The sequence below is a fragment of the Aromatoleum buckelii genome, assembly GCF_012910785.2.
Classification (GTDB): Bacteria; Pseudomonadota; Gammaproteobacteria; order Burkholderiales; family Rhodocyclaceae; genus Aromatoleum; species Aromatoleum buckelii.
In genome coordinates, this window is the sequence record NZ_WTVH02000008.1 from 1 (window position 1) to 57671 (window position 57671).

At 66.8% G+C, this 57671-nt stretch carries 54 protein-coding genes and 2 tRNA genes (1 of these 56 running past the window's edge); 48 read left to right on the forward strand and 8 right to left on the reverse strand.

All coding sequences use genetic code 11. The annotated features are described in order from the left end of the window. The 9 genes from GO608_RS01935 to GO608_RS01975 form a co-directional block, all read left to right on the forward strand. Positions 1-735: energy transducer TonB (locus GO608_RS01935; protein WP_247002771.1), on the forward strand; the 735-nt coding region annotated here is incomplete at its 5' end. A gap of 78 nt (positions 736-813) precedes the next feature. Then, positions 814-2094, forward strand: a complete 1281-nt coding sequence (gene tolB, locus GO608_RS01940; protein ID WP_169200572.1) for a Tol-Pal system beta propeller repeat protein TolB — start codon at positions 814-816, stop codon at positions 2092-2094. Between the two features lie 36 nt (positions 2095-2130). After that, positions 2131-2658, forward strand: coding sequence for a peptidoglycan-associated lipoprotein Pal (gene pal, locus GO608_RS01945; protein ID WP_053420415.1), 528 nt, complete (start codon positions 2131-2133; stop codon positions 2656-2658). Next, positions 2658-3398 (forward strand): tol-pal system protein YbgF, encoded by a 741-nt coding sequence (gene ybgF, locus GO608_RS01950; protein ID WP_169200573.1) that lies wholly within the window; start codon positions 2658-2660, stop codon positions 3396-3398. The genes pal and ybgF overlap by 1 nt, the downstream gene beginning before the upstream one ends. A gap of 11 nt (positions 3399-3409) precedes the next feature. Continuing rightward, positions 3410-4075 (forward strand): 7-carboxy-7-deazaguanine synthase QueE, encoded by a 666-nt coding sequence (queE, locus tag GO608_RS01955; RefSeq protein ID WP_169200574.1) that lies wholly within the window; start codon positions 3410-3412, stop codon positions 4073-4075. 100 nt (positions 4076-4175) lie between these two features. Continuing rightward, the gene (gene queC, locus GO608_RS01960; RefSeq protein WP_169200575.1) at positions 4176-4856 is read left to right on the forward strand and encodes a 7-cyano-7-deazaguanine synthase QueC; all 681 of its coding nucleotides are present in this window, start codon (positions 4176-4178) and stop codon (positions 4854-4856) included. Positions 4857-5057: 201 nt separating this feature from the next. Continuing rightward, positions 5058-5133: transfer RNA gene (locus GO608_RS01965), tRNA-Lys, on the forward strand. A 13-nt stretch (positions 5134-5146) separates the two neighbouring features. Then, positions 5147-5222: transfer RNA gene (locus tag GO608_RS01970), tRNA-Lys, on the forward strand. 442 nt (positions 5223-5664) lie between these two features. Continuing rightward, positions 5665-8607, forward strand: a complete 2943-nt coding sequence (locus tag GO608_RS01975; protein WP_247002773.1) for a response regulator — start codon at positions 5665-5667, stop codon at positions 8605-8607. Between the two features lie 172 nt (positions 8608-8779). Here the strand turns inward: GO608_RS01975 and GO608_RS01980 are convergent, their stop codons facing one another. Together GO608_RS01980 and GO608_RS01985 are read right to left on the reverse strand one after the other, a co-directional pair. After that, entirely contained in the window at positions 8780-9976 is a 1197-nt protein-coding gene (locus GO608_RS01980) for an RtcB family protein (RefSeq protein WP_169198326.1), read from the reverse strand. Positions 9977-10006: 30 nt separating this feature from the next. Continuing rightward, positions 10007-10384: a VOC family protein gene (locus GO608_RS01985; RefSeq protein WP_169198325.1), complete on the reverse strand. Its 378-nt coding sequence runs from the start codon at positions 10382-10384 to the stop codon at positions 10007-10009. 445 nt (positions 10385-10829) lie between these two features. Here GO608_RS01985 and GO608_RS01990 point away from each other — a divergent pair, with 445 nt between their 5' ends. The 12 genes from GO608_RS01990 to GO608_RS02045 all read left to right on the forward strand — a co-directional run bounded on the left by GO608_RS01990 (position 10830) and on the right by GO608_RS02045 (position 22846). After that, positions 10830-11540, forward strand: coding sequence for a thiamine pyrophosphate-binding protein (locus GO608_RS01990; RefSeq protein WP_169198324.1), 711 nt, complete (start codon positions 10830-10832; stop codon positions 11538-11540). Between the two features lie 7 nt (positions 11541-11547). Then, entirely contained in the window at positions 11548-11931 is a 384-nt protein-coding gene (locus tag GO608_RS01995) for an enolase-like domain-containing protein (RefSeq protein WP_169198323.1), read from the forward strand. Beyond that, the gene (locus GO608_RS02000) at positions 11913-14858 is read left to right on the forward strand and encodes an FAD-binding and (Fe-S)-binding domain-containing protein (RefSeq protein WP_211159344.1); all 2946 of its coding nucleotides are present in this window, start codon (positions 11913-11915) and stop codon (positions 14856-14858) included. Before GO608_RS01995 ends, GO608_RS02000 begins: the two co-directional genes overlap by 19 nt. Before the next feature lies 1 nt (position 14859). Then, the gene (locus GO608_RS02005) at positions 14860-15231 is read left to right on the forward strand and encodes a sensory rhodopsin transducer (protein WP_169198322.1); all 372 of its coding nucleotides are present in this window, start codon (positions 14860-14862) and stop codon (positions 15229-15231) included. Positions 15232-15241: 10 nt separating this feature from the next. After that, complete coding sequence (locus GO608_RS02010; protein WP_211159343.1) at positions 15242-16660, forward strand: vitamin K epoxide reductase family protein; 1419 nt, start codon at positions 15242-15244, stop codon at positions 16658-16660. 16 nt (positions 16661-16676) lie between these two features. Next, complete coding sequence (locus GO608_RS02015) at positions 16677-17474, forward strand: potassium channel family protein (RefSeq protein ID WP_169198320.1); 798 nt, start codon at positions 16677-16679, stop codon at positions 17472-17474. A gap of 193 nt (positions 17475-17667) precedes the next feature. Continuing rightward, the gene (locus GO608_RS02020; RefSeq protein ID WP_169198319.1) at positions 17668-18600 is read left to right on the forward strand and encodes a cytochrome c oxidase subunit II; all 933 of its coding nucleotides are present in this window, start codon (positions 17668-17670) and stop codon (positions 18598-18600) included. Then, positions 18601-18852, forward strand: coding sequence for a hypothetical protein (locus GO608_RS02025; RefSeq protein WP_169198318.1), 252 nt, complete (start codon positions 18601-18603; stop codon positions 18850-18852). It abuts the gene before it with no gap. After that, positions 18849-21365, forward strand: coding sequence for a cbb3-type cytochrome c oxidase subunit I (locus GO608_RS02030; protein WP_169198317.1), 2517 nt, complete (start codon positions 18849-18851; stop codon positions 21363-21365). Before GO608_RS02025 ends, GO608_RS02030 begins: the two co-directional genes overlap by 4 nt. Then, positions 21362-21661, forward strand: coding sequence for a hypothetical protein (locus GO608_RS02035; protein WP_169198316.1), 300 nt, complete (start codon positions 21362-21364; stop codon positions 21659-21661). Before GO608_RS02030 ends, GO608_RS02035 begins: the two co-directional genes overlap by 4 nt. Next, positions 21652-22011: a c-type cytochrome gene (locus GO608_RS02040; RefSeq protein WP_169198315.1), complete on the forward strand. Its 360-nt coding sequence runs from the start codon at positions 21652-21654 to the stop codon at positions 22009-22011. The genes GO608_RS02035 and GO608_RS02040 overlap by 10 nt, the downstream gene beginning before the upstream one ends. Position 22012: 1 nt before the next feature. After that, complete coding sequence (locus GO608_RS02045; protein WP_169198314.1) at positions 22013-22846, forward strand: c-type cytochrome; 834 nt, start codon at positions 22013-22015, stop codon at positions 22844-22846. Between the two features lie 94 nt (positions 22847-22940). Here the strand turns inward: GO608_RS02045 and GO608_RS02050 are convergent, their stop codons facing one another. Then, a complete protein-coding gene (locus GO608_RS02050) occupies positions 22941-23654 on the reverse strand; it encodes a CAP domain-containing protein (protein WP_169198313.1) in 714 nt (237 codons plus the stop codon). Positions 23655-24002: 348 nt separating this feature from the next. On the opposite strand from GO608_RS02050, the gene GO608_RS02055 reads away from it, so the two are divergent. The 5 genes from GO608_RS02055 (at position 24003) to GO608_RS02075 (ending at position 30387) form a co-directional block, all read left to right on the forward strand. Next, positions 24003-24386: a twin-arginine translocation signal domain-containing protein gene (locus GO608_RS02055; RefSeq protein WP_169198312.1), complete on the forward strand. Its 384-nt coding sequence runs from the start codon at positions 24003-24005 to the stop codon at positions 24384-24386. 5 nt (positions 24387-24391) lie between these two features. Further along, positions 24392-25435, forward strand: coding sequence for an AI-2E family transporter (locus GO608_RS02060; protein ID WP_169198311.1), 1044 nt, complete (start codon positions 24392-24394; stop codon positions 25433-25435). Between the two features lie 89 nt (positions 25436-25524). Then, positions 25525-26862 carry an erythromycin esterase family protein gene (locus GO608_RS02065; protein WP_169198310.1) on the forward strand — a complete coding sequence of 446 codons (1338 nt, stop codon included), beginning with the start codon at positions 25525-25527 and terminating at the stop codon, positions 26860-26862. Positions 26863-27165: 303 nt separating this feature from the next. Next, the gene (locus GO608_RS02070; protein WP_169198309.1) at positions 27166-28218 is read left to right on the forward strand and encodes a glycosyltransferase family 4 protein; all 1053 of its coding nucleotides are present in this window, start codon (positions 27166-27168) and stop codon (positions 28216-28218) included. A gap of 9 nt (positions 28219-28227) precedes the next feature. After that, the gene (locus GO608_RS02075; protein WP_169198308.1) at positions 28228-30387 is read left to right on the forward strand and encodes an amylo-alpha-1,6-glucosidase; all 2160 of its coding nucleotides are present in this window, start codon (positions 28228-28230) and stop codon (positions 30385-30387) included. Positions 30388-30518: 131 nt separating this feature from the next. Here the strand turns inward: GO608_RS02075 and GO608_RS02080 are convergent, their stop codons facing one another. The 3 genes from GO608_RS02080 to GO608_RS02090 all read right to left on the reverse strand — a co-directional run bounded on the left by GO608_RS02080 (position 30519) and on the right by GO608_RS02090 (position 33306). Beyond that, complete coding sequence (locus GO608_RS02080; RefSeq protein ID WP_041646136.1) at positions 30519-30719, reverse strand: hypothetical protein; 201 nt, start codon at positions 30717-30719, stop codon at positions 30519-30521. Positions 30720-31023: 304 nt separating this feature from the next. Further along, a complete protein-coding gene (locus GO608_RS02085; RefSeq protein ID WP_169198307.1) occupies positions 31024-31743 on the reverse strand; it encodes a response regulator transcription factor in 720 nt (239 codons plus the stop codon). Positions 31744-31764: 21 nt separating this feature from the next. Then, the gene (locus tag GO608_RS02090; RefSeq protein WP_169198306.1) at positions 31765-33306 is read right to left on the reverse strand and encodes a PAS domain-containing protein; all 1542 of its coding nucleotides are present in this window, start codon (positions 33304-33306) and stop codon (positions 31765-31767) included. 210 nt (positions 33307-33516) lie between these two features. Here GO608_RS02090 and GO608_RS02095 point away from each other — a divergent pair, with 210 nt between their 5' ends. From GO608_RS02095 to GO608_RS02125, 7 genes are all read left to right on the forward strand, one after another. After that, positions 33517-35157 carry an acyl-CoA synthetase gene (locus GO608_RS02095; protein WP_169198305.1) on the forward strand — a complete coding sequence of 547 codons (1641 nt, stop codon included), beginning with the start codon at positions 33517-33519 and terminating at the stop codon, positions 35155-35157. Positions 35158-35592: 435 nt separating this feature from the next. Continuing rightward, entirely contained in the window at positions 35593-36348 is a 756-nt protein-coding gene (locus GO608_RS02100; RefSeq protein WP_169198304.1) for an ABC transporter ATP-binding protein, read from the forward strand. Then, positions 36341-37072, forward strand: coding sequence for an ABC transporter ATP-binding protein (locus GO608_RS02105; RefSeq protein ID WP_169198303.1), 732 nt, complete (start codon positions 36341-36343; stop codon positions 37070-37072). Before GO608_RS02100 ends, GO608_RS02105 begins: the two co-directional genes overlap by 8 nt. Positions 37073-37100: 28 nt before the next feature. Next, a complete protein-coding gene (locus GO608_RS02110; RefSeq protein ID WP_211159342.1) occupies positions 37101-38318 on the forward strand; it encodes an ABC transporter substrate-binding protein in 1218 nt (405 codons plus the stop codon). Positions 38319-38409: 91 nt separating this feature from the next. After that, complete coding sequence (locus GO608_RS02115) at positions 38410-39294, forward strand: branched-chain amino acid ABC transporter permease (RefSeq protein ID WP_169198302.1); 885 nt, start codon at positions 38410-38412, stop codon at positions 39292-39294. A gap of 64 nt (positions 39295-39358) precedes the next feature. Beyond that, entirely contained in the window at positions 39359-40288 is a 930-nt protein-coding gene (locus tag GO608_RS02120; protein ID WP_169198301.1) for a branched-chain amino acid ABC transporter permease, read from the forward strand. Between the two features lie 107 nt (positions 40289-40395). Continuing rightward, a complete protein-coding gene (locus tag GO608_RS02125; protein ID WP_169198300.1) occupies positions 40396-43479 on the forward strand; it encodes a transglycosylase domain-containing protein in 3084 nt (1027 codons plus the stop codon). A gap of 75 nt (positions 43480-43554) precedes the next feature. On the opposite strand, the gene GO608_RS02130 is transcribed toward GO608_RS02125, so the two are convergent. Further along, a complete protein-coding gene (locus GO608_RS02130) occupies positions 43555-44193 on the reverse strand; it encodes a PEP-CTERM sorting domain-containing protein (RefSeq protein WP_169198299.1) in 639 nt (212 codons plus the stop codon). Between the two features lie 57 nt (positions 44194-44250). After that, positions 44251-44430, reverse strand: a complete 180-nt coding sequence (locus GO608_RS02135) for a hypothetical protein (protein ID WP_169198298.1) — start codon at positions 44428-44430, stop codon at positions 44251-44253. A 157-nt stretch (positions 44431-44587) separates the two neighbouring features. Here GO608_RS02135 and GO608_RS02140 point away from each other — a divergent pair, with 157 nt between their 5' ends. The 15 genes from GO608_RS02140 to hprK all read left to right on the forward strand — a co-directional run. After that, positions 44588-47065, forward strand: a complete 2478-nt coding sequence (locus GO608_RS02140; protein WP_169198297.1) for a DUF6600 domain-containing protein — start codon at positions 44588-44590, stop codon at positions 47063-47065. 68 nt (positions 47066-47133) lie between these two features. Next, positions 47134-47616 carry a PACE efflux transporter gene (locus tag GO608_RS02145; protein ID WP_169198296.1) on the forward strand — a complete coding sequence of 161 codons (483 nt, stop codon included), beginning with the start codon at positions 47134-47136 and terminating at the stop codon, positions 47614-47616. After that, a complete protein-coding gene (gene murB, locus GO608_RS02150; protein ID WP_169198295.1) occupies positions 47606-48652 on the forward strand; it encodes a UDP-N-acetylmuramate dehydrogenase in 1047 nt (348 codons plus the stop codon). Before GO608_RS02145 ends, murB begins: the two co-directional genes overlap by 11 nt. Before the next feature lie 88 nt (positions 48653-48740). Then, a complete protein-coding gene (locus GO608_RS02155) occupies positions 48741-49412 on the forward strand; it encodes a zinc ribbon domain-containing protein (RefSeq protein WP_169198294.1) in 672 nt (223 codons plus the stop codon). 47 nt (positions 49413-49459) lie between these two features. Beyond that, positions 49460-50509, forward strand: coding sequence for a TAXI family TRAP transporter solute-binding subunit (locus GO608_RS02160; RefSeq protein ID WP_169198293.1), 1050 nt, complete (start codon positions 49460-49462; stop codon positions 50507-50509). 116 nt (positions 50510-50625) lie between these two features. Then, positions 50626-51585 carry a thiamine-phosphate kinase gene (thiL, locus tag GO608_RS02165; RefSeq protein WP_169198292.1) on the forward strand — a complete coding sequence of 320 codons (960 nt, stop codon included), beginning with the start codon at positions 50626-50628 and terminating at the stop codon, positions 51583-51585. 57 nt (positions 51586-51642) lie between these two features. Beyond that, a complete protein-coding gene (locus tag GO608_RS02170) occupies positions 51643-52122 on the forward strand; it encodes a phosphatidylglycerophosphatase A family protein (protein ID WP_169198331.1) in 480 nt (159 codons plus the stop codon). 1 nt (position 52123) lies between these two features. Beyond that, a complete protein-coding gene (locus GO608_RS02175) occupies positions 52124-52624 on the forward strand; it encodes a CinA family protein (RefSeq protein WP_169198291.1) in 501 nt (166 codons plus the stop codon). A 62-nt stretch (positions 52625-52686) separates the two neighbouring features. Then, positions 52687-53727 (forward strand): recombinase RecA, encoded by a 1041-nt coding sequence (gene recA, locus GO608_RS02180; protein ID WP_169198290.1) that lies wholly within the window; start codon positions 52687-52689, stop codon positions 53725-53727. An 8-nt stretch (positions 53728-53735) separates the two neighbouring features. Beyond that, positions 53736-54185, forward strand: coding sequence for a recombination regulator RecX (gene recX, locus GO608_RS02185; protein ID WP_169198289.1), 450 nt, complete (start codon positions 53736-53738; stop codon positions 54183-54185). Next, a complete protein-coding gene (gene lptB, locus GO608_RS02190; protein ID WP_169198288.1) occupies positions 54172-54894 on the forward strand; it encodes an LPS export ABC transporter ATP-binding protein in 723 nt (240 codons plus the stop codon). Before recX ends, lptB begins: the two co-directional genes overlap by 14 nt. 21 nt (positions 54895-54915) lie before the next feature. Then, a complete protein-coding gene (locus tag GO608_RS02195) occupies positions 54916-56349 on the forward strand; it encodes an RNA polymerase factor sigma-54 (RefSeq protein ID WP_169198287.1) in 1434 nt (477 codons plus the stop codon). Positions 56350-56363: 14 nt separating this feature from the next. Then, positions 56364-56687 carry a ribosome hibernation-promoting factor, HPF/YfiA family gene (gene hpf / locus GO608_RS02200; protein WP_169198286.1) on the forward strand — a complete coding sequence of 108 codons (324 nt, stop codon included), beginning with the start codon at positions 56364-56366 and terminating at the stop codon, positions 56685-56687. A gap of 131 nt (positions 56688-56818) precedes the next feature. After that, positions 56819-57304 (forward strand): PTS IIA-like nitrogen regulatory protein PtsN, encoded by a 486-nt coding sequence (gene ptsN, locus GO608_RS02205; protein WP_169119729.1) that lies wholly within the window; start codon positions 56819-56821, stop codon positions 57302-57304. Beyond that, positions 57273-57671, forward strand: the start of a protein-coding gene (gene hprK, locus GO608_RS02210) for an HPr(Ser) kinase/phosphatase (protein WP_169198285.1). The gene runs 543 nt beyond the window's last position; the window shows 399 of its 942 coding nt (coding positions 1-399); it begins with the start codon at positions 57273-57275; its stop codon lies beyond the right edge, outside the window. The genes ptsN and hprK overlap by 32 nt, the downstream gene beginning before the upstream one ends.

The following is a 57671-nucleotide window of genomic DNA, read 5'->3' on the forward strand; positions in this document are numbered from 1 at the left end:
GAGCCGAAGCCCGAGCCGAAGCCCGAGCCGAAGCCCGAGCTGAAGCCCGAACCGAAGCCCGAACCGTCAAAGCCGGCTCCGACACCCGAACCGCCGAAAGCCCCGGCAAAACCCGACATCGCCATGAAGGCGCCCGAGGCGAAGAAACCGGTCAAACCGGAACCCAAGCCCGAACCGCCCAAACCCGAACCGCCCAAGCCCGAACCTCCAAAACCGGAGCCGAAGAAGCCGGAACCGAAACCGGAGCCCAAGCCGCCGGAGCCGAAGAAACCTGAACCGAAGAAACCGGAGCCGAAGCCGGAACCGGCGAAACCGGAGCCCAAAAAACCCGAGCCGGTCGTGCCGCCGAAAGATGACTACATGGCGCAGCGCCTGGCGCAGGAAACCGAACGCACACAACTCGAACGGATGATGCGCGCCGACGCCGCTCGTGCGTCGGCCGCCCGTAACCGTGCCGCCGGCGACGCCTATGAGAATGCCGTGCGCACCAAGGTACGCGGCAATCTGCTGCGCCCTCCCGGTCTGAGCGGAAACCCGGAAGCGGTTTTCGAGGTGGACCAGTTGCCGAGCGGAGAAGTGCTTGCGATCCGGCTCAAGCGCTCGTCCGGCATCCCCGCGCTCGACGAGGCGATCGAACGCGCGATCCGCCGCTCGAGTCCGCTGCCGCTGCCCGAAGCGAAGGAACTTTTCCAGCGCACGCTCGAACTGAAGTTCAAGCCTCTCGACGAGGACTAAAGAGGGCGTGTCATCTTGGTTGCGCCTGTTGTCCGGATTCGTTCGTTATAATCGCTAATTGACGGCCACCCCCACGCCATGAATATCCTCTTCTCCCGTTTCCGCCTGCTGCTCGCCGCCACCGTTGCGACCCTCTCGTGGGCCGCTCATGCCCAGCTTTCGATCGAAATCACGGGCGCGGGCGCAACGCGGTTTCCGGTCGCCATTCCGCTGTTCGAGAACGAAGGATCCCTGCCGCGGGGCATCACGGATGTGGTGCGCGCGGACCTGGAGCGCAGCGGGCTGTTCAGCCTCGTCGACATGGGCCTCGTCACGCTGCCCGCCACGGCAGTGCCGGATCTTGCCGGCGTGCGCGCCCGCGGCGCCGACGCGGTGCTCGCGGGGAGCCTCTACCCGCAAGCCGACGGGCGCTACGACGTGCGCTTCCGCTTGTTCGACACGCAGAAGCAGACTGAACTCGGCGGGCTGTCGCTGCGCATGACACCGGCGCAAAACCGCGCGACGGCGCATCGCATTGCCGACTTCGTGTATGAAAAGCTCACCGGCCAGCCGGGCTATTTCGCGACCCGCATCGCCTACGTCGTGAAGAGCGGCCCGCGCTACGAGTTGCAGATCGCCGACGCCGACGGAATGAACGCGCAGACCGCGCTCGCGTCGCGCGAACCGATCATCTCGCCGGCCTGGGCGCCGGACGGCCAGCGGCTCGCCTACGTGTCGTTCGAGGCCAAGAAGCCCGTCGTATATGTGCATACGCTGGCAACGGGCCAGCGCCAGGTGGTCGCGAACTTCAAGGGCTCGAACTCGGCGCCGACGTGGGCACCCGACGGTCAGCGGCTCGCGGTCGTGCTGACGAAGGACGGCCAGTCCCAGCTGTATGTCCTCAACGCGGACGGCTCCGGCCTGCGGCGGATGGCGACCTCGCCAGGAATCGACACCGAACCGGCGTGGTCGCCCGATGGAGAATGGATCTATTTCAGCTCCGATCGCGGCGGCAGCGCGCAGATCTACCGGATTCCGGCATCGGGCGGCAGTGCCCAGCGGGTGACTTTCGAAGGCAATTACAACGTCACGCCGCGCCTGTCCCCGGACGGGCGCAGCCTCGCCTTCATCACTCGCAACAACGGACGCTTTCAGGTCGCGGTGATGGACCTCGCGACCCGTCAGACCACGATCCTCACCGACTCGTCACGCGACGAGTCACCCAGCTTCGCTCCCAACGGCCGCATGATCCTGTACGCCACCGAAAGTGGCGGACGTGGAGTCCTCGCGGCAGTGTCGTCCGACGGCCGGGTGAAACAGCGTCTTTCGGTGCAGGCGGCCGATGTGCGCGAACCCTCATGGGGACCGCTCACTAGGTAACAACCACTGCTGTTCGTCTCATTACAAGGAAAATTCATGAAGAAATTCGTTCTGCCCGCACTGCTCGTCACATTGCTGGCCGCTTGCAGCAGCACCGGGACTTTCGACCAGGCAGGCGGCACCGCTGTCGAAGACCGCTCGACAGGCGCCCCCGGCGTGGCCACCGTAACCGCACCGAGCATGGCCGGTTCGGGCATCGCCGCCCTGACCGACCCGAACAACATCCTGTCGAAGCGCAGCGTGTTCTTCGACTTCGACCAGTTCGTCATCAAGCCCGAAGCCCGTCCGCTGGTCGAGGCCCATGCACGTTTCCTCGTGCAGAACCCGCAGATGAAGATGCTGATCCAGGGCAACACCGACGAACTCGGCAGCCGCGAATACAACCTCGCGCTGGGCCAGAAGCGGGCCGACGCGGTGCGTCAGGCGCTGACGCTGCTGGGCGCGAAGGAATCGCAGATCGAATCGGTCAGCCTCGGCGAAGAAAAACCGCGTTGCGGCGAAAGCAATGAATCGTGCTTCGCGCAAAACCGCCGCGGTGACATGCTGTATTCGGGCGAGTTCTGATGAAACGCCTCCTGCCGCTGGCAATGCTCGTCGCATTGTCGTCGATGGGGCCCGCGCAGGCGGGTCTTTTCACCGACGACGAGGCGCGGCGTGCGATATTCGACATGCGGATGGAATTGAACGGCCGCCTCGAGCGGCTGGAGGCGAGCAGCCGCGGGCAGCTCGAACTGGCAAGCCAGAACGAGCTGCTGAAGACCGAGATTTCCCGGTTGCACGGGCAACTCGAAGTCCTGCTGCACGAAGTCGAATCACTCAAGCAGCGCCAGCGCGATTTCTACGTCGATCTCGACACTCGCGTGCGCCAGATCGAAAGCAACCGCACCGCGTCCGCCGCCCTGGCGCCGAATGCCCCTCCCGCCGATCCTGCTGCCGAGTCGGCCCAGTACGAGGCCGCGCTGAATCTCCTCAAGGAGGGCCGGTACAAGGACGCGCTGACCGCTTTCGAGCAGTTCATCAGACAGCACCCGCAAAGCACCTTCCTGCCCGGCGCGCACTTCTGGGCCGGCAACGCCGCGCTACAGGCCAAGGAAGTTGCCGCGGCAAGCACTTATTTCAACACCGTCCTTAAAACCTGGCCGCAGGACGCCGCCGCACCCGATGCGATGCTCGGCCTGGCGAACAGCCAGCAGGCACTCGGCGATGCGAAGACCTCGCAGGAAACCCTGAAAAAACTCGTCGAGCAGTTTCCCGACAGCTCCGCCGCACAGGCGGCCCGTCAGCGGCTCGGCGTAAAGCGTTAAACCGTTCCACGATGCAGCACGCAAGCGACAGCCACGACGCGAAGGTGCGGCTAACCGAGATCTTCGCGTCCCTCCAGGGAGAATCGACGCGAGTCGGCCTGCCCACCGTTTTCGTGCGGCTGACCGGATGTCCGCTGCGCTGCGTGTGGTGCGATACCGAGTACGCATTCCAGGGCGGCGAGAGCCGCAGCATCGCGTCGATCGTCGAAGAAGTCCTCGGGCACGGCATCGAACACGTCTGCGTCACCGGGGGCGAACCACTGGCGCAGAAAGGCTGCCTCGCGCTACTCGCCGCGTTGTGCGACGCCGGTCTTTCAGTGTCGCTCGAAACGAGCGGCGCACTCGACATCGCCGCGGTCGACCCGCGCGTGTCGCGCGTCATGGACCTGAAAGCCCCCGGCTCGGGCGAGGTCGCGCGCAATCGCTGGGACAACCTCGCGCACCTGAACGAGCGCGACGAAGTGAAGATCGTCCTCGCCGACCGACGCGACTACGAGTGGGCCATCGAGTGCCTCGCCGAGCGTCAGCTGGCGCAGCGCTGCACGGTCCTGCTGTCGCCCGTACAGGGAAAACTCGACCCCGCGCAGCTCGCCGAATGGATCGTGGGTGACCGCCTCCCCGTGCGCTTCCAGCTTCAGCTGCACAAGATTCTCTGGAACGACGCCCGCGGGCGATAGCGCGGATGCCGACCGAAGGGTCGCCGCCCGTGCTGCGAGCGGAACGATCCGCGATCCGCCGTGCCGCATTCTACCCAACCGCTCGATGCGAACTTTCAACATGACTGAACCGAAACGCGCCGTCGTGCTGCTCTCCGGTGGCCTGGACTCCGCGACCTGCCTCGCGATCGCCCGCGACGCGGGCTTCGATTGCTACGCACTGTCGATCGCTTACGGGCAGCGCCACACTGCCGAACTTGCCGCGGCAGGGCGCGTCGCGCACAGCCTCGGCGCCTGCGAGCACCGGCTCGCCCACGTCGGCCTCGGCGAATTCGGCGGCTCGGCACTGACCGATTCGTCGATCCCGATGCCGGTCGAAGGCGCGGTCGGCGGCATCCCCGTCACCTACGTGCCGGCCCGCAACACCGTGATGCTGTCGATCGCGCTCGCGTGGGCGGAAGTCCTGGAGGCCCATGACATCTACGTCGGTGTCAACGCCGTCGATTACTCCGGCTACCCGGATTGCCGCCCGGAATTCATCGCCGCCTTCGAGGCAATGGCCAACCTCGCGACCAAAGCGGGCGTCGAAGGCGCACCCATCACGATCCACGCACCGCTGATCCGGCTGTCGAAAGCCGACATCATCCGGCGGGGAACGGCACTCGGCGTCGACTACGCCCGGACCGTCTCATGCTATCAGGCCGACGACGCCGGTCGTGCGTGCGGCGTGTGCGACGCATGTCGCCTGCGCAAAGCCGGCTTCGAAGCTGCGGGCCTTCCGGATCCGACTCCCTACCAGTAGCCCGCCTGCGTCACAGGTCTCCGCATTGCGGCCCGCCTGCCGCAGTCGGCCTGCGTCTGATCAGGCTGACCGGCCCTTTCCCCATACACAGCAACATAGCGCGTTGCGAAAATGCCATCGAGAAAAAGGTTTATCACGCTTTATCACCGATAACTTGACGCGCCCGACAGCATTCCATAGAATCGCAATCCTTCTAGGTTTGGGTCGTTAGCTCAGCTGGTAGAGCAGCGGACTTTTAATCCGTTGGTCGCAGGTTCGAATCCCGCACGGCCTACCAAAAACACAGAACCGGGGGTATAGCTCAGTTGGTAGAGCAGCTGACTCTTAATCAGTAGGTCGTAGGTTCGAATCCTACTGCCCCCACCAGTGGATTCAAACACTTAGGCCAGTCGCGACGACTGGCCTTTTTGCGTTTGGCGCCCCGTGTAGCCGCGGTGTAGCCAAATCCGCGGACACCGCGTGGAATTGATTTGTGCTGGGCCTCTGATCGTCATGAGGGGAGTGGGCGCGGATGGGAAGTCCGCGAAAGTGGTGCAGCGAGCCGAGCGTATGCTCGACGAGCAGCGGCCTTTACCGAGGTCTCCGGTGCTGCTCCCCGTTTCGGGCAAGCTGGGTTTCCATTGGCAAGGGCGCCAGTTGATCTCGGGCTAGACGCGACTGCCCCGTCCTGCGTACCATGCATGGGGTAGTTTGAACGCGATCAGCGGCGCCGCACCTCCTCACCCTGGGCTTGCAAGCCGTGACTCGGGTCGAATTGTCCGGCGGCAAAGGGCTGCTGCCGACGCGAGCGACACAGGCCGGAGAGCGTTTGGGCGCCGACATCAGTGATGCAGGTCTAAATTCACCCCGATCAAGCGGGGTCCAGCGAAGGGGAACACGAGGGATGGCAGAGCGCGTCGCCGTATTGGCCGTCGACGATCGGCCGGTAAACCTGTCCGCCATCGAGGCGCTTCTCGACGACCAGGAGGTCGATGTGGTGAAGGCGCTGTCGGGAAACGACGCGCTGCGCCACACGCTCACGCGAGAATTCGCGCTCGTGCTCCTCGACGTGCAGATGCCCGGCATGGACGGCTTCGAGACCGCCGAACTGATGCGCGCCAATCCGAAGACGCGCCATCTGCCGATCATTTTTGTCACGGCCGGCATTTCCAACAGGGGTATGCAGTTCAAGGGCTACGAGCTCGGCGCGGTCGACTACCTGATCAAACCCTTCGAGCCGCACGTGCTGCGCGGCAAGGTTATGGTCTTCTGTGACCTCTTCCGCCAACGCCGCGAACTCGAAGCGGCGAAAGCGCTGCTGGAGGCGAGGATCGAAGAGCGGGTCGAGCAGTTGCGGGAAAGCGAGGAGCGCTTCCGCCTGCTCGCTACCCATGCGCCGGTCGGCATCTATCAGCTCGACCGCGACGGTAATTGCTTGTCCGCGAATCCCCGTTGGTACGAGCTCTGCGGCCTCGCGCCGGAAGCTGCTGCGGGCCAAGGGTGGCGGGTCACGCTCCATCCCGACGATCAGCTGCTGGTCGACGCGGCAACTCGGAACGCCTTCGAGCACGATACCGGATATGCGCTCGAATACCGCATCGTGAGCGGAAGCGGGCCTACGCGGACCGTCCTTGCCCGGGCCGAAATGATCCGGGATCACAACCGCCGGCCGCGGCACCTTTTCGGGACGCTACTCGACATCACGGAGCAAAAGACAGTCGAAAACGAACTGGTGCTGGCCAAGGCTGAGGCCGAGCGGGCGAACGAAGCCAAGTCGCGCTTTCTGGCCGCCGCGAGCCACGACCTGCGTCAGCCCTTGGCGGCTATGACGTTGTACCTCGACGTTCTGCGACAGGAAGTGCCGGCGAGCAGCCAGAAGCTCGTCGGGAATCTGCGCCAGTGCGTCAGCAGCTTGAGCAAGCTGCTGACTGACCTGCTGGACATGAGCAAACTCGAAGCTGGCGTCGTGACGCCCACGATCTCGGATTTTCCGATCAACGACATCCTTGCGAGCGTGCTCGCAGTTCATGCGCCGGAAGCACGCCTTAAGGGCCTGTGGCTGACCTATGTATCGACGCGCCTCACGGCCCGCACCGACGCCGTCCTGTTCCAGCGCATGCTCGGCAACCTGATCGCCAACGCGGTCCGCTACACCGAGCACGGCCGAATTCTGGTCGGCTGCCGGCGCCGAGGTGGCAAGGCGTGGGTCGAGGTCTGGGATACCGGGGTCGGTATTCCGGAAAACAAAATGAGCGAGATTTTCGAGGAGTTCAAGCAGTTGGGCGACGGTGCCCGCACCCGCGGTAGCGGCCTCGGACTTGCGATCGTTGCCAAAACCGCCGCGCTGCTTGGTTTGCAGATTCGGGTCGGATCGCGACTTGGACGCGGCTCCATGTTCGCGCTCGAATTGCCGCTCGGCAAAGCGCCCCGCCAACTGCCGCAGCAGCCGGGGCCGCAGCGCCGTTCGCTACGCATTGCGCTCGTTGAGGATAACCCCGCCGTTCTGGACGCCGTGAAGTGCGCGCTGGAGTCCGTCGGACACGAGGTCATCGCGGCACAAAGCCGCCACGAAATGCTCGAGGCGCTCGGCGAGCGCCGCCCGGACGCCGTGGTGTCGGACTATCGGCTCATGGATGGCGAAACGGGCCTCGACGTCATCGAGTCGGTGTGGGAACTGCACGACAGTATGATCCCGGCCCTCGTTTTGACCGGGGAAACCGCTCCCAGCTTCATCCGCAATATGGCAGATCGTGCGATCGCGGTGCAGCACAAGCCATTGGATCTCGAGGCGTTGCAGGTCTGTCTGGCCAATTTGGTCGCCGCTGTCTCCGGAATCGATCCGTTGACGGGTGTCCGGAACCTCCGGCGCATCGAGTACGCTTCGCGCCATGCCATTCGCACCGGAGCCCGGCGTGACCAAGCGCCGTCGCTGATCTTGTTTGACATCGATTGCTTCCAAGATTTCGCCGGCGAGTTTGGTTCCCAGCGCGGGGACGATGTTCTGCGCGAGATTGCGCGACGAGCGGGCGCCACCCTGCGCGAGGGCGACGAACTGGGGCGCAAGGGGGGCGCAGCGTTCCTCGTACTTGCCCAAAATACTTCCCCCGCGGCCGGCGAGACGCTCGCCGAGAGTCTGCGCCGCGCCATCGAGGCCGAGCCCTGTCCGACCGTCGGCAAGGTCACCGCGAGCTTTGGCGTAGCCGAACACCTAGCCGGCGAGCCGTTCGAGGAATGGCTGGCACGTGCCGATGACGCCGTACGCCTCGCGAAGAACGCCGGCGGTAACTGCGTACGCCTGCATCCGGCTAACCTCTTGTGGAAGCCGCGGCGACCGGTCGACGGGCAGTTCGTCCAGCTCGTTTGGCATGAACACTACTGCTGCGGGGAGCCGACAATCGACGCCCAGCACCGAGCTCTGGTCGAACAGGCTAATGCGCTGCTGACGGACCTTATGGGGGGAAGGTGCCCGACGCCCGAACTCGTGCTGACGGCGCGGCGCGTTTTGAGCGAAGTGGCGCAGCATTGTCGCGACGAAGAACAGATTCTCGAAGCGGCCGCTTATCCCGACCTCGACTGCCACCGGGCCGAACACGCCGCCCTGCTGCGCAGAGCAGAGAATTTCCTGGCACGCCTCGGGAATGGCGCGCAGAACGTAGCCGGGCTGCTCGAGTTCATCGCCTACGAATTCGTCGCGTTGCACATGCTCGGCACCGACCGGGAGTACGCAACTCACCTCGGAGCAAATTCAATGGCAAGCAGTTCGCCCGTTTAGAACCTCCAGCATCAAGAATCGGGCGACGGAAGCGGAAGCGACGTTCGACGAGATGTTCGGCCGGATGAGCAACCGGACGTGCGCGAATCCTAGTGCCCCACCAGTCGATTCAAGTATTTAGGCCAGCTCTTGCGAGTTGGCCTTTTTGCTTCTTCAGGCCCGGCAACGACTACTAGCCTTTGACGCATACCACCTGCTTCAAGGTGTGCAACACGTCCGTGAGGTCGTTCTGGTTGGCCATTACCGCGTCGATGTCCTTGTAGGCAGCGGGAATCTCGTCGAGGACGCCCTTGTCCTTGCGGCACACGACACCGGCCGTCTGCCGCACGAGATCCGCCTCGGTGAATTGCTTTTCTGCCGTGGTGCGGCTCATCCGGCGCCCGGCGCCGTGGGCGCTCGAACAGAAGCTTTCCGCGTTGCCCTTGCCGCGCACGATGTAGCTGCGCGCACCCATGCTGCCTGGGACGATGCCCAAATCGCCCTCGCGCGCGCGAATCGCCCCCTTGCGCGTCACCCACACGTTCGCACCGAAGTGATGTTCCTGGGCGACGTAGTTGTGGTGGCAGTTGACCACTTCGCTCGTCACCACGAACGACGGCAAATGCCGGGCCAGCGCGGAGAGCACCAGATCCAGCATGCACTGCCGGTTCTGTCGCGCATACTCCTGCGCCCACTGCAGTGCCTCGACGTAATCGTCGAAGTGCTCGCTGCCTTCCGCGAAGTACGCCAGTTCGCGATCCGGAAGCTGGATCATCCGGCGTTCCATGTCCTTGCGCGCGAGTTGGATGAAGTAGTCGGCCATCGCGTTGCCGATACCCCGGCTGCCCGAATGGAGCATGACCCACACGCGGTCGGCCTCGTCGAGACATACTTCTATGAAGTGATTGCCGCCGCCCAGCGTCCCCATTTGGTGTGTCCATTTCGAGGCTTTGCCGAATGCCTTGAGAAGCTGCGGATGGCGTGCGCTGAGCGCCTTGAGCCCGGCTTCGAAAGGCCGCACCGCGTCCGCGAGCACCGTATCGTCGCGGTGTTGCGCGCGCCCGACCGGAACGCCATGGCTGATCTGCCCGAAAACGGCCTTGAGAGACTTTTCGTCAATGTCGTTGGCCGTCAGCGAGAGCCTGGCGGCAACCATGCCGCAGCCGATATCGACACCGACCGCAGCAGGGATGATTGCCTTGTGGGTGGCGATGACCGAACCGATGGTCGCACCGATTCCGACGTGGGCATCGGGCATCGCGGCGACATGATGATGAATGAAGGGCATCTGCGCGAGATTCGCGAGTTGGGCCTTCGACTTCTCGTCGACGTCATCGGTCCAGATCTTCACCGGCACACGTTGGCCGCTCAGCACTTGTTTGATCGGCATGACAAGCTCCCGTCGCATCCTCGCTGGGTATCACGTCCACTCGTTCGCCTCTTGCTCGAACCTGCCCCGGTACGGCTTTCCGACGCAGAACCGGTGCCCACTCGGTGCTTGCATGACCGTCCAGCCGTCATTGCAAGATACCTGGACCGCTCCCAACTTCTCCAGGCGATTTACTTCTTCTTCGATTGAATCCGTCTCGATATCGAGATGGGCTCGCGGATCGTGATCGACGCGTTGAATGATGACCTGGACGTCACCCGGCTGCGTCATGAGTTGAATGAATTTGTCGCGAACCTGGGCCTCCTGCGGCAGTGGACAACCGAGCGCAGCACTCCAGAACTTCGCCTCTCGCATCAAATCGTCGGTATCGCAATCAATGACGATGTTCCCAAGACGGCTCTTGTGCATCAGTCCGACTCCTCATGCCAACCGGTGTTTACGCAGAGCACTTGAACGCCAGTGCCCGACAGCCTCGGCATTTTTTCCATCGCCGCAAGCGTTCCTCCCGTCCGCAAGCCTGCAGCCTTCGCAAGGTCGTGCAATAGGACATCTGCCGCAGGCTCGAGTTTGCAGTTCTTCCAATGTGCGGTCTGCGTCTCGATCGCCCGCCCGACGCATTGCAGCGTTCGTCGCCGAATCGGTCTGGCCGAAGCTGCGGGAGACGCGATTCCATCGTTGCCCGCAGCTCGATGCCTCCACGCCTGCGCCTGGCACGCAGCAGGACCGCGTCAGTTTTTACACGGGCCGATGGTCGTTCGGTAGCTTTTACAGCGCGCGCTGCCAACGCCTCGGGGGCTCTTCCCGGCACCCGCCTTGCAGGCCGGTCCCAACACGGTCGGGACGGAGAACGATCATGAGCGACACAGTCGGCGACTTCCTGCTCCAGCGCCTGTCGGCATGGGGGGTCAAGAGGGTGTTCGGCTATCCCGGCGACGGCATCAACGGCATCATGGGGGCGTTCGGCCGGTACGGCGAAGGGCTGCGCTTCGTGCAGGCGCGTCACGAGGAGCTCGCCGCGTTCATGGCGTGCGCGCACGCGAAATTCACCGGCGAAGTCGGCGTGTGCCTGGCCACTTCGGGCCCCGGGGCGATCCATCTCCTGAACGGCCTCTACGACGCGAAGCTCGACCACCAGCCGGTGTGGCGCGAGTGGACTGACCCGCGCCTCGTGGTGATGGTGCTCAACAACGGCGACCTCAACCAGGTGACGTGGGAGCAGCGCGCCATGGAAGGCGACCCGAAGTTCATCGACGCGCAGGCGGTGCCCGATTTCCCGTACGCCGAGTACGCGCGGCTGCTGGGCCTGGGCGGCATGCGCGTCGACGACCCGAGAGAAGTGGGCACGGCGTGGGACGCGGCACTCAGTGCGGAGCGCCCGACGCTCCTCGAGATGGTCACCGACCCGGACGTGCCGCCGCTGCCCCCGCACATCAGCGCGAAGCAGGCCAAAGCGTACCTGTCGGCGCTGCTGCACGGCGACCCCGACTCGCTCGGCATCGTCGTTGCGAGCTTCAAGGAAAGCTGGGATAGCCTGTTCCCGCCGGACAAATCGTCAGCGGGGTGAACGCGACATGGCCCTTGTGGACAGCACGGCCCCGATCGAATCGGTCACGGTCGCGAGCTACACGATCCCGACCGATGGGCCCGAGTCCGACGGCACGCTCGAATGGGACGCGACGACGCTCGTGGTGGCCCACGTCACCGGCGGCCGCCGAACCGGCCTCGGCTACGGCTACACGGACACCGCCACCGCGCGACTGATCCACGATCGGCTCGCGCCGCTGCTGCACGGGCGCGACGCACTCGCGACGAACGCGCGCTGGCAGGACATGGCGGTCGCGATCGGCGACGGCGCGCCCGACCCGGTCGACGGCCGCCTCGCTCCGGCCGACGACCGCCCCGGCTTCGGCCTGGTGTTCAAGGAACAGGACGCCCGATGCTTCGAAAACCCCTGAACGGCGCCGATGAAACGCGCCCCGCCATGCCCGTCGACACCACGGCGCTGTCGCGGCGCGCCGGCGTCGATTTCGCCGCGCTCGAACACGATCTGCGCGAGGTCCTCGCCGGCGAAGTGCGCTTCGACGCGGGCAGCCGCGCGCTGTATGCGACCGACGCGTCGAACTACCGCCAGGTGCCGATCGGCGTCGTGATCCCGCGCTCGACCGACGACGTCGTGCGCACGGTGGAGATCTGCCGGGGCCACCACGCGCCGATCCTGTCGCGCGGCGCCGGCACGAGCTTGTGCGGCCAGTGCTGCAACATCGCGGTGGTGCTCGATTTCTCGAAATACCTCAACCGCATCATCGACATCGACGCCGAAAAGAAGATTGCGCGCGTCGAGCCCGGCGTCGTGCTCGACGAGCTGCGCGAGGCGGCCGAAAAAGTCGGCCTCACGTTCGCCCCCGACCCGGCGACCCACAGCCACAACACGCTCGGCGGCATGATCGGCAACAACTCCTGCGGCCCGCACTCGGTGATGGGCGGGCGCACCGAGGAGAACGTGCTCGAGCTCGACATCCTCACCTACGACGGGCTGCGCTGCCGCGTCGGCACGACGGACGCGGAGACGTTTGCGCAAATCGAGGCTGAAGGCGGCCGTCGGGCCGACATCTACCGCCGGCTGCGGGCGCTCGGCGAACGGTACGCCGAGCCGATCCGCCGCTGCTACCCTGACATCCCGCGCCGCGTGTCGGGGTTCAACCTGCGCGCGCTGCTGCCCGGGAGCAGCTTCGATCTCGCCCGCGCGCTGGTCGGCTCCGAAGGCACGTGCGTCGTCGTGCTCGAAGCGACCGTGCGCCTCGTGGACAGCCCGCCGGCGCGCACGCTGCTGGTGGCGGGTTTTCCCGACGTGTATGCGGCTGCGGACGCCGTACCCGAAGTCATGGCGGCCGGCCCGATCGCGCTCGAAGGCATGGACGATCGGCTGGTCGGCGACATCGAGTCGATGGGGCTCGCGCCGGGCAACGTCGGGCTGCTGCCCGAAGGCGCCGGCTGGCTGCTGGTCGAGTTCGGCGGCGCCGACCGGGACGAGGCCGAGGGCCGGGCCCGCGCGCTGATGGAACGGCTCGAGCGCGCCGAGCCGAAGCCGTCGATGAAGCTGTACGCCGACGCGGCTGAAGCACAGCGAGTGTGGAAGATCCGCGAATCGGGTCTGGGCGCGACCGCCCACGTGCCCAACGAACGGCTGACCTGGGAAGGCTGGGAAGACTCCGCGGTCGCGCCCGAGAACCTCGGCCGCTACCTGCGCGAGCTGCGCGCGCTGCTCGACCGCCACGGCTATCGCGGCGATTTTTACGGTCATTTCGGCCAGGGCTGCCTGCACACTCGCATCGACTTCGACCTAGAAACGGCCGACGGCATCGCCCGCTACCGTGCCTTCATCCACGAGGCCGCGCGCCTGGTGTCGGGGCTGGGCGGCTCGATCTCCGGCGAACACGGCGACGGCCAGTCCAAGGCCGAGCTGCTGCCGATCATGTTCGGCGACGAGGTGGTGCAGGCCTTTCGCGAGTTCAAGGCGATATGGGACCCGGACAACCGCATGAACCCGGGCAAGGTCGTCGATGCGTTCCGCGTCGACGAGAACCTGCGCCTGGGCACCGGCTACGATCCGCGGCCAGTCGAAACCCGCTTCGCCTACACGTCGGACAACGGCGACTTTGCGCGCGCGATGCTGCGCTGCGTCGGGGTCGGCGCCTGCCGCAGCAAGAAAGGCGTAATGTGCCCGAGCTACATGGCCACCGGCGAGGAGATGCACTCGACACGCGGGCGCGCGCATCTGCTGTTCGAGATGCTGCGCGGCGAGACGCTGACGGGCGGCTGGAAGGAGCCGGCGGTCAAGGAAGCGCTCGACCTGTGCCTGTCGTGCAAAGGCTGCAAGGGCGAATGCCCGGTGCGCGTCGACATGGCGACCTACAAGGCGGAGTTCTTCTCGCACTACTACGAAGGCCGCCTGCGCCCGATCTCGGCCTATGCGTTCGGGCTCATCGACGTGTGGTCGCGCGCCGCGTCCCACGCGCCCGGCGTCGCGAACTTCTTCTCGCGCACCGAACCGTTCGCGGGCTTCGCCAAATGGCTCCTCGGCATTCATCCCGCGCGGCGTCTGCCGGCGTTCGCGATGGAAGCTTTTGCGCCGGCCTTCCGCCGCCGGCGGCCGCCCGCCGCAGCGGGAAAGCCGTTGATCCTGTGGCCGGACACGTTCAACAACCATTTCCACCCCGAGGTGGCGCTGGCCGCGGTGCAGGTGCTCGAGCACGCCGGCTTCGAAGTGCGCCTGCCGCCGGTGCGGCTGTGCTGCGGCCGCCCGCTGTACGAGTTCGGCATGCTCGACCGGGCCCGGCGCTACCTGCTGCGCATCCTCGACGCGCTCGACACGCAGATTCGCGACGGCCTGCCCGTCGTCGTCCTCGAACCGGCCTGCCTCACCGTTTTTCGTGAGGAACTGCCGCAGATGCTGGCCGGCAACGAGCAGGCCAGGCGGCTGAGCAGCCAGGTCTTCCTGCTGAGCGAATTTCTCGAGCAACGCGCCCCGCACGCGCGCTTCGGCACCCTCGCGCGCCGCGCGGTGGTGCACGGCCACTGCCACCACCAGGCAGTCATCGGCATGGACGCGGAAGCCGCGGTACTGAAAAAACTCGGCCTCGACTACGAAATCCTCGACTCCGGCTGCTGCGGCATGGCCGGCGCGTTCGGCTTCGAAAAGGACAAGTACGACGTGTCGATGCGCTGCGCCGAGCGCGCGCTGCTGCCTGCGGTGCGCGCGGCCGCCGACGACACGCTGCTGATCGCCGACGGCTACAGCTGCCGCGAGCAGATCGTGCAGAGCACCGCCCGCCGGCCGCTGCATCTCGCCGAAGTGCTGCGCCTGGCCCTCAAAGGAGAATGACATGGACCCGATCGGAAAACGCCGCTGGGCGATCGCCGAAGGCTATATTCCGCCGTCGAGCACCGACGCGAGCTACGAGCTGAAAAGCCACGAGGCCGCGTGCATCCTGAACGCGGGCGACCGGCTCGCGCAGATCGAAATCACGATCTTCTTCACCGACCGGGAACCGGCCGGCCCTTACCTGCTGACGGTGCCGCCGCGGCGCACCTGCCATCTGCGCTTCGACGAACTCGACAACCCGGAGCCGATCCCGGTCAACACCCCCTATTCGAGCGTCATCGAATCGACGGTGCCGATCGTCGTCCAGCACACCCGGCTCGACTCGCGCCAGGCGGCGCTCGCGCTGCTCACGACGATCGCGTACGCCGATTAGCGCGCCGGCAATGTCCCCGGCCGAACACGATGAACACATGGCGCAGATGCGCGAGATGCACGGCCGCATGCTGTGGACGCATTTCGCGATCATCACGCTCGGCCTCTGGTGCCTGACCGCGCCGGCGATCCTCGGCTACATGGAACCCGGCAACTGGGGGGCCGGCGCCGAGCAGGTGACGACCGAGCGCGCGCTCGCGCCGCTCGCCTCGCGCGCCGCGGCGCTCGCGTGGAGCGACATCGCCAGCGGTGCGCTGCTCGTCGTGTTCGGCACGCTGTCGCTGTTCTGGCGCCACCGCTGGGCGCAGTGGGGCAGCTGTTTCACCGGCATCTGGCTGCTCGCCGCGCCGCTGGTGTTCTGGTCGCCCGAGCCCGCGTCCTATGCCAACGACACGCTGGTCGGCGCGCTCGCGATCGCGTTTTCGATCCTCGTGCCGATGATGCCGGGCATGAGCATGGAAGCGATGCACGACGAGCGCGACATCCCGCCCGGGTGGAGCTACTCGCCGTCGGCGTGGTCGCAGCGCCTGCCGATGATCGCGCTGGCCTTCGTCGGCTTTTTCATCGCCCGCTATCTCACCGCCTACCAGATGGGCCACGTCTCCACGGTGTGGGACCCGTTCTTCGACGACGGCACCGCCCGCATCATCACTTCCGACGTGTCACGCGCGTGGCCGATCCCCGACGCGGGGCTCGGCGCGATGAGCTATCTGCTCGAAGCGCTGTCCGGGATGATGGGCGGACGCCAGCGCTGGCGCACGATGCCATGGATGGTCGCGATGTTCGGCGTGCTGGTGATCCCGCTCGGCGCGGTGAGCATCTTCTTCATCATCATCCAGCCGATCGTCATCGGCACCTGGTGCACGCTGTGCCTCGCGTCTGCCGCGGCGATGGTGTTCATGCTGCCGTACGCGATCGACGAAGTGGTCGCGATGACCCAGTTCCTGATCGGTGCGAAACGCGCCGGGCAACCGCTGTCGAGGGTTTTCTGGCACGGCGGCGTCATTGATGGCGCGGGCCGCGACGAGCGCCCGCCGCTCGCGATCGACGCGACCGCACTCGACCGGCTGCGCGATCAGGCCCGCGTGCTGCCCAAGGCGCTGATCCTCGCCACCGCGCTCGGCATCTGGCTGATGTTTACCCGCACGATTTTTGGTACCGACGGGGCGATGGCCGACAGCGATCACCTGATCGGCGCGCTGGTGTTTACCGTGTCGATCACCGCGTACGCCGAGACGGCCCGGCCGCTGCGGGCGCTGAACATGGTGTTCGGTGCGTGGCTGATCGTCGCACCGTGGGTGCTCGACGGCGGCTCGGCAGCGGCCGACGTCGCCGGCATCATCGTCGGCGCGTTGCTGATCGTGCTCGCGATCCCGCGCGGGCCCGTCGTGCGCTCGTATGCCGGCTGGGACCGCTACCTCGTGTGGTGAGCGAAGGCCCGGACAGATGAACCTGTTCAGGGAGCGGATCCAGTGGATGAAGGAAAACAGGCCGCTCAGGCGGCTCGAGCGCTGGATCGAAGGGCCGATGGTCTTTCTCGCCTTCGTCTGGATCGGACTGCTGATCGTGGAGTTCGTCGGCGGCCCGCGTGACTGGCTCGACACGGCGAGCAACCTGATCTGGGCCGTTTTCATCGGCGACTTCGTGCTGCGCTTCGCGCTGGCCAAGGGCAAGCTCGCCTACATCAGCCAGAACTGGCTCACGCTCGTGTCGCTCGCGCTGCCGGCGCTGCGCGTGTTCCGCCTGACCCGCGTGCTGCGGCTCACGCGTGCGACCCGCGGGCTGCGGCTGGTGCGCCTGACCACGTCGCTCAACCGCAGCATGCGCGCGCTCGCGCGCAGCATGGGCGGCAAGGGCGCCGGCTACGTCGTGGCGCTGACGCTGGTCGTGACGTTTTCCGGCGCAGCCGGCATGTATGTGCTCGAGGAAGGGGCGTTCACGAGCTACTGGGATGCGCTGTGGTGGACCGCGATGATCGTCGCGACGATGGGCAGCGACTTCTGGCCCCGCACGCCGGAAGGCCGCGTGCTGTGCCTCGCGCTCGCGATCTACGCGTTCTCGGTGTTCGGCTACGTCACCGCCGCGCTCGCGTCGTTCTTCGTCGAGCGCGGCGGCCTGCCCGACCCCGGCGGCCCGGACGCGCTGCGCGCGGAGCTGGCCGCGCTGCGCAAGGAAACCGCGCGTCTCACCGAGGCCCTCGGCAGGCAGGCCGGACAGGCGGCCGGCGCGAAACGCCCGCCGTGACGCGCACGATCCGGAGCAATCCGCCAGTCCGCATCGTCCGGCAGGGCACCCCGATTGCTTTCGCAGCCGATGCGATCCGATTCGTCCCGGGAGGCAGCAATATGGCAAGAGCACATCCGTCGATTCCCCGCCGGTCCTTCCGTCGATCTCCCGCGCCCCCGGCTCTGCGCGAGCCCTGATCGGCGGCGCGCCCATGCTCGACAACATCCAGTCGGCTCTCGCCCCGCGCGGCCCGGAAGCGGCCGGAATCCTCGAGATCACCTGGGTGCTCGTCGTCGGCGGGGCGCTGATATTCACGCTGGTCCTCGCGCTGACCGCGCTGGCCTTTTTCGCCCCACCGCGCTGGCTTGCCGGCAAGGGCCTGATCATCGGCGCCGGCATCGTTTTCCCGGTGATCACGCTCGCGGCATTGCTGATTTACACGCTGCTCGCCGCGCCGCGGCTTTCGGCAGTGGAGCCGGCCGACGTGACGATCGAAGTGGTCGGGCATCAGTGGTGGTGGCGGGTGAATTATCTCGACGCGCGCGGTGAAGTCGATTTTGCGACCGCGAACGAAATCCATCTGCCGGTCGGCCGGACGGTCGAGTTGCGGCTGCGCTCGGCCGACGTGCTGCACAGCTTCTGGGTGCCGTCGCTTGCCGGCAAGCTCGACCTGATCCCGGGCAAGGACAACCGGCTGCGTCTGGCCGCCACCGAGGCTGCGGTGCTGCGCGGCCAGTGCGCCGAGTACTGCGGCGGCCCGCACGCGCAGATGGCACTGTTCGTCGTCGCCGAGGCGCCGGAGCGCTTCGAGGCGTGGCGCGCGGCGCAGCGCCAGCCTGCCGCCATCGCGGCCGAGGACGCGGCCGACAGCGAAGCGGCGAGCGGCCGGCGGCTGTTCCTGTCGCACTGCACGACCTGCCATACCGTGCGCGGCACCCGGGCCGAAGGCGAGCTCGGGCCCGACCTGACCCATTTCGCGAGCCGGCTGTCGCTCGGCGCCGGCATCCTGCCGAACAACCGCGCGACCGTTGCAGGCTGGATCGCCGGCAACCAGCACCTGAAACCGGACAACCTGATGCCCGAGTTCCGTTTCGACAGCGGCGAACTGCGCACGCTCGCGCACTGGCTGGAGACGCTCGAATAAATGTTCAAGGACCTGCCCCTCCCGATCAACGTCGCCGTGTTCCTGGCCGCCGGGGTCGTCGTGTGGCTGGCCGGCACGCGGGTGGCGCACTTCGCGACTTTCGCCGCGATCCTCGGCATCGCCGTGACCGGGCTGTTCATCGCCGGCCTGCTCGAGCGGCGCCACGTCATGATCCTGCGCCTGGGCAGCGACTCGCTGCTCGTCCTCGCGATCTACGCGGCGGGGCTCACGGTGCTCTACACGCTCAGATGACCGCGCTGCCGAATCCGGGCGTTCGCCCCGAGGGTGAAGTCGACGAACTGCGCCGGCTGTGGCGGCGGCCGCAGGGGCTGCGCGCGGTCACCGTCATCAACAACAACTACGTCGGCGTGCTCTACGTCGGCGCCGCTTTCCTGTTCTTCGTGCTGGCCGGCATCCTCGCGCTCGTGATGCGCGTGCAGCTGGCGGTGCCCGAGAACGACTTCATCGGTCCGGCACTGTACAACCAGCTGTTCACGATGCACGGCACCGTTATGATGTTCCTGTTCGCCGTGCCGGCGGTCGAGGCGATGGGCATCCTGCTGCTGCCGAACATGCTCGGCGCACGTGACCTGCCGTTCCCGCGGCTGTCGGCGTATGCGTTCTGGGCCTACCTGGTCGGCGGGCTGGTATTCTTCGCGAGCATTTTTGTCGGCTGGGCGCCTGACGGCGGCTGGTTCATGAATCCGCCGCTGACCACCGAAACCTACTCGCCCGGCTACAACGCCGATTTCTGGCTGCTCGGCATCGGCTTCATCGAAATTTCCGCGATCGCCGGCGCAATCGAAATCATTGTCGGCATATTGCGCACCCGCTCTCCCGGCATGACGTTGGGCAGGATGCCGGTATTCGCGTGGGCGATGCTGGTGTTCGCGCTGATGATCGTCTTCGCGTTTCCGGCGGTGATCCTCGCGACCGCGCTGCTCGAACTCGAGCGCGCTTTCCACTGGCCGTTCTTCGCCGCGCATCTCGGCGGCGACCCGCTGCTGTGGCAGCACCTGTTCTGGTTCTTCGGCCATCCCGAGGTGTACATCATTTTCCTGCCCGCGGCGGGCATGGTGTCGATGATCGTGCCGACGATGGCGCGCACGCCGCTCGTCGGCTACCGCTTCGTCGTCCTGGCGCTGGTCGGCACCGCGTTCCTGAGCTTCGGGCTGTGGGTGCACCACATGTTCACAACCGGCATCCCGCAGCTGTCACTGTCGTTTTTCCAGGCCGCGAGCACTGCGGTCGCGATCCCCTCGGGCATCCAGGTCTTCGCGTGGATCGCGACTTTTGCGCGCGGTCGCGCGACCGGACGGGTGCGGATCGCGACGCCGACGCTGTTCATCCTCGGCTTCCTGTTCATCTTCGTGCTCGGCGGGCTCACCGGCGTGATGGTCGCGGTGATCCCGTTCGACTGGCAGGCGCACGATAGCTATTTCATCGTCGCCCACCTGCATTACGTGCTCGTCGGCGGCATGGTGTTTCCGCTGTTCGCGGCGTTCTACTACTGGATGCCCTACACCAGCCGGCACGCGCTGTCCGAGCGGCTCGGGCGCTGGGTGTTCGGGCTGATGTTCGTCGGCTTCAACATCACGTTCTTCCCGATGCATTTCACCGGGCTCGCCGGCATGCCGCGCCGCGTCTACACCTACGCGGCAGGCTACGGCTGGGAGAGCCTGAACTTCGTCTCGACCGTCGGCGCGTTCATGATCGCCGCCGGCGTGCTGATCTTCATCATCGACGTCGCGCGGCGCTTTCGCATGTCGGCCGAGGACAACGCGGGCAACGTCTGGCACGCCGGCACGCTCGAATGGCTGCCGAACGGCAATTACTCGAACCGCAGCATTCCGGTCGTCACCAGCCGCGAGCCGCTGTGGGACCAGCCGGACCTGGCGCGCGACGTCGAAGCCGGCCACTACTACCTGCCGGGCGCGCCGACCGGCGGGCGCGAGACGATCGTCACGAGCCCGCTCGACGCACGGCCCGAGTTCGTGCTGCGCATGCCGATGCCCGGCTGGGCGCCGGTCGTCGCGGCGTGGTTCACCGCCGGCTTCTTCCTGCTGCTGACGGTCAAGCTCGTCGTGCCGGCTTTCATCTCGGGCGTTGTCGCGGTCGGCGCGCTGCTGCACTGGGGCTGGAGCCTCGATCCCGAGCCGCTCGACGAACCGGTCGACATCGGCGGCGGCATCGTGTTGCCGAGCTACATGAGCGGGCCGCGCTCCCAGGCCTGGTGGGCGATCGGCGTGCTGATCCTGGTGTCGGGTTCGCTTTACGGCTGTGCCGTGTTTTCGTATCTCTACCTGTGGACCGTGTCGCCCGAAGTCTGGCCCGCACCCGCGCAGGTCGCCGGCATCGGCTATCCGCTCGCCGAAGCGGCCCTGCTCGTCGCCAGCAGCCTCGCGCTGGGGCTCGCGAACCGACAGCTCGGCGCCGGCCGGCGCCGCGCGATGGCGCTCGCGGTTGTGGCCGGCCTGGTCCTGCTGGTCGCAGCGGTCGGGCTGGAGTTTTTCGCGCAGGGCGAGCTGTCGCCGAGCGCGTCGAGCTACGGCGCCGCAGTCTATCTGCTCGCATCGATCGCCGGCTTCTTCACGCTGGTCGTGCTCGTGATGGGGCTGTTCGCGCTCGCCCGCGCTGCGACCGGCAAGCTCGGCCCGGTACGCCGCGTGACTTTCGACAACATGCGCCTGTTCTGGCACTACACCGTCGGCCAGAGCTTGGTCGGCGTCGCGCTGGTGCACGGCTTTCCGAGGTTCGCGGGATGAACTTCGTTGCGACCAGCCTGCGCCTGTCCGCCGGAGTCATCGTCTGGGCGCTGCATTTTTCCGTGATCTACGGCCTGAGCGCACTGGCCTGCGCGCGCAGCGCGCCGCAGGCCGTACCGTGGGTGATCGGCGTCGCGACTCTCGTCGCGATCGGAGCCTGCGTTGCGATCATCGTCCGGGAGCTCGGCCAAGGGCCGGGCTTCGAGCCGTGGCTCGCCGCCGGGCTCGCGGTGCTCGCGCTGCTCGCGATTCTGTGGGAAGCGCTGCCGGTGCTGATGGTGGCGCCATGCGTGTGACCGCCCTCCTCGCGCTCGCCTGGGTGGCCCTGCTGGCCGGCTGCAGCGATGAGTCTCGCCCCGTGCTCGGCGGCGATGCGGAAAACGGACGCCTGTTGCTGCGGCAGTTCGGCTGCATCGGCTGCCATCGCATCCCCGGCGTCGCGGGCGCGACCGGCAACGTCGGCCCGCCGCTGGACGGCGTCGGCCGCCGGGTGTACCTGGCCGGCGTGCTGCCGAATTCGCCGGCCAACATGATGCGCTGGATCCGCGATCCGCAGTCCTTCGGCTTCGAAACCGCGATGCCCGACCTGCAGGTCACCGAAAGCCAGGCTCGCGACATGGTCGCTTATCTCCAGGAGCTGAAGTGAAGTGAAAAAGATCCTCCTCACCGTCGTCGCGCTGGCGACTGCGGCCGGGCTCGCGGGCGCGGCAGTGGTCTATGGAGGCTTTTACGACATTTCCGCGACCGACCAGCACCTCGCGCCGACCTACCGGCTGCTCGACATCGCGATGCGCCGTTCGATCAAGCTGCGCGCGGCATCGGTCACCGTCCCGTCGCTCGACACGATCGGCGCACTGGAACACGGCGCGCCGCTCTACCGGGACCACTGCGCGCAGTGCCACGGCGCGCCGGGCGTCGCTCCCGAACCTTTCGCGCTCGGCCTGACGCCCGCGGCGGCCAACCTCGCGCACACCGGCCGGGCGTGGCCAGCCGAGGAGATTTACTGGGTCGTCCGGCACGGCATCAAGATGACCGGCATGCCGGCCTGGGAGCAGCGCCTGAGCGAAAGCGAACTCTGGGCGGTCACTGCGTTCGTCAAGAAGCTGCCCGAGCTCTCGCCGCCGGACTACCGCCGGCTGGTCGCCGACATCCCGCCCCACGACCATGCCCACGACCACGGCGAGGAGCCGGCACCGCAGCGGCCGGATGCCGAGCGCGGCAGGCGGATCATCCAACAGTACGCCTGCGTCACCTGCCACCGGATTCCCGGCATCGTCGGCCCGAACGCGCCGGTCGGTCCGCCGCTCGATGGCATCGCCACGCGCGCGTTCATCGCCGGTGCACTGCGCAACGAGCCGGCGCACATGGTGCGCTGGCTGCGCTCGCCGCAGGAGGTCACGCCGGGCAGCGCGATGCCGGATCTCGGTGTCGACGAGCGCGACGCGCACGACATTGCCGCCTACCTCGCGACGCTGAAATAGCCCCGCGACGCGGCCCGGCGCGAATGCGGGCGATCACCCACGGAAGGGCCGTCGCCTACGCCTGCTGCCGAGGCGGTTGCCCCCGGCCTCCGGGTCACTGCGCGGAAACAGGCTGCGTAACGATCCCGTCATCGCGCACGGTGTAGCGCGTGCCGTCCTCGATAGTGGCGGTAAATGGCGCGTCATTCGCCGGAAGTGCAATCGAGAGTCGTCCCGGGCGGCATGTGCGATGCCTTCGCAACTCGCGCGGCCGAAGCGAAAAATCACGCTCGCCGGTCGTCCGATAAGCGACGCGTTCCCCGCTGCGGTTCTGCACCTCGAAGCGGATCGATGCGCTTTTCGGTCGGCCGAACATCTGCACGCCGAAAAAACGTCCGTCCTCGCCCTGCGCGAGGCCGACGCCCGTCTGCGTGACGGCCGGCGCGAGCATGTTCTCGCGGTGCTCGGGCGAATTTTTCCAGCCTTCGACGAAGGCCTCGGCAAGCTCCGCGGACGAGCCGAAACCGTCGGAGCGGTACTGGTAGCCGATGTTCTCGGCGACGATGCAGTACTCGTAGCCTTCGGCCAGCGCCCGCTCGGACGGGCGGCGCCCGTCGGCGTTGTGGCCGTAGCGCCCGGTCTTCGCCATGAAGCGGGCGAAGTCGCGCGCGGTCCGCTCGAGCGCCGCATCGCGCTCGACCGGCGCGAGCCCCTGCGCTTCGCGAAAAACGTTCGTTCGCGAAACGATCTCCGCCGCCGTCTCGCCGACGTCCGCCGCAGCGAAGCCCAAGGCCGGACCGGCGAGGATCGCCGCCAGCAGTCCTCTCACCGCGCCACGCCTTCGCGCGCAACCGAACGCGTCGCCCGGGCAGCCGCCCGCCTCGCTCCCGCGCACGGCGTCACCCGGCCTGTGCCACGAGCGGCGCGGCGGGCAAAAGCGCGACGTGAAGTCCGATGGTCTTCATGACGGTGATCTCCTTCGAATCGACGTGGCCGCAGACGCAAGGCGCATTCCCGCACGCATTGGGCGCGCCGCGGCGTGCGGCGTGGGTATGGCGATTGCCTTGCCGATCGAGCCCGTTTCATTTTTCCTGGAGGAGCCACATGCCGCCGCCGATTCTGCCGTCACTCAGAGTCCTCGCCGTGGCGCTCGCGGTCGCGAGGCGCCAGGAATCCCATGAAGCCGCGTAGCGCGTCGCCACGGACTCGGCCGACGAACCGCCGGCAGTTTCTCGTGCACAGCGGCCTTGCTTTGGCTGCCGTCGCGACCGGCACCGGCTGCGGGCCCTCCAGTCGGCAGGCCCCATCGTCGGCGTCGCCCGCCACCACGGCAGCTCGCCGACCGGGCGACGGTGAGTGGGACGCGGTGCGCGAGCAGTTCGCGCTGGCCGACGACTACATCCACATGTCCGCGCTGTATGTCGCGTCGCACCCGCAACCGGTGCGCGAAGCGATCGAACGGCACCGGGGCGCGCCGGGCGACGAGATCGTGACCACCGAGCACGACTACTACGCGACCCAAGTCGACGCGGCGCTCGCAGCGATCGGCGAGCTGGGCTGAGTCTGATGAGCCCGGATTCCGGCACCGCCGTCTTCATCCAGCGCGTGCTGATCGTGCTCGGGCTGGTCGTGCTCGGGCTGTTCCTGTGGCGCATCGCCTACGCGCTGCTGCTGGGCTTCGGCGGGGTGCTGGTGGCGGTCTTCCTGCGCGGACTCGCCAGCAAGCTGCATCAGTGGACCGGACTGAGCATGGGCTGGTCGTTGGCACTGATCAGCATCGGGCTGGTCGGGCTGCTGGGGCTCACCGCCATGCTGATCGGCCCTTCGATCGCCAGCCAGTTCCGCGACCTGAACGACACCCTCACGCAGGGCATCGAGCAGGTGCGCGGGTTTCTCGCACAGCAGCCGTGGGGCCAGCGGCTGCTGCGCAGCGTCACCCAGAATGCCTCGCAAGGCGGCGACCTGCTGCGCAGCGCCGCCAAAGTCTTCGCAGGCGCGGCCGACGCGCTGCTCGCCTTCGTGCTGGTGCTGTTCGCCGGCGTCTATTTCGCGCTCAGGCCGGACACCTACGCCGACGGCCTAGTGCGCCTCGTGCCGAAACCACGGCAGGCGCGCGCACGCGAAGTGCTCCAGGCCACTGGCAACGCGCTATGGCTGTGGCTGCTCGGTCAGTTCGTCGTGATGGCAATCGTCGGCGTGCTGACTACCGTCGGGCTGCTCCTCGCCGGCGTGCCGCTCGCACCGGCGCTCGGGCTGATCGCCGGCCTGCTCGAATTCGTCCCGTTTCTCGGTCCGATCGTCGCCGCGGTGCCGGTCCTCCTGGTAGCGCTCACCGTCGACCCGCAGACCGCGCTCTACGCGATGCTCGTGCTGCTGGTGATCCAGCAGACTGAAAGCAACCTGCTCGAGCCGGTGGTCGAGCGCAGGGCGGTCGCGCTGCCGCCGGTGCTGGTGCTCGTCGGCACGATCGCCTTCATGCTGCTGTTCGGCGTTCTCGGCGCGGTGTTCGCGACCCCGCTGCTGGTCGTCACGCTGGTGGCGGTGAAGATGCTGTACATGGAAGACGCACTGGGCGAACCGGTGCACCTCCCCGGGGAGCGCTCGCCGTGAGGCTTGGGCGCGGTGACGCTGAAGCTTTACCGGCCCGCGGCACGCTGGTTGCAAGGGTTTGGCGGTGAACAACGCGAGGAGACAAGACCATGGCAGATCGCGAAATCACCGACGCCGTGGCGCGCGCTGCGCAGCCGCTCACCGACACGGCCGGACGGTTCGACCGCGTGCTCGAGCTTGCCGGCGAATTTCGGCTGGTGCTGCTCGGCGAGGCGAGCCACGGCACGCATGAGTTCTACGAAGCGCGCGCGGAAATCACGCGCCGGCTGATCAGCGAAAAAGGCTTCGACGCGGTCGCGGTCGAAGCCGACTGGCCCGACGCATTGCGGGTGAGCCGATATGTCCAGGGCGGCGGCGACGACGCGGACGGCAATGCTGCGCTCGGCAGCTTCCAGCGGTTTCCGCGCTGGATGTGGCGCAACCGCGAAGTGTGCACGTTCGTCGACTGGCTCAGGCAACGTAACGACACCTGCCCGCCGGACGCGCGCGCCGGCTTCTACGGCCTCGACCTGTACAGCCTGCGGGCGTCGATGGACGCCGTCGTGCGCTACCTCGCGGGCGTAGACCCCGAGGCGGAACGACGGGCACGTGCCCGCTACGCGTGCTTCGACCACATCGCGGACGATCCGCAGCGCTACGGCTTCGCCACCACCTTCGGCATGTCCGATCCGTGCGAGCAAGCGGTGCTGCGCCAGCTCGCCGAGCTGTCGCGGGACACGACGCGCTTTTTGCGCCACGACGGCGTCGCCGCCGCCGACGAGCTGTTTTACGCGCAGCAGAACGCCCGCGTCGCGGTGAATGCCGAGGCCTATTACCGCAGCATGTTCGCCGGCCGCAACGAGTCGTGGAACCGGCGCGACGCGCATATGGGCGAGACGCTGCAGGCGCTGGCGAACCACCTCGGCGAGCGTCTCGGCCGGCCGGCGAAGATCGCCGTGTGGGCGCACAACTCCCATCTGGGCGACGCGCGCGCGACCGAAATGGGCGAAGCCGGCGAACTGAACCTTGGCCAGCTCGCGCGCGAGCAGTTCGGCGCCGGGAACGTGCTGCTGGTCGGCTTCACGACCCACACCGGCAGCGTCACCGCGGCGTCCGAGTGGGACGCGCCGGCCGAACACAAGCGCGTGCGCGAGTCGCACCCGGACAGCTTCGAGCGCGTCTTCCACGACTGCGGCATCGAGCGCTTCGTGCTCGAACCGGGCCGCGTGCCGGCGCTTCGTGGCGCGCGCCGGCTCGAACGCGCGATCGGCGTGATCTACCTGCCCGACACCGAGCGCCTGAGCCATTATTTCCACGCGCAGCTCGCGAACCAGTTCGACGTCTTGATCCATCTCGACCGCACGCGCGCGCTCGAGCCGCTCGAACCGCCCGAGGACTGGACGCGCGGCATGTCGCGCGAGATGGAAACCTATCCGACCGGGATCTAGGGGCGCCTGCGCGCAGCTGCCCTGCCTGCGTCCCGCGCCGCCTCGTGAACGACCGTGGCGCGCTGCTCGTCGCCCGAATGGCGTCGGACGGTGTCGCCGGGTGGTGCCCCGGCAGTCGTGCGCGCGAGTTCTTTCAATGACCCGTAGTTTTTGCATACGCCCGGTCACCGCGGGCTGCGCAGGCCTGCGTTCGGGGCGAGGCACAGCACTTGCTGAAATCAGCCGGCAGTTCAGGCGCAGACCCGTGGCAGCCCCGTTGTCGGCGCGACTGGCCGGCTGCCTGAGTCGATGGAGGTCCGACCGTTGAGAATCGCGCAGGTCTCCCCCCTGTTCGAAAGTGTCCCGCCGAAGTACTACGGCGGAACGGAACGGGTCGTGTCGTACCTCACCGAAGAGCTCGTCGCGCAGGGGCACGACGTGACGCTGTACGCGAGCGGCGACTCGCAGACCCGCGCAAGGCTGCGGCCGATCGGGCGCCAGAGCCTGCGGCTCGACCCCGAATGCATCGACCAGATCGCGCACCACGTGCTGATGCTCGAACACGTCGCGCGCGAGGCGCACACCTTCGACCTGATCCACTTTCACATCGATTATCTGCATTTCCCGCTGTCGCGCCGCTTGCCGGTGCCGCACGTCACGACGCTGCACGGGCGGCTCGACATTCCGGACCTGGTGCCGCTGTACCGCGAATTCGGCGAAGTGCCGGTGATCTCGATTTCGGACAGCCAGCGGCGCCCGCTGCCGTGGCTCAACTGGCAGGCGACCGTGCATCACGGGCTGCCGGCGACGCTGCTGCCGTTCTCGCCCGGACCCGGGCGCTACCTCGCGTTTCTCGGGCGCATCTCGCCGGAGAAGCGCGTCGACCGGGCGATCGAGGTCGCGCGCCGGATCGGGATGCCGCTGCGCATCGCGGCCAAGGTCGCGCCCGTCGACCAGCGCTACTTCGATGAGCAGATCGAACCGCTGCTCGCGCAGCCGCACGTCGAGTACCTCGGCGAGATCGCCGAAGCGGAAAAAGCCGCGTTCCTCGGCGGCGCCGCGGCGCTGCTGTTCCTGATCGACTGGCCCGAACCGTTCGGCCTGGCGATGATCGAGTCGCTCGCGTGCGGCACGCCGGTCATCGCGTGGCATTGCGGCTCGGTGCCCGAAGTGCTGCGCGAGGGCGTCAGCGGCTTCGTCGTCGGCAGCCTCGACCAGGCCGAACGGGCGGTCGCGTCCATCGACATCATCGACCGCAAGGCCTGCCGCAAAGCGTTCGAAGAGCGGTTCACCGCGTCGGCGATGGCGGGCAACTACCTGCGCGTCTATCGTGAATTGATAACACAGCAACTGAAGGCCGCACCGGCCGGGACATGAAGGCTTCCGATGCAGGACGCAATCCAGATCGACGACCGATGGTACGTGCTCGCCACTTCATCGCTGGCCGACGACCGCACCCGCGTGCTCAAGCAGGGCGACACCTTCGCGCTGTTCGACCGTTATGGCGACGTGCGCCACATCGGCATCGCCGAGCAGGGGCTCTACCATGGCGGCATGCGCTTCCTGTCGCAGCAGCGGCTGCTGCTGAACGGCGTCAGGCCGATGTTGCTCAACTCGACGATGAAGCAGGACAACAGCCTGCTCGCGGTCGACCTGACCAACCCCGACCTCAGCGTTGGCGGCCGGGCGATCGACAAAGGCACTGTGCACGTGTTTCGCGGCAAGCTGCTGTGGGAGGCGGTGCTCCACGAGCACCTGAGAGTGATGAACTACGGCCGCGAACCGCTCGACCTGACGCTGACCCTGGAATTTGCCGCCGACTATGCGGACATTTTCGAGGTGCGCGGCTTTCAGCGCGCGCAAGTCGGCGAGCTGGCGGCGCCGACGGTCGGCGCTCGCGAGATCGTGCTCGGCTATCGCGGGCGCGACGGGCTGACGCGCCATACGCGGATCGAAGTCGATCAGCAGCCGTGCAGCGCCGACGCGTCGCAGCTGACGTTCGCGTTGCGGCTCGAACCGCAGCAGTCGCGTGACCTGTTCGTGTCGGTGACCTGCGAAGTCGAAGGCGAATGCACGGTGTGCAGCTACGACCAGGCTTACGCACTCAACAAGCAGCAGCTGCACGCGTGGGACGAGACCGACTGCGCGATCCACACTTCGAACGAGCAGTTCAACAGCTGGCTGAACCGTTCGTTCGCCGACCTGCGCATGCTGACGACCGAAACCGCCGACGGCCCTTACCCGTACGCCGGCGTGCCGTGGTTCAGCACGCCGTTCGGGCGCGACGGCATCATCACCGCGCTGCAATATTTGTGGGTCAATCCGCAGCTCGCCAAAGGGGTGCTGCAATTCCTCGCCTCGACCCAGGCGCAGAAAAAAAACCCCGAACGCGACGCCGAGCCGGGCAAGATCCTGCACGAGACCCGCACCGGCGAACTGGCCAACCTCGGCGAGATCCCGTTCGACCGCTACTACGGCAGCGTCGATGCCACTCCGCTGTTCGTCGTGCTCGCCGGCGCCTACTGGGAGCGCACCGGCGACCGCGATCTGATCGCTGCGTTGTGGCCGAACATCGAGCGCGCGCTCGCGTGGATCGACACCTACGGCGACGCCGACGGCGACGGCTTCGTCGAATACGCGCGCCACAGCAGCAAGGGGCTGCAGCAACAGGGCTGGAAGGACTCCGACGACTCGGTGTTCTACGCCGACGGCCGGCTCGTCGAACCGCCCGTCGCGCTGTGCGAAGTTCAAGGCTACGTCTACGAGGCCAAACGCTACGCTGCGCGCTTCGCTGCACTGCTCGGCGACCCGCAGCGCGCCGCGGCGCTCGAACGACAGGCCGAGGCGCTCAGGACGCGCTTCGATCAGGCGTTCTGGATCGAGGCGCTCGGCACGTACGCGATCGCGCTCGACGGCACCAAGCGCCCGTGCCGCGTGCGTTCGTCGAACGCCGGTCACGCACTGTTTTCCGGCATCGCGGGCGTCGATAGAGCTGCCGCAGTGGCGCGCACGTTGCTCGCCGAGGACATGTTCTCGGGCTGGGGCATCCGCACGCTGTCGAGCCGCGAAGCGCGCTACAACCCGATGTCCTACCACAACGGCTCGATCTGGCCCCACGACAACGCGCTCGTCGCAGGCGGTTTCGCCCGCTATGGGCTCAAGCGTGAGGTGCTGCGAGTCATGGAAGGGATGTTCGAGTCGAGCGTCTTCATGGATCTGTACCGCCTGCCCGAGCTCTTCTGCGGCTTCGGCCAGCGCCCCGGCGAAGGCCCGACGCTGTACCCGGTGGCCTGCTTGCCGCAGGCCTGGGCGAGCGCGACGGTGTTCTACCTGCTGCAGTCCTGTCTCGGCCTGTCATTCCGGCCGGAAACCGCAGAGATCGTGTTCGACAACGCCGCGCTGCCCGGCTTTCTCGACCGCGTCACGATCCGGGGCCTTCACATCCCCAGCGGCTCGGTCGATCTGACGCTCTATCGCCGCGCCCAGGACGTGACGCTGCATGTGACGCGCAAGCAGGGCGAAGTGCGCGTCGTGTCGATGAAGTGACTGCGTCACCCCCAAGCATTCAGGCCAGTTCTCGCGAACTGGCCTCAATGCTTGCGTTGTACCGCGACGGCGGCAAAAACCGGCTGACGCACCTGCACGAGCCTGCTGTGCCCGATGCGCCGCGCACCCGCTCACGGGAACGTGCCGCGGTGCTTCTTCTCCATGTCTTCGGTCTTGTGCTCGGGCGTCACGCCCATGCGCTGCTGATTCTCGCGCTGCTTTTCCTTGTCGCTCCGCGCATCGTCACCCTGCGTGCCGGGCTTCGGCGGGTTCGCCGCGGAGGACTGGGGATTGTCGGCAGTGTCCGACTTTCGCGTGTGAGGTTCGGCCATTTCTGCTTCCTCCTGTCTATGCTCCCCCGATTCCTTCAATGACCACGCCGGTGCCGCCACATTCGCTGCAGGGTTTGTCGTCGACGACTCCTGTTCCCTTGCATGCGCGACAGGTGTTCTCGCCGGTTCCGGGAGTTCCGGGAGGGGCCTGGTCGCCTGGATGAGTCTCGGGTCGAGCCGGTTCGGTGTCCATCGCGAACTCCTTGGTGGGATCGGTCAGAATTCGACGGGACGCAAAGAGGCGGGTTCCGGCGCGTACATGTCGTTACATCCGACGGAAAACGCGACCCGGCCCGCGGCGCCTTTACCGCCAGTCCACGTTCGACGAGAACAGGTAGCCGGCGCCGTAGACGGTCTTGATCAGCCGCGGGTGAAGCGGATTTTCTTCGAGTCGCTTGCGCAGCCGCGAGATGCGCAGGTCGATGCTGCGGTCGAGCGCCGCGACGTCGCGCCCGCCCAGCAGCTGCTCGCGGGTGAGGATCTGGTTGGGACGCTGGAGCAACGCGCCCAGGAGCCGGGCTTCGGCCATGCTCAGCGTCTCGGTTTCGCCTTCGGGAGAAGTGAGGGCGTTGTTGCCGGGTTCGAAGCGCCAACCGGCGAATTCGGCGACGCGCACGCCGTTCGCTGCCGCGTTGGTGGCAGGCGGTTCGCGATAGCGCCGCAGGATGCTGCGCACCCGGGCGATGAATTCGCGCGGCTCGAACGGCTTGACCATGTAGTCGTCGGCCCCCAGTTCGAGGCCCGTCACACGGTCATGGGTGTCGCCGCGGCCAGTGACGATCAGCAGGCCGAAGCCGTGACGGGCGCGGACATGACTAAGGATGTCGAGGCCGTCCATGTCGGGCAGGCCGAGATCGAGAACGCACAGCCGCGGAGGGTCGGAATCGAGCCGCCGCAGGAAATCCGCGCCGGTCGCGAAAAATTGCGCCTCGAAGCCGAATTTCTCGAGCGTCTGGGCCATCAGCCGGGCGACCGCAGGGTCGTCCTCGACGACGTGGATCGTTTCCTTCGGCTTGTTCGGCACGGCACGGACTCCGCAGTTCGGTCAGCGACAGATTGCGTCCAGCATAGCCGACAGTCTCTCCTTGCTGAAAGGCTTCGCGAGCAGCGGGACGCCGAGATCCCTGGTGATCGCATCGGCCCTGTCCACGTAGCCGCTCATGAGGATCACCGGGAGGCCGGGCCGAAAGCGGCGAATGAAGCGCGTCAGCCCGCACCCGTCGAGCCCACCGGGCATCACGACGTCCGACAGCACGAGCGAGATGGCCGCGACGTTCTCGACGATGTCGGCCGCTTCCTGGCCGTTTTCGGCTTCCAGCACCGAACAGCCGAGCGCGGCGAGCTGCTTGCGCACGATGGTGCGCACCTCCGGGTCGTCCTCGACGAGCAGTACCAGCTGCCCGGCAAGAGGCGTCACGGGCGCCGCAGTGCCCGCTTCCCCGGCTGCGGCAGGACTCGCGACGGTGCGCGGCAGCAACAGCGCGACCGCGGTGCCGCAGGCCTGGCGGCTGCGGATGCGTACCGCTCCGCCCGACTGACGCGCGAAACCATACACCATCGGCAGGCCCAGCCCGCTTCCCATGCCGAAACGCTTCGTCGTGAAGAAAGGTTCGAACACGTGCGCGACGGTGGTCGCATCCATCCCGGTGCCGGTATCGCGGACCGTCACCTGCACGTAGTCGCCCGGCGGAATATCCAGCTCCGCGGCAGCGGTCGCATCGAGCGTCTCGACTGCGGACTCGATGCGCAGCTCCCCGCCTTCGGGCATCGCGTCGCGTGCGTTGAGGGCAAGGTTGAGCAGCGCGCTCTCGAGCTGGTGCGCGTCGGTCATCGCCACCAGTTCGGCATTGCGGCTCGCCGTGTGCAGAGCGATGGTTTCGGGCAGCGAGCGCCGGATCAGCTTCGCCATGCCCAGAATCAGCTCGTTGACTTCGACCGGGCGCGGCGCGAGCGGCTGCTGGCGCGAGAACGTCAGCAGCCGCTCGATCAACTGCGCGCCGCCCTGCGCGGCCTGCATCGCCGGGGCGACGAATTCCTCGATCGCGGCGTCGTCCGGGCGCGCTTCCCGCAGGCCCGCGAGATTGCCTATGACGACGGTCAGCATGTTGTTGAAATCGTGCGCGAGCCCGCCGCTGAGCTGGCCGATCGCCTCCATTTTCTGCGCCTGCGCAAGCGCGTGCTGCGTCCGGCGCTGCTCGGTGATGTCGACCGCGTGCACGTAGCAGCCGAGCACTTCACCGGTGGCGCCGAACTCGGGCACCAGCGTGCGGCGCGCGTATAGCGTGCGCCCTGCCGCGTCGCTCATCGTGTATTCATAGGTGAGCCGCTCGCCGCCCAGCGCCCGGGCGAGCGGCTCGCGCACCGCGTCGAAAACCTCCGCGGGCACGACATCCACGATGCGCTGCCCGACGACCTGGTCGCTTTCCCGTCCGAACCATGCCGCATATGCCTTGTTCGCGTAGCGATACGTCCAGCTGTCGTCGAAATAGGCGATATGCGCCGGAATCGCATCCATGATGTCGCGCAGGCGCCGGTTCTCGGCATTCCGGTCCCCGGGCTGCGCCGATGGCCTGTCCTCGATGTCCATACTTTTTCCCGTTGCGCACCGCCGCTTGCCGCGCAGCGCTTCATAGCTGTTCGGCCCGATTCTAGCGCCCGTCCCGACGCCGCTGGAGCGACGACAAGATTGAGTACATTCGCGCGCAATTTGCGACAAGGTTTGCTGCGATGCTTGATCGTGCACGCTCACGTTCGCGCTCGCGTGGGCCCATCGGAACGATCGCCCCAGGAGAAAGAATTGTCGAATAGCCCGTATGCCCAAGGTCTGGCAAAGAACGCCGCGAACTACGTCCCACTGTCGCCGCTGAGCTTCATCGAACGCTCGGCCCAGGTGTACCCGCAGCGCACCGCGGTAATCCACGGCGCCCGCCGCTTCACGTGGCAGGAAACCTATGCGCGCTGCCGCCGTCTCGCGAGCGCGCTGGTGCAGCACGGCATCGGCCGCGGCGATACGGTCGCGGTGATGCTGCCGAACGTCCCGGCGATGTTCGAAGCGCACTTCGGCGTGCCGATGATCGGCGCCGTGCTCAACACCCTCAACACCCGCCTCGACCCGGAAGCGATCGCCTTCATGCTCGCGCACGGCGAAGCGAAAGTGCTGATCACCGACCCCGAGTTCGCGTCGCTCGTCGGCCCCGCGCTGGAGCGGCTCGACGGGCCGAAGCCGCTCGTCATCGATGCGCTCGACGCCGAATACCCGGGCACCGACCGGCTCGGCGCGATCGAGTACGAAGAATTCCTCGCCGCCGGCGACCCGGAGTTCGCGTGGAGCCTGCCGCCCGACGAATGGGATGCGATCGCGCTGAACTACACGTCCGGCACCACCGGCAACCCGAAGGGCGTCGTCTATCACCATCGCGGCGCGTACCTCAACGCGGCATCGAACATCATCAGCTGGGGCATGCCGCAGCACGCGGTGTATCTGTGGACGCTGCCGATGTTCCACTGCAACGGCTGGTGCTTCCCGTGGACGATGGCCGCCAACGCCGGCATCAACGTGTGCCTGCGCAAGATCGATGTCGCGCTGATCTACGAGCTGATCCGCACGCACAAGGTGAGCCATTTCTGCGGGGCACCGATCGTCCACGGCATGCTGATCAACGCGCCCGCGGGCATGCGCGACGGCATCACGCACAAGGTCTCGGCGCTGATCGCCGGCGCCGCGCCACCGGCGGCGATCATCGAAGGCATGGAGCGCATCGGTTTCGACATCACGCACGTCTACGGGCTGACCGAGACTTACGGTCCGGCGTCGGTGTGCGCGAAGCACCCGTCGTGGGACGAGCTGCCGATCGACCGCCGCGCCGAGCGCAACGGCCGCCAGGGCGTGCGTTACCACATGCAGGAAGCGATCGCGGTGCTCGACCCGGAAACGATGGTGCCGGTGCCGGCCGACGGCGAGACGATGGGCGAGATCATGTTCCGCGGCAACCTCGTCATGAAAGGCTACCTGAAGAACGAGAAGGCGAGCGACGAAGCCTTCGCCGGAGGCTGGTTCCACACCGGCGACCTCGCGGTGATGCACCCGGACGGCTACGTCAAGATCAAGGACCGCTCCAAGGACGTCATCATCTCGGGCGGCGAGAACATCTCGTCCCTCGAAGTCGAGGAAGCCCTGTACCGCCACCCGGCAGTGATGACGGCCGCAGTCGTCGCGAAACCCGACGAGAAATGGGGCGAAGTGCCGGCGGCATACATCGAAGTCAAGGACGGCGCCGCGGTCACCGCCGACGACATCATCGCCCACTGCCGCGAGCATCTCGCCCGCTACAAGGTGCCCAAGCACATCGAGTTCTGCGTGCTGCCGAAGACCTCAACCGGCAAGATCCAGAAATTCGTGCTGCGCGAGCAGGCCAAATCGACCTTGGCGATCGACTGATCGCAGCTTCCGCAGGAACCGGGCCGGGAATCCTTTCCGCGGGCCCGGCCCGGCACTGGCCGGCGAATTTCATTCGCATGGCGCCTTTCCGCGAGTTCGAACAGTGCGTCGGCGCCGCCGGCACTTGGCCCCTAATGCACGGCCGCCTGAGTCCCAAGCAAACGGCATGCCCTCGGGGAGTGCCGGCAACGCCGCCCGCGGCAGCCTGCAAACCGCCGGGCGATGCGGGTTCACCCCTATCCTCGTCGCGTTGACGCCCCCCTACCCGGGTGTTAGCTTAGTCCCGCCTTGAATTGAATTCCCATATACGTTGAGCATCAAGATTCATCGCCGGCGGGACCTTGCGTCCTGCCCGGGATGAAGCGGTTTGGCGTCGGCGCGGGCTCGCCGGCACAGTTCAGCTTCCCACGAGTGAGGCAGGATCTGTCAGACGCGATGAGCACGGACTTCATTCTCCAAACACGAGACCTGACGAAGGAGTTCAAGGGTTTCGTCGCCGTCGACAAGGTCAATCTCCAGGTGCGACGCGGCTCGATCCACGCACTGATCGGGCCGAACGGAGCGGGCAAGACGACCGTCTTCAACCTCCTCACGAAGTTCCTCACGCCGACCCGCGGCACGATCCACTACAACGGGCAGGACATCACGCACGAGAAATCGGCGCAGATCGCGCGGCGCGGAATCGTGCGATCGTTCCAGATTTCGGCGGTGTTCCCGCACCTGAGCGTCCGCGACAACGTGCGCGTCGCGCTGCAGCGCAAGCTCGGCACGACTTTCCATTTCTGGCGCTCGGAGAAAAGTCTCGACGTCCTCAACGAGCGCGCGATGGAACTGCTCGAAGCGGTCGACCTGCAGTCGTTCGCCGACGCGACCACCGTCGAACTGCCTTACGGGCGCAAGCGCGCGCTGGAAATCGCGACCACGCTCGCGCTCGAACCCGAAATGATGCTGCTCGACGAACCGACGCAGGGCATGGGCCACGAGGACGTCGGCCGCGTCGCGGACCTCATCAAGCGCGTGTCGGCGAACCGCACGGTGCTGATGGTCGAACACAACCTCAGCGTCGTCTCGCACATCTGCGACACGATCACCGTGCTGCAGCGGGGCGCGGTGCTCGCCGAAGGACCGTACGAGCAGGTGTCGCGGGATCCCCGCGTGCTCGAAGCGTACATGGGCACCGAACATGTCTGACGCCAGCACCCGCAACAATCCCGACGTCGAGATGCTGCGGGTCAGCGACCTGCACGCGTTCTACGGCGAATCGCACATCCTGCACGGCATCGATTTCAGCGTGAACCGCGGCGAACTCGTGACGCTGCTCGGACGCAACGGCGCCGGGCGCACGACGACGCTGAAAGCCATTCTCGGGCTCACCGGCCGGCGCACCGGCTCGATCATGATCAACGGCCGCCAGGTCATCGACCTGCCGACCCACCGCGTCGCCCACCTCGGCGTCGGCTATTGCCCCGAGGAGCGCGGCATCTACGCGAGCCTGTCCGCCGAGGAGAACCTGCTGCTGCCACCCGCCGTGAACAGCAGCGGCATGTCCCTCGACGAGATCTACGAGATGTTCCCGAACCTGCAGGAGCGCCGGCACAGCCCCGGCAGCCGGCTCTCGGGCGGCGAACAGCAGATGCTGGCGATGGCGCGCATCCTGCGCACCGGCGCGCGGCTGCTGCTGCTCGACGAGATCACCGAAGGCCTTGCGCCGGTGATCGTGCAGACGCTCGGCCGCGTCATCACGAGCCTGAAGGCGAAGGGACTCACGATCATCATGGTCGAGCAGAACTTCCGCTTCGCCGCGCCGCTCGCCGACCGGCATTACGTCATCGAGCACGGCCGCATCGTCGAGACGGTGACGAAGGATGAACTCGATTCGAAGATGCAGCTGCTGCAAAAACTGCTGGGCGTGTGAGCACGGTGGACCAACAAGGAGGATAAAAATGAAACCCAGGACTCTGGCATCAGCGATCGCCGCGGCAGCGCTGGCCGCGCAACCGATGCTCGCGCAATCGGCGACGATCAGCGACGGCGTCGTCAAGCTCGGCGTGCTGACCGACATGTCGGGCACGTATTCCGACCTGGCCGGCCCCGGCGCGGTCGAGGCGACCAGGATGGCGATCGAGGACTTCATCGCGAACGAGAAACCGGACTTCAAAATCGAGATGGTCTCCGCCGACCACCAGAACAAGGCGGACATCTCGGCGAACAAGGCGCGCGAGTGGATCGACACGCAGAAGGTCGACGCGATCGTCGACCTCGTCACGACTTCAACCGCGCTCGCCGTGATGAAGGTCGCGAACGAGAAGAATCGCATCTCGCTCGTGACCGGCGCGGGCTCGACGCCGATCACCAACGAGCAGTGCAACGACACGACGGTGCACTGGGCCTATGACACCTATTCGCTGCCGGTCGGCACCGCGAAAGCGGTCGTGCAGCAGGGCGGCAAGAACTGGTACTTCATCACTGCCGACTACGCGTTTGGCCACTCGCTCGAGAAGAACACCGCCGACGTCGTGAAGAAGAGCGGCGGCAAAGTGCTCGGCAGCGTGCGCCATCCCTTCCCCGGCAGCGATTTCTCGTCCTTCCTCCTGAGCGCGCAGGCTTCCGGCGCGCAGGTCATCGGCCTGGCCAACGCCGGCAACGACACGATCAATTCGATCAAGCAGGCGCGCGAGTTCGGCATCACGCCGAAGCAATCGCTCGCCGGGCTGCTGATGTTCATATCGGACGTGCATAGCCTCGGGCTCGACGCGACCGCCGGGATGTACTTGACGACCGGCTTCTACTGGGACCGCGACGACGAGACGCGCGCCTGGTCGAAGCGTTATTTCGACAAGATGAAGCGCATGCCGACGATGGTGCAGGCGGGCGACTATTCGGTCGTCTATCACTACCTGAAAGCGGTCAAGAGCGCGGGCACCGACGAAGCGAAAGCGGTGATGGCGAAGATGCGCGAGACTCCGGTCAATGACTTCTTCGCGAAGAACGGCCAGGTACGCGCCGACGGCCGCATGGTCCATGACATGTACCTCGCGCAGGTGAAGAAGCCGTCGGAGTCGAAGTATCCGTGGGACTACTACCACATCCGCCAGGTGATCCCGGGCGCGGAGGCGTTCATCCCGCCCGCGGAAAGCACCTGCCCGCTGATGAAGAAATAGCTTTCCGACCCGGCTTCCGGCGTCCGGCCTGCGGCGCGCATCGCGCGCGCGTCAGGGCCCGACGTCCGGTGCCGCAACCAGGCCGCCCGCTATGGACATTTTCGGCATTCCGATCCAGGCCCTGATGGGGCAGCTGCTGATCGGGCTCATCAACGGCTCGTTCTATGCGATCCTGAGCCTCGGGCTGGCGATCATTTTCGGTCTGCTCAACATCATCAACTTCTCGCACGGCGCGCTGTACATGATGGGCGCCTTCGGCGCGTGGATCGGGCTGACCTACCTCGGCATCAACTACTGGGTCGCGCTGGTCGCGGTGCCGGTGGTCGTCGGCATTTTCGGCATGATCATCGAGCGCACGATGCTCAAGCACCTGTACCGGCTCGACCACCTGTACGGGCTGCTGCTGACTTTCGGCCTCGCGCTGATCATCGAAGGCCTTTTCCGCTACCGCTTCGGCATTTCCGGCGAAAGCTACCCGGTGCCCGAACTGCTTTCGGGCGGCTTCAACCTCGGCTTCATGTTCCTGCCGAAATACCGCGCGTGGGTCATCGCCGTGTCGCTCGTCGTGTGCTTCGGCAGCTGGTACATCATCGAGCGCACGAAGCTCGGCTCGTACCTGCGCGCCGGCACCGAGAACCCGCAGCTGCTGCAGGCCTTCGGCATCAACGTGCCGCTGATGATCACGCTGACCTACGGCTTCGGCGTCGCGCTCGCCGCGTTTGCCGGCGTGCTCGCCGCGCCGGTGTTCCAGGTGAACCCGGTCATGGGCTCGAACCTGATCATCGTCGTGTTCGCCGTCGTCGTCATCGGCGGTATGGGCTCGATCATGGGCTCGATCGTCACCGGCCTCGGCCTCGGTCTCGTCGAAGGGCTGACGCGCGTGTTCTATCCGGAAGCGTCCGCGGTCGTGATCTTCGTGATCATGGGAATCGTGCTGCTGCTGCGGCCCGCCGGCCTGTTCGGCCGCGAGCGTTAGGCCGCGCGGCGCCCGGCTCTTTATCGTCCCCCGTCACTCCATCATCCAGACCAGGATCGGCGCAATGAAAGGCAAAAACATCGGCTGGATCGTCCTGCTCGTTCTCGGGCTCATCGCGCCGTTCCTCGTCTACCCGGTGCTGGTGATGAAGATCCTGTGCTTCTCGCTGTTCGCCTGCGCGTTCAACCTGCTGCTCGGCTATACCGGGCTGCTGTCGTTCGGCCACGCCGCGTTCCTCGGCTGGGCGGGCTACACCTGCGGCTACGCGATGAAGGAACTCGGGCTGTCGCCCGAACTGGGGCTACTCGCCGGAACCGCGGCCGCCGCGGCGCTCGGTTTCGTCTTCGGCAGTCTCGCGATCCGCCGCTCCGGCATCTATTTCGCGATGGTGACGCTCGCGCTCGCGCAGCTGATGTATTTCCTCGCGCTGCAGTTCCCCTTCACCGGCGGCGAGGACGGCCTGCAGGGCGTGCCGCGCGGGCGGCTGTTCGGGCTCGTAGATCTCGCGGACACGATGAACATGTATTACTTCGTGCTCGCGGTGTTCCTCGGCGGATTCTGGGTCATCGACCGTGCGATCCACTCGCCGTTCGGCCAGGTGATGAAGGCGATCCGCGAGAACGAGCCGCGCGCGATCTCGCTCGGCTATGACGTCGACCGCTACAAGCTGCTCGCCTTCGTGCTGTCTGCCGCGCTCTCCGGCCTTGCCGGGGCGACCAAGACGCTGGTGTTCCAGCTCGCATCGCTGACCGACGTGCATTGGCACATGTCGGGCGAGATCGTGCTGATGACGCTGCTCGGCGGCATGGGCACCGTGTTCGGCCCGATCGTCGGCGCGACGGTCGTCGTCGGCCTGCAGAACTACGGCGCGGAGCTCGGCCAGTGGGTCAACGTGCTGACCGGCGTGATCTTCGTCATCTGCGTGCTCGCGTTCCGCCGCGGCATCGTCGGCGAGCTGGCGGCGCTGATCCGGCGCTCGGGGATCCGGATGTAGAATGTAGCGACGATCGGCCGGCCGTGCGGGCGTCCGGACGAGGCTTTTCGGCACCCAGGTGTTGTTTCGACCCACTGCGGTGCCGGCTGTCATAGAACTGCCCGATAATGCATGCATTACAACAATCGGGCGGAAACGTGTCCGAAACGATTTTGAAGAAAACGCCCCGGCGCCCCTGGCTGAAAATCCTCACGCGCCTGTTTCTCGTCCTGCTCTTCCTCGCGCTGATCGCGTCAGCCGCATTCCTGGTCTTCGAAGTGCGCAGTTCCTGGCTCCAGGCGCGCGAAGTCTCGCGCTACGCCGAGAACCTCCGGTACCACGTCGAAGCCGGGCCGAGCGATTCGGTCCGCTTTCCGGCGCACGGCCCGTCCGACCTTCGCCTCGGTTACGCGAAGCTGCCCCGCTTCATCGACCGGCTGCAGGCGCGCGACATGACGATCGTGAACCAGACGCGGTTCTCGCCGCAGCTCGTGGATTTCACCGAACGCGGCTATTTCCCGCCGTATCGCGAGAAGACTCGCGCGGGACTGGAGATCGAAGGCGCCTACGGCGAATCCGTATACCGCTCCTCATACCCGGTGCGCAGCTATCCCGCGTTCGAGCAGATCCCGACGCGCGTCGTGCAAAGCCTGCTTTTCATCGAGAACCGCAACCTGCTCGACCCGGCACGTCCCTACCTGAACCCGGCCATAGACTGGATGCGTTTTGGCCAGGCCGCGCTGGCACAGCTCATGAAAGTCGTCGATGACGACCTGAACACACCGGGCGGCAGCACACTTGCGACGCAGATCGAGAAATACCGTCACTCGCCCGACGGCATCACGCATTCACCGCAGGAGAAGCTGCGCCAGATGATCTCGGCGACGATGCGTGCGTACCGCGAAGGGCATGAAACCCTCCCCGTGCGGCGCGACCTCGTGCTTCACTACCTGAACACCGTGCCGCTGTCCGCTGCGCCGCTGTACGGCGAAGTCCACGGGCTCGGCGACGGGCTATGGGTCTGGTTCGGCGCCGATTTCGCACACACCAACGGGCTACTCGCCGCGGCCGAGGCCGAAGGCGCGCTCCTCGATGAACAAGGGCTCGCGCTGCGCCAGGTGCTCGCGCTGATGATCGCCCACCGGCGCCCGTCACACTACCTCGGGCTCGGCCGCGACGACCTCGCTCGACTCACCGACGCCCACTTGCGCATCCTCGCCGAGGCGCGCGTCATCGGCCCCGGCCTGCGCGACGCCGCGCTTGCCGCGCGGCTCGCATTCCGCGATCCGCACCGCGCCCGGGCGCGCGCGCCGGTCGAAGCGGACAAGGGCGCGACGCTGATCCGTACGCGTCTTGCCGGGATGCTCGACGTCTCGCTCTACGATCTCGACCGGATCGACCTCAAGGCTTCTGCGACCCTCGACCAGAAGCTCCAGCAGGAAGTCAGCGCCTACCTCGAGCGGCTGCGTGACGTCGACTTCGCGCGCCAGACCGGGCTGATCGGCGAGCGCCTGCTGACGGCCAGCCAGGTGCCGACGGTGAACTACAGCTTCACGCTGTTCGAGCGCACGCCCGACGGCAACCGCGTGCGAGTGCAGACCGATACCACTGACCAGCCGCTCGACATCAACGAGGGCAGCAAGCTCGAACTGGGCTCGACCGCCAAGCTGCGCGTGCTCGCGACCTATCTCGAACTCGTCGCCGAACTGCACCAGCGCTACGCCAACCAGCCGGTGCAGGTGTTGCGCGAAACCACCGTCGACCGGCATGACAGGCTCACACGCTGGGCGCTCGACTATCTGCTTGAAACCAAAAACCGCGACCTGCCGACGATGCTGCATGCGGCTCTCGAGCGCCGCTATTCGGCCAGCCCCGGCGAATCGTTTTTCACCGGTGGCGGGCTGCACACGTTCAACAACTTCCGCCCCGAGGACAACGGCCGCACGGTGACGCTGCGCGAAGCGCTGCAGGCGTCGATCAACCTGCCGTTCGTGCGCCTGATGCGCGACATCGTTCGCCACACGATGTATCAGGTGCCCGGCAGCACTGCCAAGCTGCTCGAAGACGACAGCGACCCGCGCCGCAGCAAGTATCTGTCGCGCTTCGCCGACCGCGAGGGCCAAGTATTCCTGCGCCGCTTCTGGCGCAAATACCAGGACCAGAACGCGAACGAGATCCAGGCGACGCTGCTCGACGGGCTGCGTCCCACCGCCGACCGCCTCGCCGCGGCGTTCCGCTATCTGAACCCCGACGCGGATGCCGAGCGCTTCGGCGCGTTCATGCGCAGTCGCCTGCCCAATTCCGAGCTCGGCGACACCCGCCTCGCGAGTCTTTACCGGCGTTACGCCCCGGGCACTTTCGACCTGCCCGACCAAGGCTATATCGCGCGCGTGCACCCGCTCGAACTGTGGCTCGCCAGCTACCTGATGGCGCATCCCGAAGCGAGCTTCGGCGACGCCGTCGAAGCGAGCAGCGAAGAACGCCAGGCCGTGTACCGCTGGCTCTTCCGCACGCGGGCGAAAAGCGCACAGGATCAGCGCATCTACACGATCCTCGAAGTCGAAGCCTTCCTCGAGATCCACCGGCGCTGGGCGCTCCTCGGCTACCCGTTCAATCACCTCGTGCCGTCCTTGGCGACCGCGCTGGGCAGCGCCGGCGACCGTCCGGCTGCGCTCGCCGAGCTGATGGGGATCATCGTCAATGACGGCGTGCGCCAGCATACCGCGCGCGTCGAGCGGCTCCACTTCGCCGCGGGAACTCCGTATGAAACGGTCCTCGCGCTGCCTCCCGCCAAAGGCGAACGCGTGATGGCGCCGGAAGTCGCAGCGGCACTGCGCAGCGCGTTGTCCGAAGTCGTCGAAGGCGGCACGGCGCGGCGTCTCGCAGGTGCCTTCGCGCTGCCGGACGGCACGCCGCTCGCGGTCGGCGGCAAGACCGGCACCGGCGACAACCGCATCGTCACTTCCCGCGGGCGCGGCGGGATCGCGCTCAACCGCACCGCGACGTTCGTGTTCCACCTCGGCCCGCGGCATTTCGGCACGCTGACCGCTTATGTCATCGGCCCGGACGCCGCCGCGTACCGCTTCACGTCGGGGCTGCCGGTGCAGATCCTGAAGTCGATGGCGCCGATCCTACTGCCGTCACTGCACCAAGCGGCGCGTCCCGTGCAGACGGCGCAGCGCGGCGAGTCGGCAACGTTACCGGCCCCGTGAGTCGGACGCGTCGCAATCCCCGGAGAGGGCCCGGAGGTTGCGGCGCGTGAAAGTGCTTCAGGCGGTGGGACCGGCTCAGGACCGTCTTCTGCGGCCCCCCGCCGCGAGGCCAGCGAGGCCGATGCCGAGCAGGGCCAGCACGCCCGGCTCCGGTACTGCATTCTCCTCCACTTGCGTCGGATCCTCCGGCAAAGCGTCTGCCTCGAACAGGAACAGGTGATAAGTTGCGTGGAAGACTCCCTGGGTCACGCTCTCCACCCAACTCGTGCGATCTTCGGCATCCTGCGCGAGTGCGAGCGCGCTCGCAATGTCACCGATCGACGGCCCGGTGAAGTCCAAGTCGTCGGGATCGACGTTGGCCGGAGCGAGCCCCAGGTTGAAGACGTGCGTTCCGAGGCTAGATGGCGCCCTCCCCGCGAGCATCGTGCCGAAATCGACTGCAAAGAACGGTCCCCCGGAGCCCTCCGCAAGCGGATAGGCGTGCGCAGCGCCGCCGCCCGTCCAGCCCATCGCAAACGTCGCATTCCCGCTCGCGCTGCCCGTGCCCGAGCGCGTCGCCGGCGTGGTGGGCCCCTGCCGGCTGATCGTGACGGTGGCCAGACCGGCGTAGCTCCCGAGGCTTTCCAGGTCGGTCAGCATCAGCGCATTGGCCGCGGAAGGCACGATCGCTGCCAAGGCGATTCCGGCAACCCCGATGTGTGTTCGCATTGTCATTGTTATTTTCCTTGCATTTTTTCGGATGAATTATATGCAGGCTCCCCTGCCGGGTTCTCAAAGCACTTTTTGCGCCCGTGCCAGTTTTGCTTTTTTTAACAAACCTTTACGGATCAGCAGCGCAATATCGGCGGGGAAAGTGTAAATGTCGTCGACAAATCGTAACAGCGGCTTATGCCTTCTCACCACGCCAAGCTCGCAATCCTCCGACCCAACCTCTGATCCAATTGCAAACAATTGTGCGCCTCGTCATCGTCCGACTCCCCCATACGTTGAATCCGGTACGACGGCGGCCAAAACGTCACGTCTGCCCGCAGTGAACGCGGCAACCTCGACCGGCACGCTGCTCACCGCCGTTTCCCCTGTCGCAGGGATTTTCGGGAGGCTCGACAAGATGTTCCACGCTCTTCGCTTCATGTTCGTGCTGCCGCTGGTCCTGCTTGCGGCGGGCAGTGCGTGGGCCGACCCGCCCGCCCGCGTCGGGCGCCTGGCGCTGCTCGACGGGGAGGTGTCGCTGCGTCCAGCCGACAGCCGGCGGTGGGAAAGCGCCAGCCTGAACTGGCCGCTGACTTCGGGCGATGCCCTCGGCACCGAAGAAGGCAGCCGCGCCGAAATCCGGATCGGATCGAGCGTGCTGCGCCTCGCCGGCTCGACCTCCATCGACATCCGCCAGCTCGATGACGAACGTATCCGCATCGAGCTCGAACGCGGCAGCGTCGCGATACGGATCCGGAGCCGCGAAGCGGCCGCGGCGATCGAAGTCGAGACCCGCGACGGCTTGGTCGTCGCCGACAAGCCGGGTCAGTACCGCGTCGATTACGAGGACGCGACGACGGTCCTGACGAACTACCGCGGTGGCGAGCTCGATTTCCGCTCGGAGGACAGCGACGTCGTCGTCATTGAAGGACGACGCGCGCACGTGCTGTATTCCGACCACACCGAAGTGCGCTGGAGCGACCCCGAGCGGGACGATTTCTCCGACTGGACGCTGGCCCGTGACGAGCATGACGACCGGCTCGGCGAGCCGCGCCACGTGTCGCCCGAGATGACCGGGGCCGAGGACCTGCATGAATACGGCGACTGGCGAACGGTCGACGACTACGGGCCGGTGTGGTACCCGCGCAGCGTGCCGGCCGGCTGGGCCCCCTATCGTTCGGGGCGCTGGGTGCTGGTCCAGCCGTGGGGCTGGACGTGGGTCGACGACGCACCGTGGGGCTTCGCCCCGTTCCATTACGGCCGCTGGGTGATGGTCGGCGGAACATGGGGCTGGGTGCCGGGCACCTACGTTGCGCGGCCGGTGTACGCACCTGCGCTCGTCGTGTGGATGGGCCTGCCGGGCGTGAGCATCAGCCTCTCGTCCGGTTCGCTGCCGCGCATCGGCTGGTTCCCCCTCGGCCCGCGCGAAGTCTACGTTCCGAGCTACCGCCACAGCACGACCTACGTGCGGCGGATCAACATCACCCACGTCACCAACGTCGTCCACATCGACCGGACGGTGCGGGAACCGCGGCACGTCCGCTATGCGCATCGCGACCGGCACGACGCGGTAACGGTCGTGCCCGGCGAAGTCGTCAGGCATTCCCGCCCGGTCTTCCGCCATGCGGTGCGCGACGACGAGCGCAAAGGGCGCCTGCCGCGCGCGGCGACCCCTGTCCCGCCGCTCGACCCGCGTCTCGTCGTCGAACATGACCGCATCGACCGCGCCGCTCGACCCCGGGACGAGGAGCGGCTGCGCGACGAGCAGGCGCGGCGCGCCGCGCGTCTGCGCGACGCGGTCGAAGAGCGCCGGCAGCGGGAGCGCACAGGGGCGGAAGAACGGCGATTGCGCGACCTGCCCGAAGACGGACGCGGTCGTGAATCCTTCCCCGGACGCCGCATCGACGGCAGGGAACAGGGACGACCCGGGACGGACAGCGAGCCGCGAGTCGAACGCGAACGTCGCCCCCCTTCCGCCCCGGAAGCGCAGCCGCGGGGCCCGGTCCCGGCAATGCCTCAGCACGCCCCGCAGCAGCAGAACGCGCGGGAGATGCAACAGCGCCAGCAGGAACAGGATCAGCAGCGCCAGCAACGGATACAACAGCGACGGGACCAGGAACAGCAGCAACAGGAACGCGCCGGCGAACAGGGGCAGCGGCAACGCGCGCTGGAGCAGCAGGAACAGCAGCGCCGCCAGACCCTGGAGCGGCAGGAGGAACTGCGGCAGCGCCACTCGCAACGCGAACGTCAGCAGCAGGAACAGCTCCAGCGCCAGCAGCAGGAGCAGGAGCGGATGCAGCGGCAACAACGGGAACCGGAGCAGCAGCATCAGCTGCGGATGCAGCAGCAACAAGAACAGCAGCGGCAGCAGCGGATACAGCAGCAACGGGATCAGGACCGGCAGCAACAGGAGCGCGCGCGCGACGAGTTGCAACGCCAGCGCGCGCTGGACCAGCAGGAACAGCGCCGCCGTCAGACCCTGGAGCGGCAGGAAGAGCTACGGCAGCGCCAGTCCCAGGATCGCGAACGCCAGCAGCAGGAGCAGCTCCAGCGCCAGCAGCAGGAGCGGATGCAACGGCAGCAACGGGACCTGGAGCAACAGCGGATGCAGCAGCAACAGGAACAGGGGCTGCAGCGCCGCCAGGCCATGGAGCGACAGGAGGAACTGCGGCAGCGCCAGTCACAGGAACGCGAACGCCAGCTGCGCGACCACCAGAATCAGCAACAGGACGCGTTGCAGCGACAGCAACGACAACTGGAACGGCAGCGCGAGATGCAGGAGCGACAGCAGAGCGAGCAGCGCAGGCAGATCGAGCGACGGGCAACGGGGAATGAAGGCGATGCGTCGCGCGGCGAGCGGCGACACGCGGGCGACGAAGGCAGGCCCGGCAATTGATGGACTCGCTTGGTTGCGCTGGCTGCGGCGAGGCTCTATCTTTGCCGGCTCCACGAATGTCGTCGCCCATGTCACCTCACCCCTCCGGACTCCGACCTCCGCTGCGCTCCGTCCGCGACCGGATCCGCCAAGTCGTGCTGTTCGAGTTGGGCGGGCTGGCGCTGGTCACTCCGCCTTTCGCGTGGGCGAGCGGCGTGCCGCTGTCCGACTCGATCGGCCTGCTGGCGCTGATCTCGCTGCTCGCGGCGGCGTGGAATGCCACGTACAACACCTGTTTCGACCGCATCGAGGCGAAGCTCGCCGGCCGGCCCGCCGATCGCCGGCCGCTCCCGCTGCGCGTCGCGCACGCGATCGGCTTCGAAGGCGGCCTGCTGCTGATGAGCCTGCCGATCATCACGGCCTGGACGGGCATGAGCTGGTTCGAGGCACTGCTCGCGGACCTCGGGCTCGCGACGGCCTACGTGCTGTACGCCTTCGCGTTCAACCTCGGCTACGACCGCGCGTTCCCGATCGAACCGCAGCGTTGCGAGTCGCTTTCCAGTGCCCGGTAATAGCGGCGCCGCGCCGCTGCCGGCGCTCGAAACTCACGCCGACCTGCAGGCTCTCAATACTTTCGGGCTCCCGGCGCAGGCCGACCGCCTCGCGATCATCGAGCATCCGGCGCAACTCGCCGCGCTGCTCGCGCAACCCGACTGGGCCGACGCGCCACGGCTCGTGCTCGGCGGCGGCAGCAACCTGGTGTTGACCGGCGACTTCCACGGGCTCGTACTGAAAGTCGCGATCGGCGGACGCCGGCTCGTCCGCGACGACGACGACGCGTGGTACGTCGAGGCCGGCGCCGGAGAGAACTGGCACGACTTCGTGCGCTGGACGCTCGCGCAAGGGTGGCCGGGGCTCGAGAACCTGTCGCTGATTCCCGGCACTGTCGGCGCGGCCCCGATCCAGAACATCGGCGCGTACGGGCTCGAAATCGCCGAACGCTTCGCGTCACTCGCCGCCGTGTCGCTGGAAACCGGCGCGAGCTTCCGGCTGGATGCCGCCGACTGCCACTTCGGTTATCGCGACAGCATTTTCAAGCACGACCTGGCGGACCGCGCGCTCGTCACGTCGGTCACTTTCCGCCTGCCCAAGCGCTGGCTGCCGGTCACCCGCTACGCGGACGTCGCCGAAGAGCTCGCCGCGCGCGGCAGCGTCGCCCCAGGTCCGCTCGACATTTCCGACGCCGTGATCGCGATCCGCCGGCGCAAGCTGCCCGACCCTGCAGCGCTCGGCAATGCCGGCAGCTTCTTCAAGAACCCCGTCATCGATGCGGCCACGCTCGAGCGCCTCGTCGCCAGCCACCCCGGACTGCCGCACTACCTCCAGCCCGACGGCAGCCTGAAGCTCGCCGCCGGCTGGCTGATCGACCGCTGCGGCTGGAAGGGGCGCGACCTCGGGCCGGTCGGCGTGTATGAAAGGCAGGCGCTGGTGCTCGTCAATCGCGGCGGAGCGACCGGCGCGGATGTCAGCCGCATCGCGCAGGCGATCCGGGACGACGTTTCGCGGCGCTTCGGCGTCGATCTCGAACCGGAGCCCGTCTTCGTCTGAAACGCGGCGTTCCCGGCAAAGCGGGTTTGAGTATCCGAATGTAATGGGCTCTTGAATGTAACCGGGTCTCTTCCATACTCTGAGCCCTATGGATACGCTCCAATGCTCATTCTGTAGCCACGAGAACCCGGCAAGCGCGAAATTCTGCAATGCCTGCGGTTCCTTGCTGAACCTGCAGCTGTGCAAGCATTGCGGCGCCATCGATCACGCGTCGGCGACCACTTGCTACAAGTGCGGCGCGTCATTCGCAAGCGGCGACGAGCCGAGCGTGCCGCCCGAAGCGACCGACGATGAAGCCGCCGATACGACGATGAACCCAGGTTTCGCGCACGAACCCGGCCCGCCGGAAGCGGCGAGCAGCGCGAAGCCGGCCGGCGCTCCCGGGGACCCCCTCTCCAGCCCTTGGACGAGAGCGCTGGCGCTGGTGATTTTCGTCATCGGCGCCGTGATTCTTTACCGCATCTACCTGAGCGGCGACGCGACGACGAGCGTCGCGCAGGACGCCGCATCGCCTTCCATCCCCGCAGTCGACGCCACACTCAGGGCCGTCCCGCCATCTTCCGCGCCGGCCGACGAGGTCGACGCGGTGCCGGTCACACCTGCGCCGGTCCCGCCGGAAGCATCGGCGAACGAGGAAGCGCTTGCGGCCGAGCCGGCGGCGCCCGCGGCCGCGACAGAACCTTCGGCACCAGCCGACGACGCCCGGGCGCAGCCATATTCCTGCACTCCTGCAGTCGCCGCACTCGGACTATGCAACTGAGTGCAATTGAGTGCAACTGAGCATTCACGCTAAAAAGGGGAAATGAAATGCGATTATCGGCGATCGGCATCGTTGCAGGAATTCTCCTGGCCCTCCAGGTTCCGGCAGCATCGGAGGCGGCAGAGTTCAAGATCGTGACCGCCTCGGAACGCGGCACCTATATCCAGATCGGCCGCGACATCGCGAAATTCGTCGCTCCGGAGGCGAACATCGCGCTCGAGGTGCTGCCGTCGGCCGGCTCGGCTGAAAACGTGCGGCGCCTGCGCTACGAGCCCGGCGTGAAGTTCGCGATGGTGCAGTCGGACGTCTATCAGGCGTTCCTCGATCAGGCGCAGGAAGGCAACGTCGCAGCGGCCCGCATGCTGCACCCGCTGCGCGTGATCATGCCGCTGTACAACGAGGAGATCTACTTCATCACGCGCGCCGACACCCCGGCCGAATTCATCCACGAAATAAAGGACGCGAAAATCAATGTGGGCCCGGTCGGCAGCGGCACCGCGCTGTCGGCGACGACGCTGTACCGGCTGATGTTCGGCAAACCGATCGCCGAGGAAAACACCAGCTACCTTTCGAACGAGGACGCGCTCGTCAAGCTGCTGACCGAAAAGACGCTCGACGTCGTCGTCGTCGTCGCCGGGCAGCCGGCCAAGCTCCTGACGGACATGAAACCGGAGGCGCGGCAGTTCATCAAGCTGCTCAAGCTCGATCCGAACCACAGCACGACCCGCGCCGCGCTGCGCACGTACTTTCCGGCGACCGTGCGCGCCGCCAACTATCCCAACGTGCTGACCGAGGACGTCCCCGGCATCGCCGTCAAGGCGTTCCTCGTGACCTACAATTACAACCGCCCCGAGACGATCCGCTACCTGACGAAGTTCGCCGAATCGCTGTGCCACAATTTCCCGCGGCTGCGCACCGAAGGCCATCCGAAGTGGAATGAAGTCGAGCTCTCGCTGCCGGCGCTGGGCAAGGGCTGGTCCTACTTTCCGCCAATGGAGCGACATCTGCGCGCCTGCCCGGAGATGACGGCGGCGTCGCCGGCCGTCGAGCAGAGCCAGTGCACGCAGCAGGAAAAAATTCTCGGCCTGTGCGAGTGAGCGGGGACCCGCCGGAGAAATCCCGCAGCCGCGGAAAATAGTTCGGGCAGCCAGGGGCGGCCGGGTTAAGCTTTTCGACCCGATGAGCCGCTCCATTCTGCCTGCGCTGCGCCGCGATGCCTTCCGAATTCGACCTGATCCGCCGCCACTTCACCCGCCCCGCCCGCCACACCGAGCTCGCCGTCGGCGATGACGCGGCGCTATTCACGCCGGCCCCGGGCATGCAGCTCGCGACCTCGACCGACATGCTCGTCGCCGGCACGCATTTCTTCGCCGATGCGGATCCCGAGGCGCTCGGCTGGAAAGCGCTGGCGGTCAACGTCTCCGATCTCGCGGCGATGGGAGCCGAACCGCGCTGGGCGCTGCTCGCGCTCGCGCTGCCGGCCGCCGACGAAGCGTGGATCGAGGCGTTCGCGCGCGGTTTCTTCGCGTGCGCCGGGCAATTCGGCGTCGACCTCGCCGGCGGCGACACGACGCGCGGCCCGCTGAACCTGTGCGTGACGGTCATCGGTGAAGTGCCGGCAGGCTCGGCGATCACTCGCGCCGGCGCCCGTCCGGGCGACGACATCTGGATCACCGGCGAACCCGGCCGCGGGGCGCTCGGCCTCGCGTTCCTGCGCGGCGAGACGGCGCTCGATGCCGCCGCGGTCGCGCCGTGCCTCGACGCGCTGCACCGTCCGCAGCCGCGCGTCGCCGCTGGCCTCGCGCTGCGCGGGGTCGCCGATGCGATGCTGGACGTCTCCGACGGACTGGTCGGCGATCTCGCGCACATCCTCGAGGCTTCCGGCACCGGCGCGGTCCTCGAGCTCGCCGCGCTGCCGCTCGGCGCGCTGCTCGCGGCCGGCGCCGACGTCGAATTCGCGCAGCGCTGCGTGCTTGGCGGCGGCGACGACTACGAGCTGCTATTCACCGCCGCCGCCGCGCAACGCGAGCCCCTCGGCGCGCTCGCCCGGCGGCTGGATCTGCCGTTCACGCGCATCGGCACGATCACCGGCGACACCGGCCGCCTGCTGCTGCGGCACCCGGACGGCAGCGAACGCCCGCCGGCGTACCGCAGCTATGATCATTTCGCCTGATTTTCATTGGCGCTCCCGATGCCGTCACCTTCCCCTGCGCGACAAGGGCCCACGATGATGCCCCCCACGTACCGGCTGCTCCTCAGCCATCCGGCCCATTTCATTTCGCTGGGCTTCGGCGCAGGGCTCGCGCCGCGCGCTCCCGGCACTGCCGGCACGCTCGCCGCCTGGCTGCTGTACCCGCTGCTGCGGGCACCGATCTCGGACTTCGTGTTCCTCGCGCTGCTGGCGAGTTTCTTCGTCGCCGGCCTGATTGCCGCCGAGCGCACCGGCCGGGCCCTCGGCGTGCCCGACCACGGGGCGATCGTGTGGGACGAGATCGTCGCTTTCTGGCTGGTACTATTCTTCACTCCGGCGAACCTGCTCTGGCAGAGTCTCGCGTTCGTGCTGTTCCGCTTTTTCGATATCGTCAAGCCGCAACCAATCCGGTGGGTGGACAGTCGCATCAAGGGTGGCCTGGGCGTGATGCTCGACGACGTGATCGCGGCCGGCTACGCCATTCTCGCGCTGGCTCTGCTGGTGCGTTTTTCTGGGTGAGATGATGGACAGGGAACTGGCTGCACTGTCGGCGGAAACCGGCGCGTGGCTCGGCGCACGGGGCATGCGCCTGGCGAGTGCCGAATCGTGCACCGGCGGCTGGATCGCCGAAGTGGTCACGGCGACGGCCGGCAGCTCGGCGTGGTTCGACTGCGGCTTCGTGACGTACTCCAACGAGGCCAAGCAGGATCTCCTCGGGGTGGCGGCGGCGACGCTGGCGGACTTCGGCGCGGTCAGCGAGGAAACCGTGCGCGAGATGGTTGGCGGTACGCTCGCGCGCAGCCGCGCCGATGTCGCGCTGGCGGTATCCGGCGTCGCCGGCCCGGGCGGCGGCAGCGCGGCCAAGCCGGTCGGCATGGTGTGTTTCGCGTGGGGTCGGCGCGGGGCCGGGATCGACAGCGAAACGCGGCATTTTTCCGGCGATCGGGAAGCGGTGCGGCGCCAGGCGGTGATCCGGGCACTGCGCGGGATAATGACATATGATTTACCGGCGGGCCGCTGAAGCAGTACCCTGCGTACCAGCAATCTCTGTGCCATAATTCGCAAAGTTTGAAAGGACAGGACATGGACGACAACAAGGCCAAGGCCCTCGCCGCCGCGCTCTCGCAGATCGAGAAGCAATTCGGCAAAGGCTCGATCATGCGGATGGGCGACGGCACCATCGAACGTGACATCCAGACGGTGTCGACCGGCTCGCTCGGCCTCGACATCGCGCTCGGCCTGGGCGGCTTGCCGCGCGGCCGGGTGGTCGAGATCTACGGCCCGGAATCCTCCGGCAAGACGACGCTGACGCTGCAGGTCATCGCCGAAATGCAGAAACTCGGCGGCACCGCCGCGTTCATCGACGCCGAGCATGCGCTCGATGTCGGCTACGCCGAGAAGCTCGGCGTGAACATCCAGGATCTGCTCATCTCGCAGCCGGACACCGGCGAACAGGCGCTCGAGATTGCCGACATGCTGGTGCGTTCGGGCGGCGTCGACATTGTCGTCATCGACTCGGTCGCGGCGCTGACGCCGAAGGCCGAGATCGAGGGCGAGATGGGCGACCAGCTGCCCGGTCTGCAGGCCCGCCTGATGAGCCAGGCGCTCCGGAAGCTCACCGCGAACATCAAGCGCACCAACACGCTGGTGATCTTCATCAACCAGATCCGCATGAAGATCGGCGTGATGTTCGGCAGCCCGGAGACCACGACCGGCGGCAACGCGCTGAAGTTCTACGCCTCGGTGCGGCTCGACATCCGCCGCATCGGCGCGATCAAGAAGGGCGACGAGGTGGTCGGCTCGGAGACGCGCTGCAAGGTCGTCAAGAACAAGGTCGCGCCGCCGTTCAAGGAAGCGCATTTCGACATCCTCTATGGCGAAGGCATCTCGCGCGAGGGCGAGATCATCGACCTCGGCGTGCAGCACAAGATCGTCGACAAGTCCGGCGCGTGGTATGCGTACAAGGGCGAGAAGATCGGGCAGGGCAAGGACAATTCGCGCGAATTCCTGCGCGCGAACCCGGCCCTCGCGCGCGAGATCGAAAACAAGGTCCGCGCGCAGGTCGGCCTGAACGCGATGGCCGTCGAGGCTGCACCCGCTGGGGTGGCTTCCGTCGAGCCCTGAGCGGCACGATGGCTGAAATCAGCTTGCGGGAACGGGCGATACGCCATCTGGCACGACGCGACCATTCCCGCGCCGAGCTCGCCCGCAAGCTGGCGCCATACGGCACCGCCGAGGAAATCGACGACGTCCTGAACCGCATGCACGAACTGGAACTGCTCTCCGACCGGCGCTTCGCCGAAGCCTGGGTGCGTGGCAAGGCCACCCGCTTCGGCACCGCCCGCCTGCGCCACGACCTGGCGCAGCGCGGGGTCGCGCGCGAGACTGTCGATGCGGCGCTGGCGGCCGAAGGCGGCGGCGACGAGCTCGGCCGCGCCCGCCAGGTCTGGACGGGCAAGTTCGGCATCGCCCCGGCCGATGCCCGTGAATGGGCGAAGCAGGCGCGCTTCCTGCAGAGCCGGGGATTCGGCGGCGACGTGATCCGCAAGGTACTGAACGAGACGCCCGATGAGTCTGCTTAAGGTTGCCGGGCTGCAGAAGCGCTACAAGGCGCGCACGGTCGTCCACGACGTCGGCTTCGAAGTCGGCAGCGGCGAAGTCGTCGGGCTGCTCGGGCCGAACGGCGCCGGCAAGACCACCTGTTTCTACATGATCGTCGGGCTGGTGCGGGCGGACGGCGGCGACATCACGCTCGACGAGGCGCTTCTCACGCACCTGCCGATCCACGCCCGCGCGCGTCTCGGGCTGTCCTACCTGCCGCAGGAGATGAGCGTCTTCCGCAAGCTCACCGTCGCCGAGAACATCCGCGCGGTGCTCGAACTGCAGGCGCTCACCGAAGAAGAGATCACCGCGCGACTCGAACAACTGCTCGACGAGCTCGGCATCGCGCACCTGCGCGACAACACCGCGATCTCGCTGTCCGGCGGCGAGCGGCGGCGCTGCGAAATCGCCCGCGCGCTCGCCACCGACCCGCGCCTGATCCTGCTCGACGAGCCGTTCGCCGGCGTCGACCCGATCGCGGTGCTCGACATCCAGAAGATCATCCGTTTTCTCAAGGACCGCGGTATCGGGGTGCTGATCACCGACCACAACGTGCGCGAGACGCTCGGCATCTGCGACCGCGCCTACATCATCAGCGAAGGCCGCGTGCTCGCCAGCGGGCGGCCCGGCGAAATCGTCGCCAACGAAAAAGTCCGCCAGGTCTATCTCGGCGAACATTTCCGCCTCTGAGCCAGATCGAGCCGCCTCACGATGAAGCCGACCCTCCAGCTCAAACTCTCCCAGCACCTCACGCTGACGCCGCAACTGCAGCAGTCGATCAAGCTGCTGCAGCTATCGACGCTCGAACTGAACCAGGAACTCGAACGCTTCCTGCTCGAGAACCCGATGCTCGAACGCGAGGACGGCGACGGCAGCGATTTTGCCCCTCCGCCCGCCACCGCGGCGGCAGCCGGCGGCGAGAGCGAAAATCCTCCCGCCGCGAACGAACAGCACGCCGAAGCGGGACCGGCGAACCTCGACGAAGCCGGTGAATGGTCGAGCGCCGGAAGCGGCTCGTCGAACCGCGACGACGAGGACGACAGCGACTACCAGGAGTTCCAGGCCGCCGAGACCAGCCTGCGCGATCACCTCGACCAGCAGGTCAGCCTGTCGCCGCTGTCCGATCGCGACCGCGCGCTGGTGCGCTTCATCATCGAGGCGCTCGACGACGACGGCTATCTGAACCAGTCGCTCGAAGAGCTGCTGCCGCTGCTGCCGCCGGAACTCGAATACGAGCTCGACGACCTGTCGATCGCGCTGCACCATGTGCAGAACCTCGACCCTGCGGGCGTCGCGGCGCGCACGCCGCAGGAATGCCTCAGCCTGCAGCTGCGCGCGATGCGGCCGAGCCCGACGCGCGAGCTCGCGCTGAAGATCGTCGACCATCACCTCGAACTGCTCGCCGAACGCAATTTCGTCCGCCTCAAGCGCCTTCTCGCCTGCGACGACGATGCGCTGCGCTGCGCACACCTGTTGATCTGCAGTCTCGACCCGCACCCGGGCTCGCAGCATTCGGTGCAGGAAACGCGCTACATCATGCCCGACGTCGTCGTGCGCAAGCAGCGCGGGCGCTGGGTCGTCACGCTGAACCCCGAAGCGATGCCGAAACTGCGCATCAACTCGCTATACGCGAACATCCTGCAGCAGAACCGCGGCTCCGGCGGGGCCTTGACGAGCCAGTTGCAGGAAGCGCGCTGGCTGATCAAGAACGTGCAGCAGCGTTTCGACACGATCCTGCGTGTCTCCCAGGCGATCGTTGACCAGCAGCGGCAGTTCTTCGATTATGGCGAGGTCGCGATGCGCCCGCTGACGCTGCGGGAAATCGCGGACCAGCTGGAACTGCACGAATCCACCGTGTCGCGGGTCACGACACAGAAATTCATGGCCACCCCGCGGGGCGTGTTCGAACTCAAGTATTTTTTCGGCAGTCACGTCGCCACCGATACCGGTGGAGCGGCATCCTCAACGGCGATTCGCGCGCTGATCCGCCAGTTGGTCGAAGCCGAAGACAGAAAGAAACCTCTGTCCGACGCAAAGATTGCCGAATTGTTGGGCCAGCAGGGTATCGTGGTGGCGCGGCGCACCATTGCAAAATACCGCGAATCACTCAATATCCCGCCGGTCAGCCTGCGCAAGACGATCTGAAAAGAGGAACGATCATGAATCTCAACATCACCGGACATCACGTCGAAGTCAGCCCCGCGATCCGCGAATATGTCACGAACAAGCTCGACCGCGTGATCCGCCATTTCGACAACGTGACGAGCGTCGGCGTGATTCTGTCGGTGGAGAAGCTCAAGCAGAAGGCGGAAGTAACCCTGCACGTGCGCGGCAAGGACATCTACGTCGAGAGCGACGACGTCGACCTGTATGCGGCGATCGACGCGATGGTCGACAAGCTCGACCGGCAGGTCATGAAGTACAAGCAGAAAGCGTTCGACCACAACCACGACGCGCTGAAGCATCAAAGCACGGAACTCTGATCGAGTCCCTCTCTCTTCCCGCTCCAGGGTGTGTCTATAATTCGTGGGCATCCGTCCCACGCCTGCGACACTCCCCACGACTTTTCCCGCGCGCGCGGCACCCCTGCGGCGCCGCGCGCGTCATGAGCAGCATGAGCCTCATTGCCGAACTCCTGCCACCTTCAAACGTGGTCATCGACCTCGACGCGAGCAGCAAGAAGCGCGTCTTTGAACAGGCTGGCCTGCTGTTCGAGAACAACCACGGCATCGCCCGCAGCGTGGTATTCGACAGCCTGTTTTCACGCGAACGCCTCGGTTCGACCGGGCTCGGCCAGGGGATCGCGATTCCCCACGGCCGCATCAAGGGCCTGAAGGACGCGGCGGGCGCGTTTCTGCGTCTCGCAACGCCGGTGCAGTTCGATGCGCCGGACGGGCGGCCAGTCAATATGCTGTTCGTGCTGCTGGTGCCGGAGCAGGCGAACGAGCGCCACCTGCAGTTGCTCTCCGAACTCGCGCAGATGTTCAGCGACCGCGATTTCCGCGAGCGCCTGCTCAATGCGCCCGATGCCGCCACGATCCACTCCCTGTTCGCCTCCTGGGGGCCCCATGCGACAGACGAACGTCGCGCTGCTGTATGAAGCCCAGCGCGAGAGACTGGCGCTGACGCACGTCAGCGGACAGCTCGACCGCACGATCTCGGTCACCGAAGACCGCATCTGGCCGGCAGACCTGATCGGGCACCTGAACCTGGTCCACCCCGCCCGGCTGCAGGTCCTCGGGGCCGCGGAGCTGGCCTGGGCGCAGCGTCAGTCGCGCGAAAAAGTCGGTCATCATGTCACCGAGATCATCAACGCCCGCCCACCGGCGATCATCGTCGCCGACAAATGTGAAATCCCCCCGATCCTGCGCACGATCTGCGAGAACGCCGACATCGCGCTGTTCACCACGCCTCATCCGGCCGCCAGCGTCATCGACCAGCTCCGCCTGTACCTGTCGCGCGAGCTC

What these genes read in the sequence shown, in the direction of transcription:
- GO608_RS02145 (WP_169198296.1), top strand. Translation starts at nt 47,134, where the DNA reads ATGTCACCTCACCCCTCCGGACTCCGACCTCCGCTGCGCTCCGTCCGC.
- GO608_RS02170 (WP_169198331.1), top strand. Translation starts at nt 51,643, where the DNA reads ATGCCCCCCACGTACCGGCTGCTCCTCAGCCATCCGGCCCATTTCATT.
- lptB (WP_169198288.1), top strand. Translation starts at nt 54,172, where the DNA reads ATGAGTCTGCTTAAGGTTGCCGGGCTGCAGAAGCGCTACAAGGCGCGC.
- GO608_RS01985 (WP_169198325.1), bottom strand. Translation starts at nt 10,384, where the DNA reads ATGCACAAGAGCCGTCTTGGGAACATCGTCATTGATTGCGATACCGAC.
- GO608_RS01980 (WP_169198326.1), bottom strand. Translation starts at nt 9,976, where the DNA reads ATGCCGATCAAACAAGTGCTGAGCGGCCAACGTGTGCCGGTGAAGATC.
- GO608_RS02175 (WP_169198291.1), top strand. Translation starts at nt 52,124, where the DNA reads ATGATGGACAGGGAACTGGCTGCACTGTCGGCGGAAACCGGCGCGTGG.
- GO608_RS02125 (WP_169198300.1), top strand. Translation starts at nt 40,396, where the DNA reads ATGCATGCATTACAACAATCGGGCGGAAACGTGTCCGAAACGATTTTG.
- GO608_RS02040 (WP_169198315.1), top strand. Translation starts at nt 21,652, where the DNA reads ATGCGTGTGACCGCCCTCCTCGCGCTCGCCTGGGTGGCCCTGCTGGCC.
- recA (WP_169198290.1), top strand. Translation starts at nt 52,687, where the DNA reads ATGGACGACAACAAGGCCAAGGCCCTCGCCGCCGCGCTCTCGCAGATC.
- queC (WP_169200575.1), top strand. Translation starts at nt 4,176, where the DNA reads ATGACTGAACCGAAACGCGCCGTCGTGCTGCTCTCCGGTGGCCTGGAC.
- recX (WP_169198289.1), top strand. Translation starts at nt 53,736, where the DNA reads ATGGCTGAAATCAGCTTGCGGGAACGGGCGATACGCCATCTGGCACGA.
- GO608_RS02195 (WP_169198287.1), top strand. Translation starts at nt 54,916, where the DNA reads ATGAAGCCGACCCTCCAGCTCAAACTCTCCCAGCACCTCACGCTGACG.
- ptsN (WP_169119729.1), top strand. Translation starts at nt 56,819, where the DNA reads ATGAGCCTCATTGCCGAACTCCTGCCACCTTCAAACGTGGTCATCGAC.
- GO608_RS02115 (WP_169198302.1), top strand. Translation starts at nt 38,410, where the DNA reads ATGGACATTTTCGGCATTCCGATCCAGGCCCTGATGGGGCAGCTGCTG.
- GO608_RS02130 (WP_169198299.1), bottom strand. Translation starts at nt 44,193, where the DNA reads ATGACAATGCGAACACACATCGGGGTTGCCGGAATCGCCTTGGCAGCG.
- GO608_RS02105 (WP_169198303.1), top strand. Translation starts at nt 36,341, where the DNA reads ATGTCTGACGCCAGCACCCGCAACAATCCCGACGTCGAGATGCTGCGG.
- GO608_RS02000 (WP_211159344.1), top strand. Translation starts at nt 11,913, where the DNA reads ATGCTTCGAAAACCCCTGAACGGCGCCGATGAAACGCGCCCCGCCATG.
- GO608_RS02035 (WP_169198316.1), top strand. Translation starts at nt 21,362, where the DNA reads ATGAACTTCGTTGCGACCAGCCTGCGCCTGTCCGCCGGAGTCATCGTC.
- GO608_RS02140 (WP_169198297.1), top strand. Translation starts at nt 44,588, where the DNA reads ATGTTCCACGCTCTTCGCTTCATGTTCGTGCTGCCGCTGGTCCTGCTT.
- GO608_RS02025 (WP_169198318.1), top strand. Translation starts at nt 18,601, where the DNA reads ATGTTCAAGGACCTGCCCCTCCCGATCAACGTCGCCGTGTTCCTGGCC.
- GO608_RS02060 (WP_169198311.1), top strand. Translation starts at nt 24,392, where the DNA reads ATGAGCCCGGATTCCGGCACCGCCGTCTTCATCCAGCGCGTGCTGATC.
- pal (WP_053420415.1), top strand. Translation starts at nt 2,131, where the DNA reads ATGAAGAAATTCGTTCTGCCCGCACTGCTCGTCACATTGCTGGCCGCT.
- GO608_RS01995 (WP_169198323.1), top strand. Translation starts at nt 11,548, where the DNA reads ATGGCCCTTGTGGACAGCACGGCCCCGATCGAATCGGTCACGGTCGCG.
- GO608_RS02155 (WP_169198294.1), top strand. Translation starts at nt 48,741, where the DNA reads ATGGATACGCTCCAATGCTCATTCTGTAGCCACGAGAACCCGGCAAGC.
- GO608_RS02055 (WP_169198312.1), top strand. Translation starts at nt 24,003, where the DNA reads ATGAAGCCGCGTAGCGCGTCGCCACGGACTCGGCCGACGAACCGCCGG.
- GO608_RS02090 (WP_169198306.1), bottom strand. Translation starts at nt 33,306, where the DNA reads ATGGACATCGAGGACAGGCCATCGGCGCAGCCCGGGGACCGGAATGCC.
- GO608_RS01990 (WP_169198324.1), top strand. Translation starts at nt 10,830, where the DNA reads ATGAGCGACACAGTCGGCGACTTCCTGCTCCAGCGCCTGTCGGCATGG.
- GO608_RS02080 (WP_041646136.1), bottom strand. Translation starts at nt 30,719, where the DNA reads ATGGCCGAACCTCACACGCGAAAGTCGGACACTGCCGACAATCCCCAG.
- GO608_RS02120 (WP_169198301.1), top strand. Translation starts at nt 39,359, where the DNA reads ATGAAAGGCAAAAACATCGGCTGGATCGTCCTGCTCGTTCTCGGGCTC.
- GO608_RS02010 (WP_211159343.1), top strand. Translation starts at nt 15,242, where the DNA reads ATGTCCCCGGCCGAACACGATGAACACATGGCGCAGATGCGCGAGATG.
- GO608_RS02100 (WP_169198304.1), top strand. Translation starts at nt 35,593, where the DNA reads ATGAGCACGGACTTCATTCTCCAAACACGAGACCTGACGAAGGAGTTC.
- GO608_RS02160 (WP_169198293.1), top strand. Translation starts at nt 49,460, where the DNA reads ATGCGATTATCGGCGATCGGCATCGTTGCAGGAATTCTCCTGGCCCTC.
- thiL (WP_169198292.1), top strand. Translation starts at nt 50,626, where the DNA reads ATGCCTTCCGAATTCGACCTGATCCGCCGCCACTTCACCCGCCCCGCC.
- GO608_RS02020 (WP_169198319.1), top strand. Translation starts at nt 17,668, where the DNA reads ATGCTCGACAACATCCAGTCGGCTCTCGCCCCGCGCGGCCCGGAAGCG.
- GO608_RS02065 (WP_169198310.1), top strand. Translation starts at nt 25,525, where the DNA reads ATGGCAGATCGCGAAATCACCGACGCCGTGGCGCGCGCTGCGCAGCCG.
- GO608_RS02110 (WP_211159342.1), top strand. Translation starts at nt 37,101, where the DNA reads ATGAAACCCAGGACTCTGGCATCAGCGATCGCCGCGGCAGCGCTGGCC.
- ybgF (WP_169200573.1), top strand. Translation starts at nt 2,658, where the DNA reads ATGAAACGCCTCCTGCCGCTGGCAATGCTCGTCGCATTGTCGTCGATG.
- queE (WP_169200574.1), top strand. Translation starts at nt 3,410, where the DNA reads ATGCAGCACGCAAGCGACAGCCACGACGCGAAGGTGCGGCTAACCGAG.
- GO608_RS02030 (WP_169198317.1), top strand. Translation starts at nt 18,849, where the DNA reads ATGACCGCGCTGCCGAATCCGGGCGTTCGCCCCGAGGGTGAAGTCGAC.
- hpf (WP_169198286.1), top strand. Translation starts at nt 56,364, where the DNA reads ATGAATCTCAACATCACCGGACATCACGTCGAAGTCAGCCCCGCGATC.
- tolB (WP_169200572.1), top strand. Translation starts at nt 814, where the DNA reads ATGAATATCCTCTTCTCCCGTTTCCGCCTGCTGCTCGCCGCCACCGTT.
- GO608_RS02075 (WP_169198308.1), top strand. Translation starts at nt 28,228, where the DNA reads ATGCAGGACGCAATCCAGATCGACGACCGATGGTACGTGCTCGCCACT.
- GO608_RS02015 (WP_169198320.1), top strand. Translation starts at nt 16,677, where the DNA reads ATGAACCTGTTCAGGGAGCGGATCCAGTGGATGAAGGAAAACAGGCCG.
- GO608_RS02005 (WP_169198322.1), top strand. Translation starts at nt 14,860, where the DNA reads ATGGACCCGATCGGAAAACGCCGCTGGGCGATCGCCGAAGGCTATATT.